The organism is Rhodococcus sp. 14-1411-2a (assembly GCF_002259485.1).
GTDB lineage: Bacteria > Actinomycetota > Actinomycetes > Mycobacteriales > Mycobacteriaceae > Rhodococcoides.
This window is the reverse complement of sequence record NZ_NPGA01000018.1, coordinates 56211-113418: the sequence shown is the minus strand read 5'-3', so window position 1 is coordinate 113418 and position 57208 is coordinate 56211. Positions and strand designations below refer to the sequence as shown.

Here is a 57208-nt window from a genome sequence, read left to right as displayed (position 1 = left end):
GGGGCAGTCCCGTGCGGCGGCGGCTTCGATCCGTCGGCGACCCAGCAGCCCGAAAGAGATTCGTTGATACCCAGTTCACGGACGACCTCGGTGATCGTACGGCCGGAATACCACCATACGGGCGGCCTCGACCTTGTACTCGGTCGTGAACGACCTGCATTTGCGGGACACGATGACATCCTTCCAGCGGAACCATCGGTCCCACTATCTCGGTCTCCACCATCCGCCGTGAACCTCGCACGAAGGCCCTGCATCCGACACACACCCATGGATGTTGGTCAAGCTTCTCGCAATCATTCAATTAGCGTATTGACAACCTACCCCCCCGCTGCAAATATTCGGGAGCCAACATAGGAAAAAATCGGCGCGGAGCCGATACGACGCAATCACAGACCACATCGCACTCGCAATGCAAAATTGATCGTCATTCGACTTGGCAGGAACCGGATAAAACAATGGCAATCTGCACATCACGCCACACACGGCGACACGGCTTCAACGCAACGCACACCTTGAACGATCTGCTTGAGATATTTCAGACCAACCCCAGATCGAACGACGAAACTACTGAATATCGCTAAGGATGCTGGCAATCGATATCGGGGGTACGAAGGTCCGGTTCGGATCCAACCCTCACGAACCCAGCGGTTGGCTGCAAACTCCCGAGTCGACGAACGACCTCCTAGAAATATGCGCAGAGATTATCGGCTCATCGAATCAAATTGTGTGCATTGCTTGCCCAGGCGTCATCGATGGTGAAGGATATGTTGAGGTCTCTTTTTTAAAATCCATCAACTCAATAAATCTCACGACCGCTATCGAGAAATACACAAAGTCGTCGGTGTTCGTGCTAAATGACGTTCAGGCGCAAGCGCTCGGTGTCGACGGTGACGGAACACTCGCATACTACGGTTTCGGCACTCGCGCCGGCGGTGCATTCGTCGATCGAAACCATCCCCGGAGGGAACGACGCAAGAACGAAGGGGAGTTCGGACACACTGCCTGCGGGATCACCGGTACCGAAATATGCGAGTGTGGCGCGTCCGATTGCCTTGACCTATTCACAGCAGGATTCCGGCTTGAGCAGCGTTATGGGGAATGGTGGAATTCCACGGAAAGGACCCTACAGGTCTCTAAGTTCGTCAGCACGCCAATTGCATCCTCTGTACGATCCGTGATGGTGACGCTGGCACCAGACCATCTGGCGATCGGGGGTCACCTTGCAGGCCATGCGGCTATACGCAACGAAATTAACATTGCACTCTCCAAAACTATCTGGAGACCACCCCAGCTAGATTTCTACTCGAATACCTGGCACCTCATGTACGAGGGTTGCCGTCGATTCATTGGCACAAAGACGAACATGGAGACCGCATGACGATCCGAACTGTCCCGACACTGTGCTGGTCAGTAGCAGCAAATCCGAGCGCACTTGGCGTTAAGATGCACGACGCCGGCTACCAGAGCCTAGGACTTGACTACAAGTACGTCGCACTAGGCAGCACCGACATTGAGCCGGTGCTCGCCGCGGTCCGAGCTCTTGGGATTCGAGGGCTTGGAGTATCTATGCCACATAAGCAGAATGTGATTGCCAATTTGGACTGGGCTTCAGCCGACGTGCACACGATTGGCGCTTGCAATACCGTCGTCAACGATGCCGGAAGGCTCTCCGGACACAACACTGACTGGCAAGGAGCATGGCGCGCAGTCGTTGAGTCGGGAATAGGGAATGTAGAATCAGCAGTTGTAATCGGTGCCGGGGGCGTCGCGAGAGCCATTGCCTATGCATTAGCAATAAACGGCGCGAGAGTCACCATCGCTGCACGACGACTGGAACAAGCGGAAGCCTTGGTTAAAGATCTCTCATTATCCAAGGCCGTGGAGCTTGACCTACTCACGCAGAATCCAGCGGACTTTACACTCGTGGTGAACGCGACACCCGACCCAGGTGTTGTCAAGCAGGATCTACTTCAGCAGGCGAGAGGAGTGCTCGACGTAATATTCCAAACCCGAGAAACATCGCTCACACAGGCGGCGCGTGACAGAGGACTGGCCGTGGTGCCCGGCTGGCGAATGCTACTTCATCAAGGCGCTGCACAATTCGAGTTGTATACCGGTGTAGCTGCACCAATAGAGGCCATGTCTCAAGTGCTGGAAGCTGCTCTACCCGAGAGCTAGGGACTCCAAAGTGAAGCATCTCAGTTTGATCGCCGACGACATCGGCGCGAGCGACGGTATCGATGAAAGCGTCGTGCACCTCGCCAGCCTTGGCATTGTAGATGCCGCCGCCGCGTTTACCACGTACGGATCAATCACCGGTTTCGCGCTATCCTTGCCGAAGAAAACGCGCCTGGGTTTACATCTCAACGTATCCTCGGGCGAACCATTGACAGCCGCAAGTCGAATACCAACACTCGTTGACAAGGATGGCCGCTTCCACGCACCAATGCATTACCCCGGCACGACGCCACAGCAAAAAGTAAAAAGATACACCAGCAGTCTTCGGCAATCCGCACACGCCGACGAGATCGAACTGGAATTTCGCGCGCAATTTCTACAATTTGTTCATTACGTCGGCCATGACCCTGAGTTTATTTGCGTACACCACGACTTAGACACGGTCGAGAAGATAGACCATTCTGCAACCTCAGCAACTGGACTGCCCGGCCGTCAGAGAAGACTGCGCACTGGGACCCTGGCACGGTACGAATATGCACTTCATCCCACTTCAGCTTCCCTGAAAGAAATAGAGGGGTATTTTCAGGAGCAATTTCTTCTAGCGCGTTCTACAGTTGGGCTCACTGAGGTCATCACTCACCCAGCAGCGAATACAGCCGGACTCGAGAGCTTCAGCTTGTACGGTGTGCAGCGGACACTTGAGTTTGAGGCACTGCTCAATCTCGACCGGAACACAAAAATAGCGAGTACAAATGCCGTTTGACGTCACGTTTAGCGGGGAGGAAAGTGCTCGATTTACTCGCTTGGGGTTAATATGCCTCAACGACAATGAGCAAGTGACGGTACGCGTGTCTGGCCGAGAACCCCTAACATCACGGCCAGTCAGAATCACCGGTCAAGTTGTTGGAGGCACGCTAGACGGATACCTCCGCTACCTCGTAATACGCGAGGAAAATAGCAACGTTGAGTATTGGATCGCCGGAAGTAATGCAACGCGTAGTGTTGCAGTACTTGACATAACTTTTGCTCTCGAAAACTCCACTCGGGAGCTACTCCTGAATCGTGTTCACCGCAATGAATATGTGCCCGGCCTGATGAATACCGCGGATCACAGTTCCGAGTGGGAGGTATTTGAAAAGTGTATGGCATCGCGTACAGACACAGACCTAGGACACCTTCTTGACCTACTCGAGAATCCCGCGAGCCACACTCTGCACCGAGAGGTTGCGCTAGGAATCCGCGCGTTCGCGCGTGTCGCGCAGAGTAAGAGGTCGCTACAACGACAGACCGAGCGACGTCTACTCCAGGCCCTCGGACTGGATCGCTACGACGATGACACCCGCATTGCGATCGTTGAGAACTTGGGTTACGTCGGCTCTTCATCGTCGCTCTGTCTCTTGGGCAACTTGGTGGAGAAGCAAGATGAGGTTGATCACGTTCGATGGGCCGCCGCGACCGCTCTCGGCCGCCTTAACCTTTCAGGCAGTGTCCCGTTTTTGATAAGTGGAATAGCCTCCACACACGCATGGACCAGGGCAGCAGCACTACTAGGCCTTTCGCGCCGAATTGATGAACGCGACCGGCCCGAGGTAGAGCCCATGTTGGCAGGCCTATTGACGGCCGACGATCAAACTGTGAGGCGATATGCTTGTCTGGCAATCAGTCGATTTTCATCCGTTCAGGATGACACCAGCTCCCTGCTTCTCGACATCATCGAATCCTTAGAAACCACGGTGGCTCTTAAGGGCTATGCAGCTCTTGCCATGTCTTCGGTCATTTCCTCATGCAGCGAGAGACGACGGCAGCGTTGTGAAACGGTTTTGTCGGGGCTCGTACTTTCGATTCGTGCAGAACTAAGTGAACCAGAGACGGTCTGGGGCCTTGAGTTTCTGGCCGAACTTTCCACGCTGGTCGAGCTGCATGAGGTCGCAGAAGAATTATATTCGGAACTCACCGAGCTCTTTGACGATTGGAGAGGAGGTTACTACGACGCACTGTCGTTGTACGAACGCGGAGAATCCGAAGTGCAAATCGGAGGAGACGAGTTGCCCTATTACCGCTCCGCATTGGAGACCCTCCGCGCAATAGAGACGAATGATTCACAAGCGAAGCAAGCGGTGCTATTCAGAATAGATATCGTGGAGGCTAGACTTGGCCTTCAAGAGGCGATCCGTGACTGGCAAAACACGTTTGACCCTGGCCAACTTCTGCTCCTCGAACGCCACGTGCGGGGTTTAGCAGCGGTCTTCGCTCGATACAGCTCCACCCCATCACCGCACCAAGGCGTAAAGCGCCTCTCAGAACGCGAGCGCGACTACCTAGTCGGCACTAAACGACTGGTAGAAGTTCTTGCAGGAACGATTGCGCTGGAGGCGACATGGCGGAGGGGCACTGCGAACGAGACAGAAATCCGGGCGCTCTTAAGAAATTTGACTGATGTACTGCGAGTTGTCGCTGAGCAATTCCGAGGGCAGCTAGCGCGAGGCCCTTTGGCCCTTGCGAGTGACGCCTATCGCGAGGCCGAGGAGACTCTCGGGTTGCTTGAGAATGCCACTCTGGCTTGGACGGACCGCGAACGAGGGCTAGCACCGCTAACGAGTGAACTTCGCCGCCTCTTCGGTACGTCGACATGGCCCATGCCCGCGAGGGCTTGTCCTATCAGTGGGCTAGGACGCGGCGACCTCACGGTGCTGGCCGAGGACATACCCGGAGCCGGGACGGTTCAGAACCCGTACATGTTTCCATCCGACGCGCCGGCAGTAGTCAACCTAATTGCTGACATTCATGAAATGGCACCGGGTGGTGCGACACGAGCACGGCTCGAATGTGAAGTAGCCGGGTCACGGCAGGCTCAGACAATCCACGCGGTGGAGGGTCCAGTTCGATGCGACTTCGTACTGCCACGGTTGACGCCGCTATCCAGTGCCGTGTGTAAGTTCGAGTTGATCTTCGAGGCGCGTGACTGTACGCAAGTATCGGCTCGCGAAGAGGTTTATGTACGGCGACAAAATGACTCAAGCTAGAGGCGAGCGCGGCGATTGGCTGCGCCTGGTAACACTCAATCTCTGGAACCTCAACCCACCGTTAAAGCAGCGTATGGCGGCACTTGACGCTCAAGCGCGATCGCTAAATGCTGACATATATTGCTTTCAAGAGGTATCTCCTGTCCAGCCCGCACGCCTGCAACTCACGATGGTGGAAGCGTTACGGGGGTTTAACATTAGCTATGCGCAGACCGGCGAATGGAAGGGACGGCCCGAGGGATTGGCGACCCTTTCCCGACGCGCAGCGTCGGACTCCATTTACGAACGCCTGCCCGGCGCTTCATCTGATATGGATCGCGGGTTGCTCGTTACGCGCTACGGACGCTTGTTCGTCATCAATACGCACTGGGCTTATCGTATCGACGATGAAGAGCTACGCCAAATGCAGGCCCGACATGCAGGTGCAATAATCAAGGAGCTTACAGGTAATAAGCAAAATCAGGTAGTTTTCTGCGGCGACCTGAATACAACCGCCGACAGTCGAACCGTGCAACTATTTCTTAAACAAACTGGACTTTTACATGTTCTCGATCCGTCGCCAGATACATTTTCATCAAAAAATATTTTTGCGGATCCCGCATTGACTGTAGACCGTGCTATTGACCACATTTTCGTAAGTCCAAATATCGAATTCCGCAGTCCGGAAGTTCTTTCGTCAGTAGACGGAATCCACGCGTCCGACCATTTTGCCGTCTCAGTGGATATTAGGCCGAGAAAGTGACTTGATGATCAATTTGAGTTCAGATATCGTGGCTGGTATTTCTCAGTCAATTGCGACTGTATTGGCGGTCCTAATCGGATTTGGGCTATCACTATGGACGGAGAGGGCTAATCGCAAGATTGCCCAGCGAGAGGCTGAGAGAGATAGGAAATTAACGACACTCGTTGATGCCATGGAGTCCGCATATCGCGTACGGTCCGCGGCAGTGGCAATCATCTCAGCGCTCAACCAACTAGAGAGTTACTCAAAATCGACGGCTTCGCAACGGGCCAGACGGGACGCCGAGTTGCCGGTTTGTCGAGGTTTGATCGAGCGGCTGCAGAGCACCCATCAGCCCGATTCTCAGCGGCTCGCGAGACTTGAACTTACTTTCGCGGTCTACAATTTTGAAACCGATGCGACAGCCGCTGTTCAGTCAGCACGAATTCAAGCAGCGTTACTTGTCAACCACCAGACGCTCCAAACCGTCGATAGTTCTATAAACGATTTGGCCATTTACAACCAAGTCCGAGACGAGCTAGACCGTCAGCTTGGTCGTTTACAGACGATTGGCAGGGAGCTGGCATCAGATGAATAAAGAGCGCCACAACCAAGCGCGTGAAACGTTCTCGCTCCGCGCAGGAGGCTATAACTTAGAGAGTACCTGGGTGACTAGCGTTGACCTTATCAGTCCGCTGTTTACGGGTCTTGATTCTGGGCTCGACGTTCTCGACGTGTGTTCTGGCACAGGAACGGTCGCGCAGGTAGGAACCGACCTGGGACATTCACTTACTGCAATTGACCTAAGCCCCGAAATGGTATCGCTTAATCACATCCAAAAAAGGTTGGTCGCAAGTGGCTCTGCATTGCCATTTGTCGATTGCGCATTCGACCACATAACATGCAGGCAGGGATTGCACTATCTGGACTTGATAAATGCCATGGCGGAGTTCTTCCGTGTTTGCCGTACATCCGTTGGCATTGGATCCATTGTGATGAACAAAGAGAATGATCGAAAATTTTGGCAGGAATATTTTAAACTGGCGTCACCTGGACGCCTTCATGTTTTTGCTCCGGGCGAGATCGCCCTCATTGCACGTTCGGCAGGCTTCGAGAGCGTCTCTGTGACATACTGCACATCAACAGCGGACATACTCGGACCAGTCCAGCATCTCAACCGGCGGGAGAAGAAAGAAATAGAGCTAATGTTCTCGTCAAGAGAAATACGTAGAAACTACAATGTTCGATTAAAAAACGACATTCTTTTTTATGATTTAATTTGGGAATTTACTCGACTCACGAAACGAGTTGATTGATTCGATGTCCATTGTTATCGATTTCACACCGACGGCCCTGACGCCCCTTCCTGAACCCGGCGGCATATATCAGGTAGCCAGCGAACACGTCAAGTTTAGGTTGAGTACGTCGCTCGAAGTCCAACTTGAGTTAGTGCCTGATGTGAGTCGTCCGAACCTCTACTCATGGGAATTGGCCGATTGGATTGCAACGTCAGGATCCCTGAGTAGAACATCGATAGTTGATTTAGGGTGCGGATCCGGTGCGATTGGAGTTACTGCGGCCTTGGCCGGCGCGCATCACGTCACGTGTGTCGATAACTTCGACGTGGCGATTGATGTAACGCGTCGAAACTGCCAAGCCAACGGGGCTGCATCCGTGAAGGTCATTCGATCTGATTGGCTTAGCTCCGTTGACTCTAATTCAAATTCGAGGTTAGTTGTTGTAAGTTCCCCACCGCATACTCCGATAAATACAGCAATGTTGGAAGGACTACCCGTTCAGACGCCGAGCTTCTTAGGTGCATCTTTTGGGGGTCGTGACGGCCTGGACGCTATCCGACTTATTCTTGATCAGTTAAGAGGATGGGACAACTGGGAGCTGATACTGTCGGTGGCCGGATATCAGTATGTTCCCATCTTGAAACTAGCAGGCGCTTTGGGTTTGGAAACTGAAGTTCTGCGCAGGCGGCCTACCAGACTAAGTGCGCTTGGATTATATTTGCGCACCTATATCGAGTCAGTGTCAGGATACAAATTCGAATCTCAAAATGGCACTTCTGTCGGCTATTGCTGCTTGGTCAGAATTGTTAAACGCGTCGATTAATGAACGACACCAATAGTCCGGTACTTATTGGCCTGTTCCACTATTATGTTGGCAATTTCGGATCCTGCGCGAATGTTATCAGTCTGGTGCGGACTCTTTGGGCGGATAGACCCTTGGTATTGTAAAATGAACGCAGCGGCGGTGAGGTGGTCTTCAGTCGATATGGCGAACTCACCGGTGAGGCCTTCCAATCGAATCTCAGCCGATTTCCTGAAGGCGACGACCGGAATGCCCATCATCTCCGCTTCCTCAGACACCCCCGCAGAATCGGTGATTACAACCGCCGCTTTGACTAGTTCACGTAGAAACGCCGAAGGTGACATTGGATCAACGACCCTGACGCCAAGCCGCTCTAGCTTCGCCCTAAATTCTCGGACATCAACATCGAGGCTAGGGTGCCAGACAAATATCGCTCTTGTCGCATCAATGCCGGGCTGCTGAAGGACGCGCAGTAGGGTCTCGAGCCTGCCCCGCCTTCGTTCTCGTCGATGAATTGTCATAAGCAGTGATTCTGGAGGTTTCGACAAGCATTCATTGTGGGCATTTACTATAATGTGGTCACGCAGTGGGTGCCGTGAAATCGTGATTGATGTTCTGGGGACTCCTTCTTCCAAAAGATTGTTCATTGCCGTTTCTGTAAACGCGATATGAAATTCTGAGATCGGAGAGATCATTCTCCGGATGGTCTCTTCTGGAAATGGGTCGTCACGTCTTTTTGAACGTACGCCTGCTTCAACGTGCACCAGTGGCGTGTCGGTAAGTTCCGCGACAAGCGCCCCAGCAAGAGCTGAGGCGGTGTCTCCTTGAATTACTATGCAATCGAATCGAGTTGTTCGTCCTACAATTGTACCGAGTTCTGCAATTATTGTCGAAACGACATCGGTCAGCGATCGACCACGATCAAGAGGGGCGATCTGATAGTCTGCGTCAATCCCCAAATCCTGAGCCGCGGAGCGCATCAATTCGTCATGCTGCCCTGTGAAGACGACTGATGTTTCAACATCGACACGAAGTCGCATCGCTCGGATAGTGCTGCTCATCTTTATTAGTTCTGGCCGCGTGCCCAACACCACGCAGACCCTCAGAGCATCCTGTTGAATTGCCTGCTCGTTGGTCATGTAGTCCATCAAATCCTTTCCTGCTCGGCGTTCCACTACGGTGTGGTACGAAGAGTACTTCATCCGAGCAGACTGCACTCATGTAACTCACGTGACGCTCGGTGGCCAATCCTTGAAGTCACGCCCCCTGTTTTCAGAATAGTAATAGCAAAGGTGTCGTTCGGGCAGAGGTCACGAGAGTCGCGAAGTACGCTGCGCATGAAATACGCCGGCAGATTATTCGTATCGCTGAGATCAACGATTCTAGACACGATTGTTCGAGCGGGCGCGCTGGCATCGTCGGGCCAATCGGCCGGCAAGTTTGGTCAAAACTATAGTGCCGATTCGATTCAGTCGGCCTCAAGGTCTGATTGGAGTCCGTGAAGCCATTTCTCCTGACGGCGTTGACGATCGGGATCGTGGCCTTTTTAGTTTGGTTGGCGTTAGACAGGCTGGAGTTCGATAGGTACGGACAGATGTGGTGGCAAGTCCCCAATACTCGGACCACCTCGTTCTAGAGTCACTTTCTGATTGATGTCAGTCGATCTGGCAGCCCACGGTGTGGTTCGGGTCGGTGCATCGGGCAGCATACTCGACAGGCGTCAGGTAGCCCAGGGACGTGTGCCGGTTGTTGTGGTCATCCAAGGACTTCCCCCGGTTCAGTTGACATCTGATCTGTGAGGATCGCTCCTCACGGTGGAAGGATGTTCACCATGCCGAAAGCAATCCCCGAGGAGTTTCGCCGCGACGTCATCGCCACCCACGTAAAGGCCAGGCCCTGCTAAGTCAGATCGCGAAGGACTTCGGAATTTCCGAAGGCTGCCTGCACCGCTGGTTCAAATCGTCGACCGTGACGACGGCATCGAACGCGGCACCGCCAAGAAGGCGGGCCTCGACAAGTCCGCCGAGCTGCGAGAAGCCCGCACACGAATCAAGCGCCTTGAGCAAGAAGCAGAGGTCATGCGCCGGGCAGTCGCCTATCTTTCCCGGGACGTCAATCCAAAATTACCTACCCGCTGGTCCTCGACCTTGTCCTTAACGGCCCAAGTCCGGTCAAGGGGCTGCCGCGCCGCACGTCGCGTTCTACAGTTATTCCGTAATTACGGAATAACAGATTAGGAGAGCCCGATGCGACGCTCGACCTGGATCTCGACAGCTTGTGTAGCTGCGCTGTTGGTGGGCGGATGCGCCACCGACTCCGACACCACTGCAACGACCACCACTACCCCGATGCCGGAGAACTGCGCTACTGCCACTTCCACCGACCTCGTTACCGAGGACGGATGGATCGGGCTGATCGATCAAGCACCCGACACCGTCAGCCTCGCCATCGACGACGGTCGCGGCCGAACCGTCGAACATCGGGCCGACCAACAGCAGGTACTCGCATCCGCGATCAAGGTCGTTCATCTCGCCGCCTACGCGCAGGCAGTCGCGAACGGAACCATCGACCCCAATGAAAAAGTAACTCTGTCGGATTGGGAGCGCTGGTACGTACCCGGTACAGACGCCAATGCACATCCGAAGGCCCTGACCCGATTGGGAATTGCGAACGCCGGCACCAACGCAACCGACCCCAACGCCACGGTTCGCATCGACGACATGGTCTCGGCCATGATCCAGGAGAGCGACAACTCGGTGCCCGACTACCTCCGATACCGACTCGGCGATCAAGCACTCGTCAACGCCGCAGCAGCGGGAGGATGGGAGAACTTCGAGGCGCCGAGCATGGTGGCCGACATGCTCTCGATCTTCGATCCCGAACTCGCCGATGCAGATACCTGGGAGACCGCGCAGAAGTGGGCGTTCGACCCGCAGTTCCGGGCCCAGGTCGAGGCGTCCGTACAAGTGCCGACCTACGAGGACCAGGTCGCCCGGGTCGAGAGCAGTTTCAGCCGCGGTTCTGCCGAAGAACTGAACGGAATGTATCGCGCCTTCACAGACGGAACCTACGGCGCAGCATCCGACACCATTCTGCGCCAACTGGAATGGCAACCTGCCGGTGACAGCGTCCGCGGTATCGGCTTTAAAGGTGGCAGCCTCCCCGGTGTGCTCACCCAGGGATTCGAGCTGCGCCGTAACGATGGAACAGTCGCCACGGCAGTGTGGCTGATCGATGGCCTCCCCGCGGACAGATTCGATCAGGCCATGACCCAGTTCGGCGTACAGCAGCAACTCATCGTCGAGGCGATGCTCTCGCCCGAGGTTCTCGACCGGATAGCCTGCGTGGTGTGAGCGCAGAGTTCGAATCGAGACTGGCAGAGCTGGAAGCCCGCGTCACCGAGCTGGAACGACGCGACGCTCCCGAACAGCTCGATGCCAACCCGTCGACGGGCGGCATGATCGCCTACCAAGGCGACGTCCATCTGCACGGCACCGTCCGCTGGGATATCAGCTACTCCCCCGACGCCATCGTGGAGTTACCAGTCCCGACCGCATCGGAAGTGCTTGCAGCTCTTGGACATCCGGTGCGACTGCAGATCGTGCGAACGCTGCTGCGCGGCCCCGCGAACGCGGCGGATCTACTCGCAGCCGTGGGACTCGGCTCGTCCGGCCAGATCTATCACCACCTCAAAACGCTGAGTTCGGCAAACATCGTCGAGCAACACGGCCGCGGAGACTATCGAATCGCCGCCAAACGAGTTGTGCCGCTCCTGGTTTCGATGCTCGCCGCCGCCGATATCGCAGGCGATCTGGGTACCTGACCGCCTACAACACCGCGTGTCAGGGTACGAAGAGCACACCCAAGCCGGGGATGAGGGCGTTCGACGCATCAGGATTCTCTCGGTCATGCGTGACGGTCACGAACACCGGACCTGCACCCGTCTGAGCCGTCACCTCGAGGGGCAGGCGATATGCCTGCGAGCCGCCCTGATTGGCAGGTTGAGTCCGATCGACCTCATCGTTCCAGTGCCGCAAGCCGGCGGAGCCCGCCTCACCGGTGGACAGGTTGCGCCAGTTGACCGTCAGGTGCCGGTAGTTGAACTGGTAGTAGTACGGCCGGATGTCGGCTGCTGAGAAACGCACCTCACCCGGGTTCTCGCCGACCACAGCTCGAATCGGAATGGTCTGGATGAGTCCACCAGGAACGCCTACCGGGCCGAATTCCGGCCCGGTGACGACGGGCACCTGAAGTACCGACTCCTGCGGAGCAGCGGTTGCAGTTCCAGCACCCATGCCGAAGACCAGGGGGACGGTCAGCGCCAGGGCGGCGACACCGCCGCGGATCGATTTCCGCATCGAGTTTCCTTTCGGTTGGACGATCAGGGAACGTAGATCAGGCCTTTGCCCGGGATCAGCGTGTCGGCGTAAGGCTCGCCGTAGTGGTAGTCGCGGTAATGGGTCACGGTGATTTCGACCCAGCCACTTCCGGTGTGCAGAGCTACTTCGCGCGGGTACTGCTCACTGTGTAGCGGCGGTAGGTCGTTGGGCGGGCCCGGGTTGGGGTTGTCCTGCCAATGCCGCAGCCCCGCGCTTCCACGGAAGCCGATGTCCCAGTTTCGCCAGTTCACACCGAGACTTCGGTACGGATACTGGTCGGCGTACGGAGCGATATTCGCCGCGGACAGCAGCAGAACACCCGGCTCGGTACCGACCGTGGCCTTCATCGGAATGGTCTGGAACAACCCTCCGGGCACGGCACCAGGTGCGATCTGGAAACCGGTGACGACCGGAATCTGGAGCAGCGTGGTCTGCGGCGCTGCCACGGCCGTTCCCGCGCCGATGCCCAGAACCAGGGGAATCGTCAGTGCGATCGATACGACCGCTCGCCGCAATGTTTTTCGCATACAGCACGCCTTTCGCTCAAGTCGCACAACGAGATACCTGACCGTTCGTGACATCGAACCAAGAACCCCAGGTTGAACCTGAAACATCAAGTGGTTCTTGCGTCTTTACTCGACCCACCCTCGCAGCCACGGCGACAAAAGGACCGCTCGGATACCGATTCGTGACTGGGTCGTGACACGAAAGACGTTAACAGACCACTTGGCCCGTTCGATTCAATGATTAAAGGTGATGCACTCCGCAGCCACCGGTGAGGACCATCGAATGAGGCAAGTCCGCACAATCGTGGCCACAAGCGCACTGATCGCCGCTACCGCTCTCGCAGCCACGGCCTGCGGCTCCGGCGAACCGGAGAGCAACCCAAACACCCCGGCCACCAGCGCAGCGGCTGCTCCGTCGGCAAACGGATACTCCGACTCCGACGGTGGTAGCGGCTCAGGCGGAATCGGACAGGCTCCCGACGTAGTCACCCCAGCACAAGCAATACCCACCGCCGCGGACACACCAGCCGTACCGCCCGCCCCGAACCGCGACGATGTCAACGTCGATGCACGCGACTTCGAGCAAGCCGGAGGACAGTACTTCTTCCAGTCCCCCAGCGGGAACGTGTTCTGCGGATTCAACTCCTCCAATGCGCCCGGGACGATCGTGGGCTGCCAGGTCCGCTACTCGGTGCCGGGCAACACCGGCCGCGAGTGCCTCAACACCGAGAACAACACCTACGGGGTGAAGATCAACGAAGACGGCACCGTCGAACAGATCTGCACCAATCAGGGCATCTTCGTCGGCGGACCTGAACGCCCTCGAGTCTTGGAATACGGCCAGGTCATCGGAGTGACGGGCACTTTCTGTCGCTCCACCGAGGCCGGCATCACCTGCTACGACGGCGACCGTGGCTTCATGATCTCGCGCGACGTCAACATCGCATTCTGATGAAGGAGTTCACGATGATTCGCAGACTCGCGCTCGCCGCAGTACTTGCGACGGCTGTACTGACGGCATGCGGAAATCAGGATGCCCCGGCCGCCGCTCCCGCTCCCCCGACCAGCGTTGCCGCACAGATACCCGCGCCTCCGCAGGTGACCATTGCCGCGCCGACCGACTCCACCGATGGCAACGCGGAAGGTGTGACACAAGCACCACAGGCGACGGAATCGAACCCGACCGCTGCCGATCCCGCGAACAACACCGCACCCATCACCCCCGTCGACCCTGCCAGGTACAGCGCGTACGGCAATCAGGTGGGCTGGAAGTCGCCGTCGGGCAACATCTATTGCAAGATCGGCGACAGTGAATTCTCGTCCGGTTGCCAAGCAGCGGATGCTCCGATCCCTGATGGCGCGAACTGCGTCACCCCGTCGTTCACCATCGACCAACTCGGCAAGGGCTTCTACATGACTCCGGGGAAGGTGACGCCGACGTGCTTCAACCAAGGCGAATTCGGGGTCGAGAACGCACAACCGTTGGAATACAACACATCCATCACGTTCAACGGGTTCACGTGTTTCTCTCGCGTCGAAGCGATGATCTGCGACGCGGGCGGCGGACACGGATTCGTGTTGTCGATGCAGCAGGCGACGTCCAACTGATCACGCTCAGCGAGCCCTGTCCAGACCGGCCTCGATGACGAGGGGTCGGCCCGCCTCGTCATGTCCCAGTGGTCGATCTACCCGACCGCGGTGCCCTCGAGTTCGACCAGCAAACTGGGAATCGCGAGCCGGGTGACCCCGAGCAGGGTGCTGGTCGGCTTGACACCCGCTGCGCCCAGCCGCGCCGCCAAGTCTCCGTAGTGCGGCAGCAACGCGTCGACATCGGTGGCGTAGACGTTGAGCCGGACGAGGTTTGCCAAAGTCATATTCGCTTCGGCGAGAACGGCTTCCATGTTGTCCAGACACAGGGATAACTGCGCGCCCATGTCATCGGGGTGCTGAGGTGAGCCGTCATCACCCGTCGCTGTCTGGCCGGAGAGATAGAGCGTCCGAGCCTGCCCCGAGACGACCTCCCCCTGATTGAATCCCATGTCCACCGACCATCGCACCGGGTTGACTGCCGTTCGTTCCATCGACGCGCGCTCCATTCGATCGTTCGGGTGTGTGCACCGTCGAGCCTTGCACGGAATCCGGACATCTTCGGCGGTATGGGTCAAACGGTCTCGGGTACCAACAGCTTTCAGGGGACATCCCGCTGATCAGCGAGCCTCGTCGAGTCGAGCCTCCATGACGAAGTCGTCGAGATCGGCCCGGCGCGTCATCTCCCAGTAGTCGACGATGCGCCATGGCAAAGTCGAAACCACGCGTCCGGCGTCGTTGCGGTACCAGTTGTCCATGCCTCCGTGCGACCAGATCATCTTCGCGTGCGCCTCATCGTGTTTGCGGACGTACTCCGCTTCCACGTCGGCCTTGCACTCGATGGCCCCGATTCGTTTGTCCACCATGTCGATCAGCACATCGACGATGTAGCGCACCTGGCATTCGGCGATGGTGATGTAGCTGCCCCCGTGGCCCAATACTGTTCCGGGACCGCAGGTGATGAAGAAGTTCGGGAAGTCCGGAACAGTGATGCCGAGGTACGCGTGCGCATCCTCGGGGCCCCAGATATCGCGAATGGACTCCCCCGATCGTCCGCGCACGTCGATCGGCGTCAGCAGCTTGTGCGTCTCGAAGCCCGTCGCGAGGATCACCACATCAACCTCGGTCTCCGAACCATCCTGCGCAACAACCGAGTTAGCGGTGATGCACGAGACTGCGTCGGCGATGAGGGTGACGTTGTCGCGCTTGAGCGCGGCGTACCAGCCGTTGTCGAGCAGCATCCGCTTGCCGAAGGGCGGGTAATCGGGCAGCGACTTCTCGATCAGGTCGGGTCGGCCCTCGAGCTCGGCTTCGATGTAGCGAGTGAATACCCGTCGATGGGCGTCGTTCATCGGGTTGATCGAGCGCTGCGGATGCTCCCAGTCGGGATCGACCTGCAGCGAGCTGTGCACCCGATCGTTGAAGTTCCAGGCCAGCCTGGTCCGGTACCAGAGCCGGTACAGCGGAACGACATCCATCAGGTAGTTGGCATCGTCGCCCATCTCGGTGAAGTACACATCGCTCGACGACACCCACTGCGGCGATCGCTGAAAGACCGTCGCATGCCCCACCGTCGACGCGATGGCCGGCAGCACCTGCATGGCACTGGCCCCGGTTCCGACGATGGCGACGCGCTTGCCGGTCAGATCCAAATCGGCCGGCCAGTTCGCGGTATGGAAGATCGGCCCCTCGAACGCGTCGAGCCCGGGAATCTTCGGCACCTTCGGCCGATTGAGCTGACCGGTCGCGGTGATCACCACGTCGGCGGCCAACGCCTCGCCGTCTACCGTCGTGACGGTCCAGCCCTGCCTCTGCGCGTCGTACTCGGCGGTCGCCACCTCTGTGTCGAAGCGAATACGTTGCCGCAGATCGTGTTCGGAGGCGACGTCGCTGAGGTACTGCCACACCTCGTCGCGCTTGCCGAAATGCGTGCTCCAGGCCCGCGGCGCGAAAGAGTACGAGTACAGGTGACTGGGGGTGTCGACGCCGGCACCGGGGTAGGTGTTCTCGAACCAGCCGCCGCCCACGTCGGAGTTCTTCTCGAGCACAACGTGACTGATACCCGCCTCGCGCAGCTTGATGGCGGCGAGCATTCCGGAGACGCCGGCACCGATCACGATGACCGAGAGATCGTTCGGAGCGGCCACCGGAGTGTCCGCGATGGTGAAGCCCATGTCCTCGGCGACCATGACGCCGAACTCGGGAGGAACCTGCTCACCGACGGCCACGCTGATCATCTCGACGAGGTGCTCCGAGTCCGGGGAGGGCACCGCCATGGGCGCGCCGTCGTGGAACGCACAGATCGCGTCGAGAGCCGCGTCGCGGATGCGGGCGGCAACCGCGTCGTCGAATCCGCCCGTGTCGTTGTTGTCCATGCCCCGGCTCCGGGTGGGGCGATACGGATCGGCGAGCCAGGTGGGATCTCCGGTCAGCTGATAGAGCACCGCGACCAGCGTGGGCAGGTTGGCTGCGGTGAGAGCGCGCGAGAGCCGATCTCGATCGATCCGACCCACGGTTTCCGCTGCCGTTGCTGCGTCTGTGGACACCGGTACCTCCTGTTGCGCGCTGCTCCATCCGACTCCGACAGCTCAACTAACCACGGTTAGGTAATTTTGCGCAAGGGATTCGCGATCTTGGAATTGACAGCTTTTTGACCCTTGACAATGTGGCCCACGCCACACGATGCTTCAGGGCACTACCTAACAGCGGACAGGCGAAGGGAAACACCCATGGAACTCACCGAGGCGATGCGCACCACCGGCACCTGCAGGCGGTACCTCAGCGATCCCGTTCCCGACGAGGTTTTCAAGGCCGCGTTCGACGTCGCCCGCTTCGGCCCGCAGGGCGGCAACCGTCAGCCCGTGCGATGGATAGTCGTACGCGACGCCGCCCGCAAGCAGGCCCTCGCCGATCTCTACCTCCCGATGTGGGACGCCTACTTCGCCGGCATCACCGGCGGAACCGTCGCCGTCGGCGCATTGCCCAAGACCGTGCAGGACGCCGACTACTTTGCCCGCCACCTCGCCGAGGTACCCGCCATCGTGGTGGTCTGCGCCGCGCTGGACGGACTGCACCCCACCGATCACGAACTCGGCCGGCTCTCCGTCGTCGGCGGCGCATCCATCTACCCGACGGTCCAGAACCTGTGCCTGAGCCTGCGCGATCAGGGCGTCGCAACCGCGGTGACGACGTTGCTGTGCCATGAGGAACCGGCCATTCGCGAACTGCTCGGCATCCCGGACGACTACATCACCGCCGCACACATCGCCGTCGGCTATCCGGAGAAGTCGTTCCCGCGCAAGCTCACTCGTGATCCGGTGGAGCAGATCGTTGCGGCAGAGACGTTCTCGCAGCCGATGTTCGACTCCGCTGCACTCTCCCCTGCCCTTTAACAGTTTTTACCTCGAGGAGTCCTCCGTGCCCGGTACTGCCATCCACCACCGCTCCCCCATCGGCCGCGCCACCATCGGCGATCAACTTCGTCGCCATGCGCGGGCGCAGCCGAACAAGGTCGCGTTCATCAGCTACGCGGCGGACGGCACCCGCGAGGTCACCACGTACGGCGAACTGGATTCTCGCGCAAACCAGTTTGCCAACCTGCTGGTCGATCTCGGCGTGACGTCGGGTGACCGCGTCGCATCGATGGCTCGCAACAGCGTCGACGTGGTGGTGGCGTACTACGGCACACTCAAAGCCGGTGCGGCCTTCACCGGCATCAACGTGATGTATCGCGCGGCCGAGGTGAAGCACCAACTCGAACACGCGGAACCGACTGTGGTGGTAGCCGATCCGGCCTACGCCGAGATCATCTCCTCGGTGAAGCCGGAGGCCACCACCCTGGTGACGTTCGGTACCGAATACGCCGCGCTGACGGCGAACACCCCGTCCACCGAGCCGGATGTCGAGATGGACGAGAACGACGTCGCCATGGTCATCTACACTTCCGGAACCGAAGCGGCTCCCAAGGGCGTGATGATCCCGCACCGCAACTTCCTCATCTCCACTGCACCCGCGTGGAGTTGGGGCCTGCGCACCGGACCGGAGGACACCTGGCTGTTCGTCATGCCCTTCCACACCATCGCCGGACTCGGCTCCATGACGACCCTCACGCTGATGGGTGCCACCCTCGTGCTGCCCGCGACGGTCGACCCAGCACAATCGCTGCGCATCATCGCCGCTGAGAAGATCTCCGTCATCGCACAGACCCCGACGTTCTACCTGGCCCTGGCCCGTGACGAGCAGTTCGGCCCCGAGGCTGTCAGCCAGGTCAGGCGCTGCCTCACCTACGGTGGCCAGGTGTCACCGCACACGATCAGCGCCTGGGCAGCCGCGGCACCCGAGGCCATCTGGGGTACCTACTGGGGACAGTCTGAACTCTCGCAGCTCGGCTCGGTCGGCTGGTTCTCGACACTCGACGACATTCCCGACGGCGACGCGTCGTGGATCGGCAAGCCCGTCACCCACCTCGAGATCAAGGTCGTCGACCCTGCGGGCAACGAGAGCGAGATCGGTGAATTGCTCTGTCGCACCCCATCGGTGATGCTCGGCTACTTCAAGGACGACGAGCGCACCGCCGAGGTATTCAGGGACGGCTGGGTACATACCGGCGACATGGTGCGCATCGACACCGACGGCAACTTGTTCTTCTACGATCGGATGAAGGACATGATCAAGTCGGGAGGGATGAACGTGTCGTCGCAGGAAGTAGAACGCACCATCCACACTCACCCGGACGTGCTGCGTGCAGCCGTCGTCGGAGTTCCCGACCCGTACTGGTCCGAGGCCGTAACTGCTTTCGTCATCGCCCGCGACGGGGTGACCGCCGACCCGGCCGCCATCATCGAGTACTGCCGCACCGAGTTGGCGTCGTACAAGGCACCCAAGTCGGTACACATCGTGGCCGAACTGCCCGTCGATCCGCAGGGCAAGATCCTCAAGCGTGAACTGCGAATGTTGGCGGCGGTCGAGGAGACCGTATGACGCAGCCGGCTGATGTGAGTCCCTTGCCCCGACAGCTTCGGACGCGCCAACGGCGAGACGACATCGTCGCCAACGCCGCGAATATCTTTGCGCGTGAGGGCTACTCGAACGTGGGTATGCGCGATATCGCCGACGCCGTCGGCATCAAGGGTGCCAGCCTCTACCACCACTTCCCGTCCAAGGAAGACATCCTCTTCGCGATCTGCCTGACGGTCACGCAAGAACCGGCCGAGGAGAACCTGCCACTGCTCGACGCGGCCGGAACCCCTACCGAGCGCCTGTCGTCTCTGGTGCGTGCGCACCTGGTGCATCTGAACCGGCGACGGGTGGAGTACATCGTCGGTCTGCACGAGCTCGCCTCGCTGACCCCCGAGCACCGCGCTGTCATCGAGGATTACCGCCGTCAGTACCAACGACGCGTCCGCGATGTGATCACCGCTGGAGTGCGCAGTGGTGAATTCACCGTCCCGGATGCGCGGCTGGCGTCGTTCGCTCTGACCGACATGCTCAACGGTATCAGCAACTGGTTCCACGACGGCGGCGAGCTGAGCATCGAGGATGTCGCCGACGGTTACGTGGAACTGGCCGTTCACCGCGTTCTCGGTGCATCACATGGCAATTGACGGTCACTGCGACCCCCGCTTCGTGGGGGTGCGCGACGCATTGGCCGCCAACCTCGACAGCGGGGCAGAACTCGGCGCGTCCATCGTGGTCGACATCGACGGCCATACCGCCGTCGACCTCTGGGGCGGCTATCGCGACACCGAGCGCCGCCTGCCGTGGGAGTCGGACACGATCACCAACGTGTGGTCGACGACGAAGATGGTCACGTGCCTGGCCGCGCTGATGCTCATCGACCGCGGAGTGCTCGATCCCGATGCACCGGTCGCGACCTACTGGCCCGAGTTCGCGGCCGCAGGCAAGCAGGACATCGCAGTTCGGCATGTGTTGTCACACACCTCCGGCGTATCGGGCTGGGACCGCCCGTTCAGCGAACAGGACCTCTACGACTGGGAACTCTCGACCTCGCGCCTGGCCGCGCAGGCTCCGTGGTGGGATTCGCGCACCACGTCGGGGTATCACGCAGCAAGTCAGGGGCACCTGATCGGAGAAGTCGTCCGCCGCGTCACCGGAAAATCGTTGCGGCAGTTCGTTGCCGAGGAGATCGCCGGTCCGCTCGGGGCCGATTTCCAGATCGGTGCCGACCAGGGCGACCGGTCCCGGATCGCCGATGTAGTTCCGCCACCCGCGCCGACAGATGATGCCGTGCCCGATCCGACGATGGTGCGTCGCAAGACCTTTCTCGGGCCGTTGGTGCAGGCCTCGTCGGCGAATACGCCGGCATGGCGTGCCGCGGACATGGGCGCGTTGAACGGGCACGGCAATGCACGATCGGTCGCGGAAATCCTGTCGGTCATTTCCCGCGGCGGGACAGTGGACGGCATACGACTGCTGGGGCCGGAGACAATCGACTCGATCGTCGAGGAGCAATCGAACGGAGTCGATCTGGCCCTGGGCATTCCGTTGCGCTTCGGCCTGGGTTTTGCCCTCCCACAGCACGAATCGATTCCCTACATCCCCGACGGCAAGATCTGCTTCTGGGGAGGCTGGGGCGGATCACTGACCGTTCTGCACCCGGAGTCGAAGCTGACCATCTCCTACGTCATGAACCGAATGGGGCCGGGAATCATCGGCTCCGACCGAGCAGAGCAGTACGTGCGGGCGGTATACGACGCCCTCGCATGACGGCGGTCTGGTTGATCGTGGACGACTATCATCCATTTTTTACACGATCTACTGGACAGATTTCCCATCTCCGGCACACCCGGCGGGTTGGATCCCGCCTGCCCTAGCGTGCGGGAACCGTGATTCCTCTCGCGTCGAGGATGGGTCGAACACCTTCAGCGAAGTGATACGCCTCCTCGAGGTGCGGGTAGCCCGAGAGGATGAACTCGTCGAACCCGGCGTCGTGGTATTCCCCGATGAGGTTCGCGACCTCCTCGTGCGAACCGACCAACGCGGTCCCGGCACCGCCGCGAACCAGACCGACACCGGCCCACAGATTCGGGTAGATCTCGAGCGAGTCCTTGCTGCCGCCGTGCAGTGCGGCCATTCGGCGCTGTCCCTCGGACTGCGACGAAGAGTGCAGCGCGTGCGCCGCAGACACCTGTTCCTCGGGAAGCTCGTCGAGGAGCTTCTGCGCGACGGCCCAGGCCTCCTCGGAGGTGTCGCGACTGATGGTGTGCAGGCGGATGCCATAGGTGAGCTTGCGGCCCTCGGCATCTGCCAACGCCTGCACTTTCTCGATTTTGGCGCGAGCATCGGCTGGAGGCTCGCCCCACGTCAGGTACGTCTGCACCCGCTTGGCTGCGACAGCCAGAGCAGGCTCGGAGGAGCCACCGAACCAGAACTCCGGCACCGGGTCCGGAGCCTCGGACACCCGCGCGTCGGCAACCTTGAAGAACTCACCCTCGTGGTCTACCGAGGTCTCGGTCCAAATGCGTTGTACGAGTTCGAGAAACTCGTCGGTGCGAGCGTATCGCCGGTCGTGGTCGATCCAGTCCCCGAAACGACGCTGCTCGACGTCGTCGCCGCCTGTGACGATGTTGAACAACACTCGCCCTTCCGAGAACCGCTGCAACGTCGCGGCCTGCTGCGCCGCCAACGTGGGCGGCGTGAGACCGGGGCGGAAGGCGACGAGGAACTTCAGCCGTCGGGTGCTCTGTAGCAACGCGGCGGTGGTCAACCAGGCGTCCTCGCACCACGTTCCCGTCGGAGTCAGCACGCCCTCGTAGTCGAGGCGGTCCGCGGCCTGGGCCACCTCGGTGAGGTACCGCAACGACGGGCGACGAAACCCGGTGGGTTCGCGGAGATTGCCGGATGCGTGGGACGCGCCGACGATGGAGCGGTCGTCGCCTGCAGTGGGAAGAAACCAGAAGATGCGTGCGGTCACGAGTGGAACTCCTAGAACGTGGTGGGTGATCAGTTGGTGGCGGCGGATGCGTCTGCGATGGCGTCGTTGTAGCGCGTGTCGACGAAGTCCACGAACGTGTTGCCGCCGGGGATGCTCCCGCTCTCGACGAATGCATCGAAGAGCGCCTGCTCGGACTCGATCACAGTGTCGTCCAGAGCAATTGCGGGTCGTTGGCTTCGTCCCTGCGCCAATTCACCTGCAGCCGGGTCGATCCCGACGGCCGTGGAGTACGCCGACGCCCACTCGGCCGGATTTTCCTCAGCCCAGGCCGAGGCTTTGGCCAGACGAACCACGAAGTCCTGCAACGCCGTGTTCTTCGCCGGATCGTCCAGAGCCTGCTGTGAGGCGATGCCGAATCCGTAACCGTTGGCAACGCCCTCGGCGGTGGTCAGTGTCTTCGAGCCGTTCTGGACCTGCGCAATCGCGGTGAAGGGATCCCAGATCGCCCAGGCGTCGACCTCACCCGAGGTGAATGCCGTCAGCGCGTCCGCCGGCTGGAGGAAGATGATCTGGACGTCGTCCTCGGTCAACCCGGCCTTCTGCAACTGCAGCAGCACGTGGCCGTGCGCGGAACTTCCCTTGCCCACCGCGATCTTCTTGCCGCGCAGATCGGAGAACTACGTGAGCGTCGAATCGGACGGCACGAGGATCTGATCGCCGCTGGCGTCGTTGCTGTAGGCGGAGACGACCTTGATGCGCGCGTTGGCTGCGACCCCGAACACCGGAGGTGTATTGCCCGTGACCGCGAAGTCGATCTGGCCGGCTGTTGCGGCCTCCACCTGAGGCGGGCCGGAAGTGAAGGTGGAGAACGCAACATCGTATGGGGCCGAGTCGAGCTCACCCGACGCACGAAGCAGCGCCTCGGTGCCGCCCTTCTGGTCGCCGACGTCGAGCGTGACCGTGGTGAGCTGGTCGTCGGAGACGAGTTCGGGCGCTTCGGTGGTAGTGGTGTCGCTGCCGCGGGAGACGCAGCCGGTGAGTCCGACGACCGTCAGAGACAGCGCAGCGAGCACACCGATGGCGCGCAGGGATCTGGAACGAGCGTGTGACGACATGAGTGAAAGATCCTTCGTATGAGAGGAATTGATCGGTCAGTGAACGCCGAGGGCCCCGAGCAAATGGGTACGAATGCGGGAGAATCCGGCTGTTCCCCGATCGCGGGGACGGGGCAGATCGACAGTGACCGTCTCGGCGACGGCACCCCCGTCGAGCACCACCACCCTGTCTCCCAATGCGATTGCCTCGTCGACGTCGTGGGTGACCAGCAAGATGCCGAAGCCGTGCCGTGCCCATAGATCGAGCAGAAGCGACTGCATGGTCAGCCGCGTGAGTGCGTCGAGCGCGCCGAACGGTTCGTCGAGAAGCAGCAGTTCGGGCTCCCCCACCAAGGCCCGTGCCAGCGCAGCACGCTGAGCTTGACCGCCGGACAACGTGAGCGGCCATGCATCTCGTTTCTCGGCGAGCCCGACCTCGTCGAGGGTCGCGTCCGCTGCGGTCAACGCGTCGCTGCCCGTGACGCCTGCGGTGTTCAGGCCGTAGGACACGTTCTGGCGGACCGATCGCCACGGAAACAGCCGTGGTTCCTGGAACGCCACCGCGGGATTCCCGGCGACGTGCCGCTCACCCGTGTGGTCGGTCGACAGCCCGGCCAGAACGCGCAGGATCGTCGACTTGCCGGACCCGGATCGTCCGGCGAGAGAGACGATCTCGCCGCGTTCGATGGACAGATCGACGCCCTTCAGCACGTGACTGGATCCGTAGAACTTGTCGATCCCGTGCAGGGTGGCAACGGACGTTGTCGTCGCAGTCATGAGTCAGACATCCAATCGGTAACGAAGAGCGCGTTTTTCGAGGATGCGCACGATGCCGTCGGTGGCGATTCCCATCAGCGCGTAGACGACGAGCCCGAAGATGATGGTGTCCACACGCAGGAAATCTCGCGCATTGTTGATGATGTAGCCGAGCCCGGATTCGGCATTGATCTGCTCGGCCACGATCAGCGACAACCACGCAATGGCCAGCGATTGCCTCAATCCCACCAATAGTTGTGGGGCGATGCTGGGCAGGATGATGGTGGTGAGCCGCTGACGCCACGAGAAGCCGAGTACGACGGCCGTGTCGAGGAAGTCGCGATCGATCTGGCGGATCGCCGAGAACGTGTTGAGGTACAGCGGAAATGCGACTCCGAGAGCCACGAGCAGAATCTTGGGAGTCTCGCCGATCCCGAACCACAGGATGAAGAGCGGGATCAGCCCGAGGTGCGGAAGTGCCCGCAGCATCTGCAGCGGCGGATCGACGGTTGCCTCGGCGAGCTTGGACAGTCCGACGAGCGCACCGAGCGCCACCCCGATCACACCTCCGAGCACGAGTCCCTGCACCACACGGGTTCCGGAGACGGTGAGGGCATCGGCCAACTCTCCGTTGCGTAGCAACTCTAGGCCCGCGTCGAAGATCAGCGATGGTGCCGGCAGTACTCGTTCGGAGAGAACTCCGGCAGCACTGGCAATCTGCCACAGGACTAGGAGTGCGACGGGTGAGAGAACGCGAACGACGGTCCATCGGTACCGCTGCCACACCGACTGTTTCGGCGAAACATGCGCGGGGCCGCCGTTGGGAACGTCGCTGACACGCGTGTCCACGGGTGCCGCGGGAACGGCGTACGACGTCACGACCATGGGTACAGGCCTTCCGGTTGAGTGCGAGCAGGTTCGACTACTCACCTTCGGTCAGACCGGGGCCTACGACCAGGGTTCGAATCAGCGTGAATTTAGGTCGGGCAGAATTGCCCTCATGAACGTCGAGCCCATCCATACCGAGCGCCTGACGCTGCGCCTGTACGAGCCCACCGACGTGGACGGGATTCTCGCGTACTACAGCGATCCCGAAGTCTGCCGCTACCTACTGCACGAAGCGTGGTCGCACGCCGATGCCGTTGCTGCGGTGGGCAAGCGGATGAAGCGAACCGGATTGAACACGCAGGCACTCGCGATGGTCGTCGAACACGAGAGGAAGGTGGTGGGCAACGTCGAGGCATGGTTGATCGACGGGTCACCGGCTCTCGTCGAACTCGGGTGGACGTTCTCCCCCACCGTGGGCGGCCGCGGCTACGCCACTGAGGCGGTGAATGCGCTGATCGAGCACGTGTTCTCGCTTCCCCAGATTCACCGTGTCAGCGCGCAGCTGGACGGACGCAACGACGCCTCTGCCCGCCTGGCCGCGAGGGTCGGGATGCGTCAGGAAGCGCACTTCCGCCAGAACTGGTGGTGCAAGGGTGAATGGACCGACACCCTCGTCTACGCGATGTTGCGCGAGGATCGCTGACGTCCATCATGCGACGTTCACCTCTGCGTTGGTTCTGCGACATCGAACGGTGACCGGAGTGGGGCAGTCTCCGGGGAACTTCACTCGAACTCATGGGAGTCTCACCGATGGCCTCGCTTCGTAGAGCTGCACTGTTGGGCACGCTCGCTTTGATTTCTGTCGCATCCACGTCGCTGGCCAGTGTTGCCACTGCTGCGCCGGCACGGACGGCATCGCCGCTGTGCCAGGTCGCAGACCTCATCCCCACCGGATCGTCTTCGGGCCTCGGTTACCAATGTGCCGAAGCGGGTGAGCTTCTCGATCTCCCGATCGGTGAGGTGCGCGCGACACAACCGTCACTCGGGTACGACGAGGTGTACTACAAGCTCGGTCGGTACACGCTCGGCAAGGACGAGATCAACAAGAAGTTCGACGACTGGTGCGAGGCCAACGGCCAGGAAGAGGCAGCGTCGGCGTTGCCCGATGCGCGACTGGACAATCCGTCGTCGTTCACCTGCACTGTGCCCGTCGGCCAGGAAACGCCCGACACCATCGCGCCGATGAAGACGGTCGTCATCGGGCCGGGCGGTATGCCGTACCTGACCGACGGACATCACACGCTCACCTCGTTCTACGAAACGGCCGACGGTGGACCGAATCTGCATCTTCGTCTGCGGGTGGTCGCGAACCTCAGCGATCTGAGCCCCGCTGATTTCTGGGCACGGATGAAAGCCGAGAAGTGGGTGTGGAACTACGACGTCGACGGCAACGAGGTTCCGGTGGAGCAGCTGCCGACGGGAGTGGGACTCGCCAAGTTCCAGAACGACAAGTACCGCAGCCTGAACTACTTCGCCCGCGACATCGGCTTCACCCCCGGAACCATCCCGTTCCAGGAATTCTATTGGGGTGCATGGGTTCGCGACTCCGGCACAGTCGACGTCAGCGGCTGGGACAGCAACAACCTCACGAGCTACCTGAGCACCGTCGACTCGGTCTCGCGCGCCCAGGTCGCGGCTCCGAAAGACGCGGTGATCGACAGTGGCCGCACCGCAGCGGAACTCGGTGCACTGGACGCCTGGAACGACGGCAAGGCGGTCACGAAGGGCGAATTCGGAAAGCTGTCGGCACCGTACTCGAACGACAAGCCGGGCAAACTGGCCTACGCCCTGCAGTACAAAATGGGGCTGCCCAGGTAGTTCCAATCAGGCGTTGTCACAGCCTGGTCTGGAGACGGGACCGCAGCCGCATCGCCACGAACACAACGAAAGCAATTGTGACCGAGACGATGACGATCTTCTGCAGGATCTCGGCGTAGGCGTCGACCAGGTGCCAGTTCTCGCCGAGTTGATAGCCCGCGGTGACGAAGACGGTGTTCCAGATCAGGCTGCCGAGTGTGGTGAGTAGCAGAAATTTCGGCATTCCCATTCGCTCGATGCCGGCCGGCAAGGAGATGAAACTCCGAAACAGCGGGACCATCCGGCCGAGGAACACCGCCTTCGAGCCGTGCTTGGCGAACCAGGCCTCCGAGCGGTCGAAGTCGCTGGCCTTGATCAGCGGGATCCGCGCCACCAGTGCGCGCGTGCGCTCGCGCCCGATGAGTGCGCCTACCGAGTAGACGATGATCGCGCCCAGGACCGAGCCGAGCGTCGTCCAGAAGAGCGCCGCACGGAAAGAGAAGACGCCCTGACTGGCCGAGAAACCGGCAAGGGGCAGAACGAGTTCGCTCGGGATCGGCGGGAACAGATTGTCGGCCCCGACGACTACGGCCGCACCGGGGCCACCGAGTGCGTCCATGACGCCGACCCCCCATCCGGCCAGCCCATCGAGTTGGTCGGTTTCAGCAGATGCAGCAATCAGCAAGTCGAACATATTCATTCCCCTGTTCGTCGGTGCCGTCTCCGGTCGGGACGGCCACTGAGAACGCTAGAAATTCTCCGAATGGGGGGCATCGAGGAAAACCGTCGAACATTCACGGGGACTCCCCCGTCGAAACCTTGCGGTTTACCGCAATATCAGCGGCCGCCTACCCCGCTACGCTGCTTGCGTGCTCGGAAACGACGTCGTACATCCACCCGAACTGGCGGATCGGATTGCCGCCGGCTCGCTTGTTCAGCGTTGGCTGATGGCACTTTCCGGAGTTCTGCTCGGTAGCGTCACGGCGGTCTCGGCCCTCCTGTTCACCGTGGTGGCTCTCCTCGTACTGACTCCGGCGCGCCTCCTCGGCCGGTGGGGCGAGCCAGTGAGAGCTGCAGTCGATGAAGGGGCACTGGGCCTGAGCGAGTGGGAGATCCGGCGAATCGCCCGCTTCCACGGCAGGCTCCACACGGACGTGCTGACCCCTCGCCGCTGTCGCTGGTATCTCGGCGGACGCTGGACGATCGGTCTACTCGGAACCGGCGTGGTCCTGTTCCTGGCTCTGTGTCTCATCGTGGCCGGCTCGATGGTCTCGGCGTGGATCATGAACGGCAACTGGGGCCTGATCGAGAACTCCGACCGGGTCGACGGTGGACTCGTAGCGCTGGTGTCGCTGCCGGGAACCCTCTTGATCTTCGTCGCAATCGCCGGGGTGGTGGGGGTGGGCTCGCTGGACCGTTGGTTTGTCATCCAGGTACTCGGCCGTCAGTCGGATCGACTGCTGCACCAGCGGGTGGTCGAGCTGACGAGCAGCCGCGATCACGTCGTCGATGCCATCGACGACGAACGCCGCCGCATCGAGCGCGACCTGCACGACGGAGTCCAGCAGCAGTTGGTTGCGGTGGGGATGCTGATCGGCCGGGCTCGCCGCGCCCAGGAACCCGAGAAGGTGCACGAACTCCTCACCCAAGCCCATGTCGCATCCCAGGAGGCGATCAGCGAGCTGCGCGAGGTCGCCAACCGGGTGTACCCGATCGCGCTCGATCAGGCCGGTCTGCACACAGCGGTCGAGACGATGGCCGAACGGGCAAGTGTCCCCGTCCGATTCACATACGAGCTGACGGAAAAGCTACGTCCCGCGGTTGAGACCGTTCTCTATTTCGTCATCTCGGAGGCGGTGACCAACGCAGCCAAGCATGCCTCCCCTCGACTGGTGGAGGTTTCCGTGACCCATCAGAGGTTCGACCGCGTTCTCGCAACCATCGTCGACGACGGACCCGGCGGGGCCGATCCGTCGGGAACAGGCTTGTCCGGGCTGTCCCGTCGTGTAGCGGCGATGGACGGCACCCTGACCGTGCACAGTCCGGTGGGCGGCCCGACCGTCGTGACGGCGAGCGTCCCGTGCGAGTGATCGTCGCGGAGGACTCGACGCTGCTGCGTGAGGGCTTGGTTCGTCTGCTCGTCGACGAGGGCCACGACGTGATCGCGTCCGTGGGCGATGCCGCCATGCTCCTGAGTGCCGTGGAACAGGACCGTCCCGACATCGTCGTCACCGACGTCCGCATGCCTCCGGGTCACAGCGACGAGGGACTGCGAGCGGCTCTGATCATTCGCGATCGATGGCCGGACGTAGCGGTGCTCGTACTCTCCCAGTACGTCGAGAACCGTTACGCGGCAGAGCTGATCAGCAGATCCGGAGGCAAGGTCGGATATCTGCTCAAGGACCGCGTCGCGCAGGTCGACGAATTTTTGGACGCTCTGAACAGAGTTGCCGACGGCGGGACCGCCTTCGACCCGGAAGTGGTGCGCCAGCTGCTGTCACGCACCACCCGATCAAATCCACTCGACAGACTCACGCCACGCGAACGTGATGTGCTCGAGCTGATGGCGCAGGGTCTCACCAACGCGCGAATCGCCGCCGATCTGTACATCTCGGTGAGCTCGGTCGAGAAGCACATCAACGCCGTGTTCGACAAACTCGGATTGGCGAACTCCAGCGGTATGAGCCGCCGCGTGATGGCGGTGGTGGCGTACCTGCGCACTTGATCGACCGGATTGTTGTCGCTTTTCGGTGATCGCACTACCCCCGTCGGGCCCACTTCAATGCCCTCAACGCGCGAAGTGTGTTCCACCGGCCTGGCCGACCAATGCCCTCTTCCATCGTGAAGTGGACCGCGCCGGGGTGACTCTTGTCGAGCAGCCATGTGCCGTCGCCGCATTGCCTCGACCGGACATGGTCGACAGCCGCTGCCAACCGAGGATCGACATCTGATCCGGCAGCTCGGAAGTACTCCACACCGCGCAACACGTCGTAGTGCCACCAGGTGGGGAAAGCAAACTGCAACCAGTTCCGCTCGATGATTTCGCCCGTGCTCAGTCGCCTGCAGAGCTGGCGTTCCAGCAGGTATTTCTCGCCGCGGTCCCGTGCGGCAATCGATTCCGGGGTGCCACCTGTCGCGCGTTCGTGCTCGAGTAGACCCTCGAGCACACAGATGGTCGAGTGGAACGACCCGCGCGTCGACCCGTATTCCGCCTCGCAATTCCAGCCGCCGTCCGGCAACTGCTCAATCACCAACCTGGCGACGATCCCATCGACGTCGACGCCGAAGTAGGCACCCACGGCAACGGTCCTGCCGTTGATGCATGGTTCCACTTCCCCGTCGAAGAACCATTGGCCCGCATGCTCCCATCGGCCGGTCTCGCGCACCGCCTCGATCGCGACCCGAACAGCGTCCGCGGCCGGGTCGACGCCCAACTCACGCAGCAGTGTCAACGTGGGGAGCGTGGGAGTCCACGGCTGCCCAGTCGACATGTCGCCGTCGAAACCCGATGGGAAGCACGCACCTCCGGCCCACACACCACCTGGATCGCGGGCGGCAAGCAGCCGGGCACCCCAGCCCTCCGTGGCTACCTTGCTCCGCTCAGCTTCCACGTCTGCAGCTGATGAATCGTGCAGATCACGCAATACCTGCCATCGAATCGCCGGATCGGACTCGAGCAGCCACTCGTCGACGGTCATGGGGCCGAGGTCAGCGGTTGGAATCGCAACGTCGCATCACCAGCGATCGACGTGCAGCACCGTCTCGATCGGATCCCGCGGAGCGACCTTGAAGGTCTCCCCTGTGTAGTACGCCGTTGGAATCAGCGCACCCTGATGGAAGTCGTCGGGAATGCCGAGCAGTTCGGAGATTTCGGCTTCCTTCGCGAGATGAATTGTGGTCCAAGCTGTTCCGAGACCACGCGCCCGTGCGGCCAGGGCGTAGTTCCACACCGCGGGTAGCAGCGAGCCCCACAGACCGGCCTGGTTACCGGCCGGGAGCGTCTTGCCGGCCTGGATGCATGGAATCAGCAACACCGGAACCTCACCCATGTGCTCGCCGAGCCAGCTCGCACTGTCTCCGACGCGTTTCTGGACCGAGGCACGTTCCGGGTCGTCGGTGAACAGGGCAGCTGCAGAATGCTTGGACGCCTGATACGCGGTGAACAGTTCGCCGTAGATCGCACCGATGCGAGCGCGAAGATCAGGATCGGTGACGACGATCCACTGCCACCCCTGCTTGTTCGAGCCGGACGGTGCCTGCAACGCGATCTCGAGACATTCCTTGATCAGCTCCATCGGAACCGGTCGCGTCAGATCGAGCCGCTTGCGGACCGTGCGCGTGGTGGTCAGCAGCTCGTCGGGAGTGAGGTCGATGATCGGGAAAGAAGTCACTCCTCGATCATGCACCATTCGGTCGCCTCTGGGCCCGCTCGACCAGTTCCTCGTTCGCTGCGTCCCAACGCGCGGCCATGGACCTGCCACCGTGCCCGTCACCCTCGTCGACGAGAAGTGTCGATCCGGGCCACTCCCGGTGCAGACGCCACGCGGTGACGGCGGGTCCGGACACGTCGCGTCTGCCATGGATCAGGACGCCCGGGATATCGCGCAGACCTGCGGCGCGATCGAGCAGAGGCGGATCGCAGAACCCGTCGTGCGACCAGTAATGCGTGGCCAGCCGTACGAAGGCCAGTCGGAACCGGTCATCCTCCCACCTGGGATCGCGTCTGAGACCGCCGGTGCCGATCGAGATGTGGACGTCCTCCCACAATGCCCATTCTCGGGATGCACTGTCACGCAACGCGAGATCAGGCGAATCCAACAGACGGTCGTACGCGTCGACCAGTCGGCCGTGCCCGCGCCGATAGCCAACGCCGGCCTGCTCGGCGAAGGTAGCGAAACGATCCCACGCTTCGGGAAGACCGCGCCGACGCCCTCGGTGATCCAATCGACTTCCTCACGACAGGTCGTGGTGACGGCGAACAATACGACGCCGAGGACACGGGTGGGGTGTGCGAGGGCATAGGCCACGGCGAGGGTGGATCCCCAAGACACGCCGTTGACGATCCACGCCTCCACGCCGAGGTGCTCGCGCAACGCTTCGATGTCGGCAATCAGATGGGCAGTGGTGTTGGTGGACAACGACGTCGAGGGATCGGACGCGTGCGGGGTGGACCGTCCGCACCCGCGCTGCTCGAATCCGATTGCGCGAACTCGCGATAGGTCGAAGTGACGACGAAACTGGCTCGCGTTCAGAGTCCCACCCGGACCGCCGTGCAGACAGACCGCCGGAACGCCGTCGGACGGACCCCATTGCTCCCAGTAGATGTTTTGGCCGTCGCCCACATCCAACATCCCGTGCTGCGTCGGGGCATCGTTCGATGTCATACCGACCATCACATCATCATGACGCTGGCAGCATCGGACGAATCGTCGCCCACGCGGACACGTCGACCCACGACGGATTCGATTGCTGCGGTGAGCGAAACACCTCGACGGTCGCCAGTTCCGCGATGCACTGAATGTCCGACGCAAGAATCGGCTCGTCGAACAGCGTGATGTCCGTCGAGACCTTCCACTGCGGACCGGGGACCGCGGTGCCGGTCAAGGTTCCTGCACCCCAGATTCCGCGTCGGGGATGGCTGCTGACCCAGAACAGTACGGGCTGCCCGGGAGCCATCAGTCGCGTTCGATAGTTGTCGGCGACGCACCACTGCTCGTGCGCACGTCCGGTTTCGACCATCGGCGCGAGATCGGTCTTGTGCGGGTTGCACTTGATCACCCACGCACCGAATGTCTCGTCGGTAATTGCCCGTGCCGTCACCGCATCCAGCGTACCGAGCGTCAGGCCACCGCGTCGTTGCCCTGAGCTGCCGAGACCACCAGATTGTTTGCGGTCAGATCGTTTCCGTTCTTGACGGCGTCGATCCACTGATCTGTCGACGCGACCGCCGCGAAGTTCGACTGCAGCAGCACCATCAGCGCCTTGTGCAGTTGCTCCGCCGAGACGGTGCCTGCCTCGTTCGAGAGATTGATCGCGCCGGTGGCGTCGGACAGAATTTCGACGGTCAGATCCAGCACCTCGGCGTCGGCGCTGGATGCGAGGTCGCAGTTGTTGGTCATGTATCCGACGATCGTGACGGTATCGATATTGTTGCCCTGCAACCACTTCGCGACACCGGTACCGGCGAACACGCTGCTGTACTTCTTCTCGACTCGCTCGAACGAGGGTTGTACGAGCGCCTGAATGTCGGGGTGCAGCTCGTACGTCGGGGTGCCCTTCACGAACGCCGGAGCGCCGTCGGGCATCTCGTGCTGCACGATCGCCACGGGAAGATCCTGCGCCACTGCGGCTTCGATCGCCCGGACGATGTTGGCCAACGACTGGTCACGAGGCGGGTACTGAATCTGCAGCACACCTTCGAAGTACTCCTGCTGGACGTCGACGACGATCAATGCTCTGCGTGGTGCGGTCATGGTGTTCTCCTTCGACTGGCGATCTCGGTCGCTTCTCATCCTGCGGTGGCGGCCTTGCTTCCACGAGTGGCACGGATGCATACTTTCGATTGATTCGGGCCAACGGTGGAGATCGGAGACAGCCATGCGAATCGCGCTCTATGCGTTCGACGGCATCACGATGTTTCACCTCGCCGCGCCGTTGATGGTGTTCGGCGAGGTGACTCGACTCGGACTCGCACCGGACTGGGAGACGCGGGTGTGGTCCGACGAAGCCGGGTCGATCCGCACCGAGGAGGGCTTCCCGGTCGGCGAGATTGCCGGCCCCGATACCGTCGACTGGGCCGACATCGTCATCGTCACGTCGTGGCCGGAGTCGTTGCCGCACATCGGGAAAGACCTGTCGGCGGCGCTTCGTGACGCCCATTCGCGTGGAGCGGAAATCGCGGGACTGTGCCTCGGTTCGTTCGCCGTCGCAGACACAGGGCTGCTCGCTGGCCGCCCGGCCGTCACACATTGGACCAAGATGACCGAACTGCGGGAGCGGAATTCACACGCCGGCGTCGACGAGTCGGTGCTCTACATCGATCACGGCGACGTGATGACGTCTGCGGGCACCGCGTCGTCGATCGATTCCTGCCTGCACATCGTGCGCAAACATCTCGGTTCGGCGGCGGCGACCCGGGTGGCGCGCAGTCTGGTGGTCGCACCCCATCGCGACGGCGGCCAGGCCCAGTACATCGAGCGTCCGGTCACGGAGGCATCCGGAGGTACCGCGATTGCCGACGTGCTGAGCTGGGCCTTCGAAAGACTGGACGAGCCCTTGCCGATCGAGCGACTGGCCGAACATGCACGCATGAGCCGACGCAGCTTCATCCGCCAGTTCCACCTCGAGACGGGGTCCACCCCCGCCCGCTGGGTACTGGACAAGCGACTGAACGAGGCCAAGAGCCTGCTCGAAACGACCGATCGCAGCGTCGAGAACATCGCAGCGCTGTGCGGATTCGGCAGCGCCGTCACTTTGCGTCAGAACTTCCGCTCGGCCTTCGCGGTGACGCCGACGGCCTACCGACGGCAGTTTGCGGTCGGTTGTGCAACCACGAGCATCGTCGACAGGCAAAGATGAGCGACGTGATCCTGTGGATAGTTGCCGGAGTAGAGCTCGCTGCCATCATCGCGCTCGGTGTGGTCTTGATCGTCTCAAGTCGAAAGCTGAAGCACACACGTCGTGCACTGGACCGCGCTCTCGAATCGCAGCAACGCCGTAAGCGACGCGGCATCGTGCCCTTCGCGATCAGAACCGCCTTCCACACCACGGACTTACTCATCAACAAGGGCTTCGGCGCAACGGTCCGCAACTCCGTCGAGGACCTCGCCGGCTGGGCGAAGGTCGAACGCCCCGACCTCGCGCGCATGACCGCCGACGGCGACATCGTCGTGATGTTCTCCGACATCGAGGGCTCCACCGCCCGCAACGAAGAACTCGGCGACCGCGGCTGGGTGAAGCTGCTCGAGAAGCACAACAAGCTGATACGCAAACACGTCGACGATCACGACGGTCACGTAGTGAAAAGCCAGGGCGACGGCTACATGATCGCCTTCTCCGACCCGGCCCAGGCCGTGCGCTGCGGGGTGAAAGTCCAGGAAGCACTGCTGAAGAACCCCGATCGCTGGGACCGCATTCGCGTCCGCATGGGCGTGCACGTCGGCAGCTCGGTGCGTCGAGGTGACGACCTGTTCGGACTCAACGTAGCCATGGCGGCACGAGTGGCGAACCAAGCCGACGGCGGCGAAATCCTGGTCAGCGAACCGGTGCGCAACGCCATCGACAGGGCGCATGACCTGAGCCTCGGGACACCGCGTGACGTCGAACTCAAGGGAATGAGCGGAACTTTTCAGTTGTACCCGGTGACATTGCCGGTGCTGCCGGATGCTGAAGTCAAGCAACTCGACTAGATCTGCTCGGGCACAGTCATACTCAGCAGGTGGTAGCTCAGGCATTTGCCGTGACCGTCGAGCACCGGGCTACCCGTCACTCCCCCACCGAGTACGCCGGGTAGCTCGAACACCAGCCCGGAGACCAGGGGCATGTCGGTTCGGCGTACCTCTCCCGTGACCAGCGGCGCAAAATGCGCAGCGACGGCCGCGACAGTCATTGCGCGAGTCAGCACTTCGTAGCTTTCGTCGGTCCGCGGGAAGACAGCGAGAATGAGGGTGTCGCCCTTGTCCCCGGTTCGCACGTCGGCGAAATCGTCGACAGTCCTCATACCGTCACCTCCGTGATGTGCACGGCGGTCGTCACCTGTGCACGTGGAATCAGACAGGATCTGATAGCCAAGACCTCCGTGTTGCTGCTGCGCGCACCGCCACCGCCGGCGGGCCCGTTGGTGTAGAGACTCTCGACTTCCCAGCCGACGAGAGCCGCAGTTTCGGCGTCGGGCACCTTCGCCGTCACGCGCAGTCTCACTTCAGGGACATCGGTGGGGGCGACGAGTCCACGGAATGCAGCGCCCGCACCGATGTACTCGATACCCACGTTCTCGGCGGATATACGGTGCACCTCCCACAGTCGTTGCTGCACAATCTCTCCGGCGAGCTCGGCGCGTTGCAGCGAGCGCGGACCCGCGTAGCTGATCTGCCCCTCACCGAGCCAACCGCCCCGGAACCCGAGGGTCACTTTCAGCTCCTCTGGCCGCGTGCTGCCCGTTGCCCCGGACACCGCCACCCGATCGGGTCCGACGGTCTCGAACGAGACTCCGGTGAAATCGGCGGTCACGTCCGGCGTCAGATATCTGGCGGGATCGCCGACCTCGTACAGCAATTGCTCGGCGCACGTTCGACGCGTCAGCTCCCCGCCGGTACCGTCGACCTTGCCGAATTCTGCTGTGCCGTCTGCGCGTACGTCGCCGAACGGAAAGCCCAGATTCGCCAGACCCTGAACCGGCTTGGTGACCGGATCGGCGAAGTAACCACCGGTCAGTTGGCCCGCACATTCGAGAAGATGTCCGACGGCAGTTCCTGCACCAAGTGTCTCCCAATCCTGCCCGGCCCAACCGAACTCGTGCATCAGAGGTGCGAGATACAGCGCCGGATCGGCGAGACGGCCGGTGACGACCACGTCGGCACCGACGTCGAGGGCAGGCAGTACCGCGTCGGCACCGATGTAGGCGTTGGCCGATACGAGTTCCTCGGAATGCTCCGACAGCGGTCGACCGGTCTCCCACACCACCGGGTCGATCCGGCGCACCGCGTCGAGCACGTCGTCGCCGGTGACGGCAGCAATGCGCACCGAACGCGAGCACACCTGCTCGGCCACGCGCGCAACGACGGCCGCTGCCGCAACAGGATTCGCGGCTCCGGAGTTCGTGACGACGGTGATGCCCTGCTCCGTCGTCGCCCCGAGAACTGCACGCATCCGCGCTGCCAACAGCGGGTCGTAGCCCGCCGTGGGATCGAGCAATTTTCGGGCCTGCCCTGTCGCCACCGTCCGCTCTCCGAGGCACTCGAAGATCAGATAGTCGAGCTCGCCCCGCTCGGCCAAGATCTGCGCCGGGTCGATGCGATCGCCCGCAAAACCTGCGCCGGCACCCAACCGGACGGTTCCGCGGGCGCTCATGACGACCACAGCGGGATCGCGCCGGTGGCCATGGCAACGCCGAGCATGCCGAGGCTGATCAGCCACGCCCACCCCAACGTGTGCCGAATGTGCTTACCGATGTCGACTTTCGCGAGACCCACCAGAAGGTAGAACGCGCCGGTCATCGGGCTGATCGGGAATCCGACCGTTTCCTCACCGATGATCGAGGCCTGCGCCAGATCGATTGCGCTGACTCCGAATTGGTCACCTACCTCGATGAGGACCGGCAGCACACCGAAGTAGTAGGCGTCCGGCCCGAAGATCAGGCTCATCGGGACGGCGAACACGCCGACGATGAGCGGCAAGGCGGGGGCCATCGCGTCCGGAATGGCATTCGCTGCGCTGACCGCCATGGACTCGATCATGCCGCTGCCGTCGAGCACACCGAGAAGTACCCCTGCAGCCAACAACGTGCCGACCATCAGCATCGCGCCGACAGCGTGGGCCTCGATGCGGGCGGACTGGGCCTTCATTCCGCGGTAGTTGACGAGTAGCGCCACGATAGTGGCGATGATGAAGCACGTTTCCGGAGGGGCGATGGCGGCGATCAACGCAGCCAACGTCGCGATTACCAGGAAGGCGTTGACCCAGAACAACTTCGGCCGCAGCAGTGCTCGGTCACTCGACGCGGTTGCCGGACCGTCCGCATCGTCGCCACCGGTCGACGGGCTGCCGGGCTCCTCGTTCGCGTCACCGACTGCGGATCCGGTATCCCCGGATCCCACGGACATTCGTTCGGCGATTCGCGCCGTCGACTCCTCCACGACGGCCGACGCATCGCCCGCGGCGACCTTGGCCAGACGGGTCCGCTCACGCCGACCCAGGTAGTAGGCGACGCCCAGTGCGAACACGACTCCGGCGATCTGAGCAGGAATCAACGGAACCCACAGTTCGTTGGCGTCGACGCCCAGAGTTGCTGCAGCGCGAGCCGTCGGACCACCCCAGGGGACCATGTTCATCACTCCGGCACCGAGTCCGACGCAGGTGGCCAGGACGAGCCGGCTCATACCGAGGCGTTCGTAGATCGGGAGCATGGCGGGGACGGCAATCAGGAACGTGGTTGCGCCGGCGCCGTCGAGGTGAGCCACCACGGCAAGGGCAGTGGTCGCGACTGCCACGGTCGGCGGGGCACTACCTGCCCAGCGCACGATGCGGGCGATGATGGGATCGAACAGTCCCGCGTCGCGCATGATCCCGAAGAACACGATCGCGAAGAGGAACATCGCCGCGACGCCCACCACGCCGCCGAGTCCGTCCTTGACGAACCCGGCCACCTCGGATGGCGAGTTGCCGGCCAGGAACGCCGCAGCCAGCGGGACACCTGCAAGCGCGACGATCGCCGCAACGCGTTGGGTGAACAACAGCAGCAGGATGATGGCAATCGTCCCGAAGCCGAGCAGTGAGAGCATGTGATCTCCTTCATCGAATACGAAGAGTGTTGTGCAGATCACTTACTCCGTCCAACATCAGTTGGGTATAGATTCATGCACCGTGGGCATAAACCTGGGCATCGCCCATCTACGCGCCGTCGTCGCACTCGCCGATCATGCGAGCTTCACTGCAGCGGCGAACTGGCTTCAGGTCTCCCAACCCAACCTGAGCCGTACCGTCGCCGAGGCCGAGCGACGCCTGGGCGTCCGACTGTTCGTGCGCACCACCCGCAGCGTCGACCTCACCGGAGACGGACACGAAGTCACGGCCTATGCCCGTCGGGTATTGCTCGAGTTCGACGACGGCCTGGAGCAGATCGGGCGCTTCGTATCCGGCGACCGCGGAACCGTCACCATCGCGTGCCTGCCCTCGATCGCGGCGACGTTTCTCCCGCCGTACATCGTGGACTTCCGCAGCAGTCACCCCGACGTCTCGGTACACATCAGAGACGGGCTGCGCGACGATGTTGTGGCCTCGGTTCGCGACGGTTCCGTGGACTTCGCAGTCGTCGCCGCGTCGGGACGAGCGAACGACTTGGTGCGATTGACGGTCAGCACCGACGCCTTCGTTTGCGCGTTGCCTCCGAATCATGCTCTTGCACAACGGACAAGCCTACTGTGGACCGACCTCGCCGACCAGCCGTTCGTTGCGTTCGGTCCCGAATCGAGCATCGCCTCACACGTGCAACTGGGGCTCGAAAGCGCGGGAGTCGACGTCGGGCCATCGGTTCAGGCGCACAACGTGGCCGCCGTGGCGGGCATGACCGCTGCCGGACTCGGCATCACCGTCATCCCGGAGTTGGTGGTGCCGATGATGTCGTTCGCGAATCTGATCTATCTGCCTATCGAGCCGACAATCCACCGGACCATCTCTGTCGTCCAACTGCCGGGGCGTCGCCAAAGTGCGAGCTGTACGGCGTTTCTGGATATTTTGGTGCCCGCCTTGAACGAATGAATGGTCCATTCACGACGTCTGAGCGCGTGAAAGTCACATTGATCCGAACGGGGTGGGCGGTAAACCCCAATGCTGTTGCACCCCAATACGAATGAATGGTCCATTCAACACGTCTGAGCGCGTGAATGGACCATTCATTCCATGGGGTGGAGCAGATAAAACTACTTCTTCGCCGACTCCAGAGCCTCGTTGAAGGTCTTGGACGGACGCATCACTGCCGCGGTGGCTTCGGGGTCCGGGTAGTAGTAGCCGCCGATGTCGACTGCGGTGCCCTGAACCTCGTTGAGCTCGGAGACGATTTTCTCCTCGTTCTCCGCAAGGGTCTTCGCCAGTGCGGCGAAGTGCTTCGCCAGTTCGGCGTCCTCGGTCTGCTCGGCGAGTTCCTGTGCCCAGTACAGAGCGAGGTAGAACTGGCTGCCACGGTTGTCGAGTTCACCGGTCGAGCGCGACGGGCCCTTGCTGTTCTCGAGCAGCCTGCCGGTGGCGGAGTCGAGTGCCTTGGCGAGGATGGTCGCCTTGACGTCGCCGGTTTTGGTGCCCAGATCTTCGAGGCTCACGGCCAGAGCCAGGAACTCGCCGAGCGAATCCCAGCGCAGGTGGTTCTCCTCGATGAGCTGCTTGACGTGCTTGGGAGCCGAGCCACCTGCACCCGTCTCGTACAGTCCGCCGCCTGCCATCAGGGGAACGATGGAGAGCATCTTGGCGCTGGTGCCGAGTTCGAGGATCGGGAACAGGTCGGTGAGGTAGTCACGCAGGATGTTGCCCGTCGCGGAGATGGTGTCGAGTCCGCGGACCAGACGCTCCATCGTGTACCGAATGGCACGCACCTGGGACATGATCTGGATGTCGAGGCCCTCGGTGTCGTGATCCTTCAGGTACTTGCGCACCTTGCCGATGAGCTCGTTCTCGTGCGGGCGGTACGGGTCGAGCCAGAAGACGACCGGCATTCCGGATTCACGCGCACGCGTGACGGCGAGCTTGACCCAGTCCTGGATCGGGGCATCCTTGACGATGCACAGACGCCAGATGTCGCCCTCTTCGACGGTCTGCGTCAGCAGCACCTCGCCGGTGGCCTTGTCGGTGATGTTCGCGACGCCTGCCTTCGGTACCTCGAAGGTCTTGTCGTGCGAGCCGTACTCCTCGGCCTTCTGCGCCATCAGGCCGACGTTGGGAACGGTGCCCATCGTCGTCGGGTCGAACTGGCCGTTGGTCTTGCAGAAGTTCACCATCTCCTGGTAAATCCGGGAGAACGTCGACTCGGGGTTGACGGCCTTGGTGTCCTTTGGACGACCGTCCGCTCCCCACATCTTGCCGCCGGCGCGAATCATCGCGGGCATGGAGGCGTCGACGATGACGTCGCTGGGTGAATGGAAGTTCGAGATGCCGCGGGCGGAGTCGACCATCGCGAGCTCCGGACGGGTCTCGTGGCACTTGTGGAGGTCTTCGATGATCTCGTCGCGCTTGGACGCCGGGAGGGTCTCGATCTTGGTGTACAGGTCCGAGAGGCCGTTGTTGACGTTGACGCCCAGCTCCTCGAAGAGCTCGTTGTGCTTGGCGAACGCGTCCTTGTAGAACACGCGCACAGCGTGGCCGAACACGATGGGGTGCGAGACCCGCATCATGGTCGCCTTGACGTGCAGGGAGAACATGACGCCGGTGTCGTAGGCGTCCTGCATCTCGTGCTCGTAGAAATCGAGGAGCGCCTTCTTGCTCATGAACATCGAGTCGATGACGTCACCGTCGGTGAGCGAGACCGTCTCCTTGAGCACGATCGGCTCGCCGTCGGCGGGCAGCAGCTCCATCTTGATCTCACGGTCACCGTCGACGACCGTCGACTTCTCGCCGTGGTAGAAATCGCCCTCGCGCATGTGCGCGACATGGGTGCGCGACGCCATCGACCACTCGGTCATGCTGTGCGGGTGCTTCCGGGCGAATTCCTTGACGGCCTTCGGGGCACGACGGTCCGAGTTGCCTTCACGCAGAACGGGATTGACCGCGCTGCCGAGGCACTTGGTGTAACGCTCGCGGATCTCGCGCTCTTCGTCGGTCTTGGGATTGCCGGGGAAGTCGGGGATCGCGTAGCCCTTGTCCTGCAGTTCCTTGATGGCAGCGAGCAGCTGCGGAACCGAGGCGCTGATGTTGGGCAGCTTGATGATGTTGGTCTCGGGCAGCTGCGTCAGCTTGCCGAGCTCGGCGAGGTTGTCGGTCACTCGCTGGTCTTCGTTGAGGTAGTCGGGGAACTCGGCGAGGATGCGGTTGGCAACGGAGATGTCACTCGACTCGACGTTGATCTCGGCCGCGCTGGCGAAAGAACGTATGACCGGCAGAAACGCGTGAGTCGCCAGCATGGGCGCCTCGTCGGTCAGGGTGTAGATGATGGTCGGCTTCTTCGCAGTCATGTTTCGCCTTTGCCTCAGTTTCAACGTCGTCTTTTGGATGCGTCCACCGTCGACTTTAATCTTTGAACCCGCCGCTGTGCGTGCCAGTGGGGTATCACTCCATCGGCGGTTCCAAGTTACCGACCGGTAGGGCGCTCAAAGGTTTTCGCCGCCCACCCCTGCCCCGCCTCTGACCACCGTCGGAGCATCCGATTTGCCCGGATCGGAACAACGGACCCCTCCCCGACCGTTGAACCGAATATGACGACCTACAAAACTGTCAATCCTGCCGACGGCACAACTGTCAAGGAATTCGAAACTCTCGATGCGGCCGGCGTCGAGCGCGCACTGGCCGACGCACACGCCGGTTTCCAGACGTGGCGCAAGACCTCACCGAAGCACCGCGCCGAAATTCTGCACAAGGTCGCCGATCTCTACACAGAACGTTCGGACGAACTGGCGCGGGCCATCTCGCTCGAAATGGGCAAGCCGCTCACCGAATCCCAGGGTGAGGTGGAGCTGTCGTCGAACATCTACCGCTACTACGCCGACAACGGTCCCGCGCTGCTCGAGGACGAGAAGCTCGACGTCCCCGGCGCGGAAGACACTGTGCTGCAGCGCAAGCCGGTGGGCGCGCTCGTCGGCGTCATGCCATGGAACTTCCCGTACTACCAGGTGGCCCGGTTCGCAGGCCCGAACCTGATGGTGGGCAACACGATTCTGCTCAAGCACGCACCGAACTGCCCGCAGTCGGCTCTGCTGATGGAGGAGATCTTCCAACAGGCCGGACTCCCCCAGGACGCGTACATCAACATCTTCGCGACCAACGAGCAGATCGCCGAGATGATCGCCGACCCACGCGTGCAGGGTGTCTCGCTCACCGGTAGCGAGCGGGCCGGAACCTCGGTCGCCGAAACCGCCGGACGCAACCTCAAGAAGGTCGTGCTCGAACTCGGCGGCTCGGACGTGTTCATCATGCTCGACTCCGACGACATGGACGCCACCGTCGAATCCGCAACCCGGGCGCGTCTGTCCAACGCAGGCCAGGCGTGCAACGCCGCCAAGCGCATCCTCGTCGCCGAGGAGTTCTACGACGACTTCGTCACCAAGCTGACCGCATCGTTCGAGGCAGTGCAGACGGGCGATCCGTTGGACGCGAACACCACTCTCGGCCCGCTGTCGTCGCAGACCGCCGCCGACACGTTGATCGAGCAGATCGACGACGCCGTCGCCAAGGGCGCAACTCTGCTGACCGGCGGCAAGAAGATCGACGGACCGGGTGCATTCGTGCAGCCGACGCTGCTCACCGACGTCACCCCGGACATGCGTGCGTACAGCGAAGAGCTGTTCGGACCGGCAGCGGTGATCTACAAGGTCGAAAGCCCGCAGCAGGCAATCGAATTGGCGAACTCCTCGGCCTACGGCCTGAGCGGCTCGGTGTGGAGCGCCGACCTGGACAAGGCCCGTGACGTGGCCGAGCAGCTCGAAGTGGGCATGGCTTTCGTCAACGAGCACGGCACTACGCTCCCCGGCCTGCCGTTCGGCGGCGTCAAGCGCTCCGGCGTCGGCCGCGAGCTGGGACCGTGGGGCATGGACGAGTTCGTGAACAAGAAGCTCGTGCGCGTCTCCGCGAAGTAGTTCCTGTCGGCATGGCTCCCCGGGCAGTTGCCCGGGGAGCTTTGTCGTGCTGCGGCCATACTGTCTCGATGATCGTCGAACATGCCTTGTTGCACATCGTCCCCGATCGAACCGACGAATTCGAGGCCGCGTTCGCCGACGCGAAGTCGATCATCTCCGCGATGCCGGGGTTCGTGAATCTGACGCTGTCGCGGGGCATCGAGCAGCCGCATGTCTATCTGCTGCTGGTGGAATGGGAACGCCTCGAAGACCACACCGAGGGCTTCAGGCAGTCCGACGAGTACCAGGAGTGGAAGACGCTGCTGCATCATTTCTACGACCCCTTCCCCGTCGTCGAGCATTTCGCTCCGAGGCTCAGGGCGTAGGAGATAAGTTCGATTCTCGTCCCCATCGTCGTTTCGAGGAGTCACCCGTGGCCAATGCTTCGTCGTTCGTATCCAAGCAGGACGACACCGAGATCAGTACCTACATCTGGGCGACGTCCGCCGACCCGGCTCGCGGCGTCGTACAGATCGCGCACGGACTCGCCGAGCACGGCAGCCGCTACGCCCGCTTCGCCGCAGCGCTGAACGACGCCGGATTCCACGTCGTCGCGTCCGATCATCGCGGCCACGGAGAGTCGATCGTCGACACCCCCGGCGATTTCGGTGCCGCCGCGTTCGCAGGTTTGTGGGCCGACATCGAGCAGTTGGGCGAGTCGTTGCTGAACGAATATCCCGACCTGCCACTGTTCCTGTTCGCGCATTCCATGGGATCGTTTGCCGCGCAGCATGTTCTGATCGAACGATCCGATCTGTACGAGGGTGTGGTGCTGTCGGGCTCGACCACGCTGAACATCCTCGCCGCCGGAATGGCCGACGCGCCAGCCGGTGACCTGAGCGTGTTCAACGCCGCCTTCGAGCACCGCACCGGATACGAGTGGCTCTCCCGCGACGAGGCCGAAGTGGACGCCTACGTCGCCGACCCGCTGTGCGGCTTCGACCTCCCGGAGTCGACGGTCCCCGCGTTGTTCGGTGAGGCCGACAAGCTCGCCGACCCGCACAACCTCGAGCAGATCCGTTCCGATCTCCCGCTGCTAATCACCTCGGGAACCGACGACCCGCTCGCCGGGGGCGGACAGTTGATCGAAACCCTCGCTGCCCGGTACCGCGAGGCCGGGATGAGCGACGTCACCGTCACCCTCTACCCCGGTGCCCGCCACGAGATCCTCAACGAGACCAACCGGGACGAGGTCACCGCGAACATCATCGGCTGGCTCACCGACCGCGCCGGATAGACCTACCGCTTTCGCAGCTGCACGGGCTGCCCGTCCTCCGGGAAGGGCAGCGACGTGAAGTTCAGCGGCGCAACGTAATCCGGGTCGACCGACCAGTCGAACCGCAGCAGCAGATGATGCATGATCGTCTTGATCTCCGCGCCGGCGAAGAACATCCCGATGCACTTGTGCACGCCTCCGCCGAACGGCTCCCACGCGTAGCGGTGCACCTTGTCCTCCCGGCGGTCGTCGGCGAACCGGCCGGGATCGAATTTCTCCGGGTTCGGCCAGTACTCGGCCATGTGATGCGTGAAGTGCGGGGCGACCGACGCATACGTCCCCGCGGGGACGAACTTGCCCTGCACCTCGGTGTCCTTGACCGCGCGGCGCGCCACCACCGGCGTGGGCGAGACCAAACGCAAGCATTCCTTCATCACCAGATCGACGCTGTGCAGTTCGTCGAGTTGCGCGAGCGTCGGCGCATCGGTACCGAGCGCCTCGGACTCGGCACGGCACTTGTCCTGCCACTGCGGATGCTGACCGAGGTACTGCATCATCGTCGACAGCGTGATCGTCGACGTGTCGTGCGCGGCCATCAGCAGGAAGATCATGTGGTCGATCACTTCGTCGTCGGAGAAGCGTTCGCCGTCGTTCCCCTCGATGTGACACAGAACCGAGAACAGGTCGTCGGTCTCGGTGGCACGCCGGGACGGAAGGTACCGCCGGAAGAACTCCTCGAGCATGGCGCGGCCGTCGAGACCGCGCTTCCACCGAGTTCCGGGAACACGAAAGCGCACAATGGATGTCGCCGCCTGAACGCACGCCACGAAACTGCAGTTCAGCTCGGCGATCTCGGCATCGGTGCTGCCCTCTGCGCCGCCCATGAAGATGCTCGTTGCCACCTCCAGGGTCAACGCCTTGAGCGCCGGGTAGACCTGAACGTCGCGCCCGCCTTGCCACGCGTCCAAACCTGTTGCTGTGACAGGATTCAACGCCTCGACGGATTTGGTGAGCCGGTCCCTGGTGAAGGCCTGCTGCATGATCCGTCGGTGCTTCAGATGCTCCTCGGAGTCGAGCAACATCAATCCGCCGTGAAAGAACGGGCCGATCAGCAGGGACCAGCCGTCACCGTTCGCAAACGCCTTGTCGGCGTTCTGCAACACCTCTTGGCATGCGTCCGGCCCCAGAACGGTGATCCACTTCTGACCGGCCATCGTCAGCCACGACACCTCGCCGTACTTCTCCCACCGACTCCCGAGCAGCTTCAGGGGGTCTCGGATGTACTCGAGCGTGTGCCCGACGACGGGCATACCGCCGTCGCCGTATACCGGTTGGAGCGTTGAATCAGCAGGTGGAGCAGCCAGAGCACGTGCCATTGTCGACCTCCGTCAATCTGACAGAGCGTCCTGTCAGATTGATGTAGTCTGCGTCACACCTGCTCCCTCTGTCAAGATCTACGCATGGCTTCCACGCGCCGCTACAACGGCATGAGCGCAGACGATCGCACCGCCGACCGCCGCGCACGGTTGCTCGAAGCCGGACTCGAAGTGTTCTCGACGGCCGGTGCCCAGAACACGACCATGACCGCGATCTGCGCGGAGGCGAAGCTGACCGAGCGGTACTTCTACCAGAACTTCTCCAGCAAAGAGGATGTGCTCGAGAAAGTGGTGGAGTCGGTATCCGACGAGATCCGGGCCGCTGCCCTGGACGCGCTGCACTCCCCCGCCCCCACCGTCGAGGACCAGGTACACAACGCCATCGCCGCGTTCGTCGGCGTTCTCACCGACGACCGACGCAAGGGCCGCGTCGCGATGATCGAGTCGCTGGCCGTCGACTCACTGCGGGACTATAGACGACAGTCCATGCGCGCCTTCGCCCATCTGGTCGCCGAGCAGTCACGCGAGCTGTTCGGCGAACAGGCCTGGCCGCAGCCACAATCGGAAATCAACGGCCTGCTGTTCATCGGCGGACTCGCCGAATTGGTCATCGCGTGGTTGAACGACGAGATAGCCGTCACGCCAGCGGATATCGTCGACGCCGCCACCCGCCACTTCGTCGCGACGGCACACCGCTGAGGTGCCTTCGGCAGTGGCGCGGTTATGTGCCCCCTGAGGCACTTACCCGCACCACTGCGCCGGAGGCGCACCCCTATCGGTCGAAGTGCGCCTTCGCGATCTGACCGTGGACGCCGACCGTCTTGTCGACCACCTGCGAGACGGTGAAGTTCGCGGCCGCGGAGAGGTACGCGTAGGCCGTCGCCCGGTCCATGCCGAGGTCGGTCTCGAGGAAGTCGAGCGCGTTGACCACGGCCCGACGCATGGCAGCGTTCAGGTCCGAACTCTGGCCGCCGACGGCACCGTCCGGGTCGGACAGGCCGATCGGAATCCACGAGTCCTCGTTCTCGGCAAAGGGATACGAGTACGCGACGGACGGGGCATCACCGCTGCCCGCCTTGCAGACGGTGAGGCGGAAGGTGCCGCGCAGTGAACCTTCCATCGCGGTCAGTGCCACCTCCCCGTCGCCCATCGCCATGTGCGGATCGCCGACGTAGAACAACGCACCCTCCGCGAACACCGGGAGATAGAACGTCGATCCGACACCGAGCAAACCGACATCGATGTTGCCGCCGCCGAGCGTCGGCGGAATCGAGTTCGCGTTGGGTGACGTCAGACCCGGGTCGCTGGCGAACGCGACGCCCATCATGCCCATGAACGGACGCAGCGGAAACCGCACCGCCGCATCGCCATAGCGCATCACACCCTGCCCGTCCTCGACGGCGGTGAAGGTCGAGACGTTGCCGTACTGCGTCGGATCACCCGACGGCCTGCCATCGCTGCCGATCGGCGGCATCACCTCGTCCAGGCTGATACCTGCGGGTGCCTCACCGGACGCGGTCACCGCCAGAGAACCCTTGCCGTGCCGACTCGACACCACGCCGTACGGCACGCGGGGAATCGCCTCGAGCGTCTCGATCTTGAGCACATCACCACGCTGCGCACCTTCGACGAACACCGGGCCCGTCACCACGTGCGGACCGTCGACGTCGAAGTTGCGGACCGTCCGGTCGTACCCGCCGGCGATGTCGATGGCGTCCTGCAGCACATCGGATTCGGATACACCTTTGCCGCCGAAGAACTCGACGGGATCGCGGCCCTGGTCCTCGAGAATGCCCTCGTGACTGAGCGCATCGATGGTCACCGTCTCACCGGACTTCATCTGCAGCACCGATTCGGACTCGACCGTCGGGACGTACCCCCACAGAACCTTGTCGACTTCGGAACTCAGGTAGTGATCGCCGGAGATGTCGCCCGCGCCGGGCTGAAGAATCCCGACCGGTGCCGGCGCCGACGAACTCGCGGCGGCGGTGCTCGTCGACGAAGACGTCGAACAGGCTGCCGTTCCGGCGATTCCGACGCCCGCGCCCAGCGCGGCCACCGCCTGAATGAATCCGCGACGTCCGATCCCCTTGGTGATCGTCTCCGCTGCCTGCTCCGCCATCGACCGCGCCATGATGCCTCCTGAATTGTCCGAAACCCGAACGTAGACCGGAGGTGTTTCTCGGCAGTTACGATCACGCGTCGCCCCAATTGCTCAGCTGGGGTCGCTGCCGCCGATTGCTGACCACCAGATGGCGGTGATAGCAGCCAACAGACTCACTGCCACGAACTCGGCGAATCCGCCTCCGTCGACGACGAGCCACAGCAATCCGATGATCGGACCTGCCACCGCGGCGGGGGCGTCGAGCATGATCCGACGCCGCAGCGACCCGAAGCGATCACTGCGGGTGAGCAGGTCGAAATCGTTGAGACGAGGGGCATCGAGGGGTGTGCCGGGAGGCAACGAACTACAACGCCGCCCCGACGGCAGCGCCACAATTCCGGGTTCGATGACGAAGGCGCGCCGCCCGAGAATCGACCTACTCGCGCGCGCGTCGGCGTCCGGGACGATCGTCAGAAGCCCGGTGTGGAAGTAGACGGGGTACCAGGCCCGCCCACCGTTCTCGTGTACTTCCAGGTATCCGCGAGAACGCATACGGTGTTGAAATCGCACTCGCCGCACGGTGGTCGAGGTGATCATCGACCTCCCGGCCAGCACTGCGCACGCTGTCGACCAGCCCGTCCAGACGAGGACGATCAGGGCCACGAACACGCTCAGTGGCGCAATGACGACAGCGGTCGATGCCGCGACAACCAGAGTGATCGCCGCGGCACCGACCGGATATCCGAGACCGTGAACTATTTCAGGAACCCGACCTTCGAGTAGTCGAGATCGCCGAATCCCGGAGCTCCGAAGTTCGCGAGATTGGACTTCGTGGCATAGGTCGATGGCCGCTGGAACATGGTCAGGCTGTGGCCCTCGGCCCAGATTGCTTCGTCTGCCTTGTTGTAGTCGGCGATTCGTGCGTCGTCGTCCAGTTCTGCGGCGGCGTCGTCGAGCAGTCCGTTGATTTCCTCGGAACCGACCTGGCCGTAGTTCTGCAACGTGCTGCCGGGCGTGAGCCGGAAGATGCCGTCACTGCTCGAGGAGTACGGCGTTCCCTCCCAAGTGAAGTGGGTGACATCGAATGCGCCGACCAGAATGTACTTCTCGAAGAAGTCATCCGACGGCACCGATTGGATGATGAGATTGGCGCCGACGGCCTTGAGGTTCTGCTGGATGATCTGCGCTTCCTGCGTCGCATTGGGGGTATCGGCCGGAATGATGTCCTGCAGATCGAGCTGCTTGCCGTCCTTGGATCGGAACTCCCCGTTCATCGTCCAACCGGCCGCGTCGAGTTCGGCCTTCGCCTTTTCGGGGTCGAAGGTGATATCGCCGTTGTTGGCCTGGTAGCCCTTCTGCCCGTCCACGTAGATGTGGTTGTTCAGGACAGTCGGGCTCGAGGTGATCTGACCGAGCTGTGACGTCGCCAGGTAGTCACGATCGATCGCCTTCATCAACGCCACGCGCACTGCCTTGTCCGAGGTGATGCGCCCCGGGGCTCCGTTGAAGTCGAAGTGCCGGTACTGCGGGCCCAGGCTCTGACGCAGGTCGACATTCGGGATACCGCGGGCAACCTTGAAAGCATCCGCACTGCTGCCCAATTCGAAGTAGTCGATCTCGCCACTCTGCAACGCACCGATAGATGCCGTCGTATCCAGCGGCAGGTACGTGATGGTGTCCAGCACCGCTGGGTTCTCACCCCACCAGTCCGGGTTGCGCTCGGCAACGATGCGTTTGCCGCCGGGCTCGATCGTGCGGATGCGGAACGGGCCGGCGGTGGCAGGCATGGTCTCGACCGAACCGGTGTTGAACGCCTCGACACTGTTCACGGACTCCGCGGGCATCAGCGGCGAAAACAGGGAGCGCCAGTCTGCGAACTTCTCGGCAAACGTCAGGGTCACCTGCTGGTCGTTCTCACCGCGCACAACGGATTCCACCTTGTCCCAGCCCGCGGTGCTGGACGCCTCGTAAGCCGGGTCCTTGCCGCTGTTCGCAGTCCATGTGGCCACGAGGTCGGTGTAGTCCAGCGGCCTCCCGCTGCTCCACTTGGCCTTGGGATTGATGTTGTAGGTGATCACCTGCTTACCGTCGACCTCGGACTCGGTGATGTCGGTGAAAAAATCCGTCGCCGTCGCGAGGCTTGCGTCCGCAGCAGCCTTGAACGCCGTAGGCATCAACGCGGCGTAGTACCGCGCAGCGTCGACTGTGGTGCCGTCGATTTGGTAGTAGTTGTAGTTGGTCGGCACCTGCGAGAGCGGGAAGTTCATGTTTCCGCCCTGCTGCAAGTCACTGATCGGATGCGGATTGATCTGCGCTCCACTCTCGAAGGACGCAGGCGCGTCGGCGTTGGGCCCGGTATCCCCCGAGCTGCACCCCGCCACCAGTCCCACAGTGGTCACGGCCACCGCGATCGGGACCAGTGCCCGAAATAGCTTGGCTCTCATCAATTCACCTTTCTCAGTGTGCACGTAAACTGCAGGGTCAGATGGCGTCGGCCAGTGCTGCGGCCTCGGCGATTCGGGCTCGTTGGAGCACGGGATCGGGGATGGGGATGGCTTTCAGGAGAGCCCGTGTGTACGGGTCCTCGGGTGCGTCGAAGATCTGCGCCGTCGGGCCCTTCTCCACGAACACCCCGTTGCGCATCACAGCCACTTCGTCGGCGAGATGACGCACCACCGACAGGTCGTGCGAGACGAACAGATACGCCAGACCCAGCTCCTCCTGCAGATCCTGGAGCAGGTTCAGCACGCCCGCCTGGATCGACACGTCGAGCGCGGACACCGGCTCGTCGAGCACCAGGATCGACGGTTTGAGCGCCAAAGCCCGTGCAATGCCGACACGTTGACGCTGCCCGCCGGAGAACTGGGTGGGATACCGATCGGCGAGCTCGGGACGCATTCCGACGGTGGCCATCAGTTCCCGAACCCGGCGGGTGCGCTCGTCGACCGGCACGCCGTTGATCTTCAACGGCTCGGCGATGATCTCCCCCACCGGCATTCGCGGATCGAGCGATCCCATCGGGTCCTGGAACACGATCTGGATGTGCGCGCGCAGCTTTCGTTGCTCGGCTCGGCTCAGGCCGTAAGGCTCGACTCCGTTGATTCTGATCGAGCCCTGCTGCGGCTTCACGAACTCCATGATCTCGAGCAGGGTCGTCGACTTGCCGCAGCCCGATTCGCCGACGATCGCCAAGGTGGACCCTGCGTGGACATCGAAGCTGATGCCCTGCACCGCAGGCACTTCCCCGGCCCGACGCCGCAGTACCGAGCCCTTGAACACCGGGTAGCTCTTGTGCAGATCGGTCACCGACAGCACCGGAGCGTCCTTCGAAACCGTCACCACCAACTCCGCTGGGGCCTCCGACCGTGGGGCACCCTCGAACTCCGTCTCCACAGATTCTGCCGTGGCGGCATCGATCCGAATGCACGCAGCATCATGGCTCGGTGAGACCTCGATCAACTGGGGTTCGCCTGCGTCGCACGCGTCGGTGTGCAACGGGCACCGCGGACCGAAGGGGCATCCCGTCGGCAGGTTGACCAGAGCCGGCGGGGTGCCCTCGATCGGCACGAGCCGCTCCTGGGCCGGCCGGTCGGGGCGAGGAACCGATCCGAGCAGCCCGACGGTGTACGGCATCGACGGATGCGCATAGAGCTCGTCCACGGGCGCGGTCTCGACTGCGCGACCGGCGTACATCACCATGGCCCGATCGGCCACGCCGGCAACGACTCCCAGGTCATGGGTGATGAACACGACCCCGGCCCCGGTTACGTCCCGCGCGGTACGGAGCAGATCCAGAATCTGGGCCTGGATTGTGACGTCGAGGGCCGTGGTGGGCTCGTCGGCGATGATGAGGTCGGGGTCGTTGGCGATGGCCATCGCGATGACGACGCGTTGGCGCATGCCACCGGAGAACTCGTGCGGGTACGACCTGGCCCGTGTCTTCGGATCGACGATACCGACCAGATCCAACAACTCGAGCGCACGCTCGTGCACCTTCGCTTTGCTCAGCGATGGATTGTGTACCGAGATCGCTTCGGAGATCTGGTCACCGATGCGGTAGATGGGCGTCAGTGCAGTCAGCGGGTCCTGCGAGATCATGGCCACCGAACGTCCGCGCTCGCGGGACATCTCGCGGTCGGACAGGCCAAGCAGCTGACGGCCGTTCAGTTCTATGGATCCGGTGACCCGGGCGGTCTGCGGGAGAAGTCCCATGACGGCGAGGGACGACACCGACTTTCCTGAGCCGGACTCGCCGACGATGGCCAACACCTCACCCTTGTCGACCTGGTAGTCCAAGCCCCGGACTGCGGTGACGCGCCCCTCCTCACTGGGGAAACTGACCTCGAGCCCGCTGACCTTCAACACCGGCACAATCTCAGCCACGTGCCTGTCCCCTCGTCGAGTTCGGATCGAATGCATCGCGCAGGCCGTCGCCGACGAAGTTGGTGGCCAGCACGATCAACACCAGTGCGCCACAGCAGAACGCGAACAACCACGGATACGTCAACGCGGACGACGTGCCGTCGGCGATCAGCGTGCCGAGCGAGACGTCGGGTCGCTGGACACCGAAGCCGAAGTAGCTCAGGGACGCCTCACCGATGATGGCGATACCCACGTTGAGCGTGACGTCGACGATGAGTATCGAGGCCATCGACGGCAGCACGTGCTTGCCGATGACACTCGCCGGCGTTGCGCCCATGTACTTTGCGGCGCGGATGAATTCGCGCTCACGCAATGACCTCGTCATCGCTCGGATGATGCGCGAGGTGATCATCCACGCGAAGGCCGCAAGTAGCAGCACCAGAATGAAGAAGCTCTTGTCGCGGAACAGCGGTGAGCAGATGGCGATGACCAGGAAGCTCGGGACGACGAGCAGGACATCGGCAACCCACATCAGGGCGCGGTCCGTCCAGCCGCCGAAGTATCCCGCCACCGCGCCGACGACGCCGGCGAGCACGGTGGAGATCAACGCGACGAGCATGCCGATGATCAGCGACTTCTGCAATCCTCGCAGCGTCTGAGCGAGGACGTCCTGCCCGATCTGGTTGGTGCCGAACCAATGCCGCGTGGTCGGCGGAGAGTTCAACGCGTACGCGTCGAGTTCCTCGTAGGTGAAGGGGATGAAGTGTGGAAGCACGAACGCGCCGACGAACATCACCACCAACACCAGAATGCCTACCAGGGCCGGCCTGTTGCGCAGGAACCGACGCAGCACCAGTCGACGGCGGGTGATCGGGGCCGTCGTCCCGCCCTGGCCGTCCACCGCAGCGATCTCGGGAACCACAGGTGTTGCCATCGCCGATCCTTTCCTCGATCGAAGTGGTGGGTCAGTCCGCGTAGCGAACGCGCGGATCCAGTGCGGCAGTGAAGATATCGGTCAGCATTCCGGAGACGAGGACGGAGAGCGCGGTGAAGAGCGAGACCGCGAGCGTGATGTTGATGTCCTGGCTGGTGATGCCGTAGATCAGCCAGTCCCCCATGCCGTACCAACCGAACACGCGCTCGGTGAAGGTGGCTCCGGTGATCACCGCGCCCATACCGAACGCGAACAACGTGGCCATCGGAATGAGCGCAGTACGGAAGCCGTGCTTGAAGATCGCGCGGCCGCGGGTGAGCCCCTTGCCGCGGGCGGTGCGAATGTAGTCCATGTTCAGCTCGTCGAGCATGGAACTGCGCATGTAGCGGCTGTAGCCACCGATGGTGAACAGCATCAGCACGACGGTGGGTAGCAGCAGATGCTGTGCACGGTCGACGATTTCGTTCATCAGGCCTGGCGCGAGCGTTGTCGACGTCTCGCCGGTGTACTGGAAGAACTGACTCCCCGTGCTCTGATTGACCTGAACTGCAAGGTATTTGAGCACCGGAGCAAGCACCAGAATCGGCGTACTGATCAAAACGAACGTCACGACAGTCGCGACGTGATCGAAGATTTTGTACTGCCGGACGGCACCGTACGCACCGATCAAGGTGCCGAGCACCGCACCGAGGACAGTGCCGAGCACTACCAGCCGCAGCGAGACGAGGATGCGACGCCACAACTCGTCGTTGACCGAACCGGCAGCGATCGTCTGCCCGAAATCACCGTGCAGCACCGCCCACAGCCACTTCAGGTAACGCAGCACCGGATTGTCGTCGAGGTGCAGAGCCGCGCGCTTGGCGGCCAGCACCGCCTCGGAGGGCGGCGGGTTACGGCTGAGCAGATTGGACAGCGGATCGAACGTGAGCGACGCCAGAAGGTAGGTCAGAAACGTCGCGATGAGCAGCAGTACGACGTAGTTCAGCAACCTCCGCGCAAGATAACCGCCCACGCGCAACCACCTTCCATCGAGCACCACGGCGGTGCCCACTGGCACTGCTCTCGGCATTGTTCACACCGCGTGTTTCCTGCTTGTTTCGTTAGCGGTAGAAACAGACATTCCACAACATAGCACCAGAAATTTGCCGTTCGTTCATGGAAGAGAAAATACTTCTACGGAACGGACAAACCGGAAATTGCGGTGTCGGAACATATTTGGAGACAGCCACCGGTACAGGCGCACCAATTCCGACAATATGGACAAGGCGCGGAATAGGTGCTCTCCACTCGCATCGGTAGATTCACGTTCATGACCGCAGCTGCCACCCCCGACGGATTCGCCTTCGAACGATTCGACGTCACCGACGCCGGATCCATCGCCACGGTCTTCGCGGCCAAGGAACACCGAGCCGGGCTCTACGTTCTGCACTTCACCGACGGCTCGGCCTACTCGGGCTACGCAGATTCGGTCGCCGCGCGGTTCGCCGCGGACCTCGACGTGTGGACCGACATCGAGGCACTCGATTTCGCGGCCGGAACTGCAGATCAGCTGGAGCACCTGCAGGAGCTCGTGTCGCGCCTGACCCGCCTCCGCGAACGCCCTTCCGATCCTGGCGCGATCGGCGAAGCACCGAGCGCGAAATCCGCACTGCCGAAAGAAAGAGCCAAGCGGGCGACGTTGCTCGACACGGCAGTCGGCAAGGCACGCAAGCAGTTCTGGGAACTGTCCGACCACATCGCGTACCCCGCCATCCGCAGCATCGTGGCCGACTACATCAATTCCTCGATCCCCGACCCGGCGAACACCGAGAAGTATCTGTGGCAGATCGCTGCCCTGTCCGACGATATCGCCGAGACCGGTCCGCGACGCTTGGTGACGCTGACGTGCGGCGGCTTCGAGACGCTCCGCGTCGACGAGATCGTGCACGACGACGACACCATAGAACTCGACCTGCGCATCAACACCAACGTTCCGCGCGACCGCACCGACGAGCAGCTCGAGGTCTCCAACGAGACGGTCAGCGCAGGACGCGGTCCGCACCGGGACGAACGCGTGTGGTCGTGGTCGATCGACCTCGGCGCACTGCTGGAAGAAGACGTGGACGTCGACCTCGGCATCGACGACGACACGTTCGACGACCTCGCTTACGGTCTCAACGCCCGTTTGATGCGATCCGGAAACTCAACGGGCGCAGCATCACACAACCACGACCTCGCGTCCGACCTGCTCGCCGAGGCATACCGGCAGCTGTTCGAGACCGAGTGACCGATCGGCTGTGGTACGTCTCGTACGGGTCCAACCTGCTGCGCGAGAGGTTCCATACCTACCTGACCGGGTCCGACGAGCGCTCCGAATTCGGTGCGCACCCACCGGCACCCACTGCGTCACCACCCGCCGAAGAACGATGGCTGTGGATCGATCATGCGCTGTATTTCGCGGGAGTCTCCCGGCGCTGGACCGGAGCATCCGCATTCGTCTCTACGACGGTCGATCCGGCGAATCGCTCTGTAGGGCGCGGATATCTGATCGAGCGAGCCCAGTTCGCTCATCTGGCCGCGGTCGAGAACGTCGTCGCAGCCGTCGATATCGGGGCGACGGAGACGCTCGCCATCGGACAGTGGTCGCAGCTGACAGTGGACCGCGAGGGCGAGAGCTTCCGCGGGAAATACGATGCACTGCTACGGCTTCCGGACATCGACAGAAGGTCCGCCTTCACGCTGACCAGTTCGACCGTGCGCGAGCCCGGCGAACCGTCGAGCAGGTATCTCTCGACCATTCGCCGCGGACTGCTCGGCGCAGAACTCGATCTGGACGTCGACGCCTACCTGGAGGCAGCCATTCGACGATCCGCGGAGATCACTTCAGCGTGTCGAGGTTCGTCTTCAACAGCAGCACGTTGTAGTCCGACCACCGAGAAGCGGTGAAATACAGGTCTTTACCGCTCGACATCGGGTGAATGAACGGTGCGTAGATTCCGCCGGCCGTCTGATTGGCGTCGAGGATGGTCCTCGGCGCACTCCACGGACCCTCGGGATTGTCCGCAGTGCGAGCGACCAAGGTACGAGAATTCTCGTCCCCGTACATCATCACGTAGCGGCCGAGGTAGTCGTTCCACGCAACCGACATCTCACTGACCGGGCCCTTGACGATGGCGACCGTATCGCCGATGTTCTTCGACCACTGCTTCGTCGGGTCCGGATCCTGCGTCGAGTACTCGTACGCGTCGAGATTCTCGATGTCCGAAGGCGCGACCCGCGAGACGAAGGCGTCGCCGAATCGTCCGTTCGGAGTACCGAACTGGTACAGGTACTCGCCGTCGCGGCCCAGGACGTACGCACTCTGCTGGAACTTGCCCTGGCTTTCGTGGACGTTGGTGAAGCCGGGGATGGTGACACCCTTGTTGACGCGGATGGTCCTGGGATCCGTCGACCAATTCTGGCCGTTGTCAGTGGATTTCGCAGTCGCGGAGTAATTCGTGACCCAGCGCCCGGGTGTGCCCCAGCTCTGCACCGACATGTAGTTGATGTACTGGGTGTTGCCGATCGCGATGGCCGCCGTGGGGATGGTCGTGTCCTCGACGCTGGGTAGCTTTGCGCTCGAGATGATCTCGGCCGCATAGCGTGGGTTGTCGGCACGCACGACTGCACCGGAGGTGTTGTCCGCAGGATCGGCCGGACCGATCTCGATGCCCTGCGCCAAGTTCGTCGACGCCTTGTCCGAGCGGAAGAGCGCGTTGCTGCGCCACTGGGCATTGCCGGAGGAG

The 57208-nt window shown here is 62.1% G+C and carries 55 protein-coding genes and 3 pseudogenes (1 of these 58 running past the window's edge); 30 read left to right on the top strand and 28 right to left on the bottom strand.

The annotated features are described in order from the left end of the window. The first annotated feature begins 583 nt into the window (after positions 1-583). The 8 genes from CH291_RS27430 (at position 584) to CH291_RS27425 (ending at position 8043) form a co-directional block, all read left to right on the top strand. Complete coding sequence (locus tag CH291_RS27430; RefSeq protein WP_094688218.1) at positions 584-1378, top strand: ROK family protein; 795 nt, start codon at positions 584-586, stop codon at positions 1376-1378. Next, complete coding sequence (locus CH291_RS17945; protein ID WP_094688217.1) at positions 1375-2178, top strand: shikimate dehydrogenase family protein; 804 nt, start codon at positions 1375-1377, stop codon at positions 2176-2178. The genes CH291_RS27430 and CH291_RS17945 overlap by 4 nt, the downstream gene beginning before the upstream one ends. A gap of 10 nt (positions 2179-2188) precedes the next feature. Next, positions 2189-2941 carry a ChbG/HpnK family deacetylase gene (locus CH291_RS17940; RefSeq protein ID WP_179276593.1) on the top strand — a complete coding sequence of 251 codons (753 nt, stop codon included), beginning with the start codon at positions 2189-2191 and terminating at the stop codon, positions 2939-2941. 73 nt (positions 2942-3014) lie between these two features. After that, positions 3015-5201, top strand: coding sequence for a HEAT repeat domain-containing protein (locus tag CH291_RS17935; RefSeq protein ID WP_179276592.1), 2187 nt, complete (start codon positions 3015-3017; stop codon positions 5199-5201). Then, complete coding sequence (locus CH291_RS17930) at positions 5173-5943, top strand: endonuclease/exonuclease/phosphatase family protein (protein ID WP_094688214.1); 771 nt, start codon at positions 5173-5175, stop codon at positions 5941-5943. The genes CH291_RS17935 and CH291_RS17930 overlap by 29 nt, the downstream gene beginning before the upstream one ends. A gap of 205 nt (positions 5944-6148) precedes the next feature. Beyond that, complete coding sequence (locus CH291_RS26570; RefSeq protein WP_143545940.1) at positions 6149-6520, top strand: hypothetical protein; 372 nt, start codon at positions 6149-6151, stop codon at positions 6518-6520. Continuing rightward, complete coding sequence (locus tag CH291_RS17925) at positions 6513-7238, top strand: class I SAM-dependent methyltransferase (RefSeq protein ID WP_094688213.1); 726 nt, start codon at positions 6513-6515, stop codon at positions 7236-7238. Before CH291_RS26570 ends, CH291_RS17925 begins: the two co-directional genes overlap by 8 nt. Before the next feature lie 4 nt (positions 7239-7242). Next, on the top strand, positions 7243-8043 hold the full coding sequence (locus CH291_RS27425; protein WP_094688212.1) for a methyltransferase: 801 nt from the start codon (positions 7243-7245) through the stop codon (positions 8041-8043). Here the strand turns inward: CH291_RS27425 and CH291_RS17915 are convergent. After that, a complete protein-coding gene (locus CH291_RS17915) occupies positions 8040-9224 on the bottom strand; it encodes a UDP-N-acetylglucosamine 2-epimerase (protein ID WP_094688211.1) in 1185 nt (394 codons plus the stop codon). The genes CH291_RS27425 and CH291_RS17915 overlap by 4 nt on opposite strands. Positions 9225-9853: 629 nt before the next feature. On the opposite strand from CH291_RS17915, the pseudogene CH291_RS27255 reads away from it, so the two are divergent. From CH291_RS27255 to CH291_RS17905, 3 genes and pseudogenes are all read left to right on the top strand, one after another. Continuing rightward, a pseudogene (locus tag CH291_RS27255) lies at positions 9854-10183 on the top strand (transposase); the annotation flags it as partial. 85 nt (positions 10184-10268) lie between these two features. Continuing rightward, complete coding sequence (locus CH291_RS17910) at positions 10269-11375, top strand: serine hydrolase (RefSeq protein ID WP_094688210.1); 1107 nt, start codon at positions 10269-10271, stop codon at positions 11373-11375. Beyond that, positions 11372-11845, top strand: a complete 474-nt coding sequence (locus CH291_RS17905; protein ID WP_094688209.1) for an ArsR/SmtB family transcription factor — start codon at positions 11372-11374, stop codon at positions 11843-11845. Before CH291_RS17910 ends, CH291_RS17905 begins: the two co-directional genes overlap by 4 nt. A 19-nt stretch (positions 11846-11864) precedes the next feature. Here the strand turns inward: CH291_RS17905 and CH291_RS17900 are convergent, their stop codons facing one another. Next, entirely contained in the window at positions 11865-12380 is a 516-nt protein-coding gene (locus tag CH291_RS17900) for a hypothetical protein (RefSeq protein ID WP_256980891.1), read from the bottom strand. A gap of 23 nt (positions 12381-12403) precedes the next feature. Beyond that, the gene (locus CH291_RS17895; protein ID WP_094688208.1) at positions 12404-12928 is read right to left on the bottom strand and encodes a hypothetical protein; all 525 of its coding nucleotides are present in this window, start codon (positions 12926-12928) and stop codon (positions 12404-12406) included. 262 nt (positions 12929-13190) lie between these two features. Between CH291_RS17895 and CH291_RS17890 the strand changes: the two genes are divergently transcribed. Together CH291_RS17890 and CH291_RS17885 are read left to right on the top strand one after the other, a co-directional pair. Continuing rightward, positions 13191-13859, top strand: a complete 669-nt coding sequence (locus tag CH291_RS17890) for a hypothetical protein (protein ID WP_094688332.1) — start codon at positions 13191-13193, stop codon at positions 13857-13859. A 14-nt stretch (positions 13860-13873) separates the two neighbouring features. Beyond that, positions 13874-14515 (top strand): hypothetical protein, encoded by a 642-nt coding sequence (locus tag CH291_RS17885; RefSeq protein WP_143545939.1) that lies wholly within the window; start codon positions 13874-13876, stop codon positions 14513-14515. A 77-nt stretch (positions 14516-14592) separates the two neighbouring features. Here the strand turns inward: CH291_RS17885 and CH291_RS17880 are convergent, their stop codons facing one another. Together CH291_RS17880 and CH291_RS17875 are read right to left on the bottom strand one after the other, a co-directional pair. Next, a complete protein-coding gene (locus tag CH291_RS17880) occupies positions 14593-14988 on the bottom strand; it encodes a RidA family protein (RefSeq protein ID WP_094688331.1) in 396 nt (131 codons plus the stop codon). A 126-nt stretch (positions 14989-15114) separates the two neighbouring features. Continuing rightward, complete coding sequence (locus CH291_RS17875) at positions 15115-17040, bottom strand: flavin-containing monooxygenase (RefSeq protein ID WP_256980890.1); 1926 nt, start codon at positions 17038-17040, stop codon at positions 15115-15117. A 183-nt stretch (positions 17041-17223) separates the two neighbouring features. Here CH291_RS17875 and CH291_RS17870 point away from each other — a divergent pair, with 183 nt between their 5' ends. The 4 genes from CH291_RS17870 to CH291_RS17855 are packed head-to-tail and all read left to right on the top strand — an operon-like array spanning position 17224 to position 21220. After that, entirely contained in the window at positions 17224-17886 is a 663-nt protein-coding gene (locus CH291_RS17870; RefSeq protein ID WP_032383742.1) for a nitroreductase family protein, read from the top strand. 25 nt (positions 17887-17911) lie between these two features. Then, positions 17912-19474, top strand: coding sequence for a class I adenylate-forming enzyme family protein (locus CH291_RS17865; RefSeq protein ID WP_094688206.1), 1563 nt, complete (start codon positions 17912-17914; stop codon positions 19472-19474). Then, positions 19471-20097 carry a TetR/AcrR family transcriptional regulator gene (locus CH291_RS17860; RefSeq protein ID WP_094688205.1) on the top strand — a complete coding sequence of 209 codons (627 nt, stop codon included), beginning with the start codon at positions 19471-19473 and terminating at the stop codon, positions 20095-20097. Before CH291_RS17865 ends, CH291_RS17860 begins: the two co-directional genes overlap by 4 nt. Next, positions 20087-21220 (top strand): serine hydrolase domain-containing protein, encoded by a 1134-nt coding sequence (locus CH291_RS17855; protein ID WP_094688204.1) that lies wholly within the window; start codon positions 20087-20089, stop codon positions 21218-21220. Before CH291_RS17860 ends, CH291_RS17855 begins: the two co-directional genes overlap by 11 nt. Before the next feature lie 103 nt (positions 21221-21323). On the opposite strand, the gene CH291_RS17850 is transcribed toward CH291_RS17855, so the two are convergent. The 4 genes and pseudogenes from CH291_RS17850 to CH291_RS17835 form a co-directional block, all read right to left on the bottom strand. After that, positions 21324-22427, bottom strand: a complete 1104-nt coding sequence (locus tag CH291_RS17850; protein ID WP_094688203.1) for an LLM class flavin-dependent oxidoreductase — start codon at positions 22425-22427, stop codon at positions 21324-21326. Between the two features lie 29 nt (positions 22428-22456). Beyond that, a pseudogene (locus CH291_RS17845) lies at positions 22457-23503 on the bottom strand (ABC transporter substrate-binding protein). 36 nt (positions 23504-23539) lie between these two features. Then, complete coding sequence (locus tag CH291_RS17840; protein ID WP_094688202.1) at positions 23540-24259, bottom strand: ABC transporter ATP-binding protein; 720 nt, start codon at positions 24257-24259, stop codon at positions 23540-23542. A gap of 3 nt (positions 24260-24262) precedes the next feature. Beyond that, the gene (locus tag CH291_RS17835) at positions 24263-25123 is read right to left on the bottom strand and encodes an ABC transporter permease (protein ID WP_082898554.1); all 861 of its coding nucleotides are present in this window, start codon (positions 25121-25123) and stop codon (positions 24263-24265) included. 115 nt (positions 25124-25238) lie between these two features. On the opposite strand from CH291_RS17835, the gene CH291_RS17830 reads away from it, so the two are divergent. Continuing rightward, complete coding sequence (locus CH291_RS17830; protein WP_094688201.1) at positions 25239-25769, top strand: GNAT family N-acetyltransferase; 531 nt, start codon at positions 25239-25241, stop codon at positions 25767-25769. Positions 25770-25861: 92 nt separating this feature from the next. Further along, the gene (locus CH291_RS17825; RefSeq protein ID WP_256980889.1) at positions 25862-26944 is read left to right on the top strand and encodes a ParB/Srx family N-terminal domain-containing protein; all 1083 of its coding nucleotides are present in this window, start codon (positions 25862-25864) and stop codon (positions 26942-26944) included. Positions 26945-26960: 16 nt separating this feature from the next. Here the strand turns inward: CH291_RS17825 and CH291_RS17820 are convergent, their stop codons facing one another. Then, the gene (locus CH291_RS17820) at positions 26961-27617 is read right to left on the bottom strand and encodes a DedA family protein (protein WP_094688199.1); all 657 of its coding nucleotides are present in this window, start codon (positions 27615-27617) and stop codon (positions 26961-26963) included. 175 nt (positions 27618-27792) lie between these two features. On the opposite strand from CH291_RS17820, the gene CH291_RS17815 reads away from it, so the two are divergent. Both CH291_RS17815 and CH291_RS17810 read left to right on the top strand, forming a co-directional pair. Further along, on the top strand, positions 27793-29013 hold the full coding sequence (locus tag CH291_RS17815) for a sensor histidine kinase (RefSeq protein WP_094688198.1): 1221 nt from the start codon (positions 27793-27795) through the stop codon (positions 29011-29013). Beyond that, a complete protein-coding gene (locus CH291_RS17810; RefSeq protein ID WP_094639894.1) occupies positions 29004-29648 on the top strand; it encodes a response regulator in 645 nt (214 codons plus the stop codon). The genes CH291_RS17815 and CH291_RS17810 overlap by 10 nt, the downstream gene beginning before the upstream one ends. Positions 29649-29682: 34 nt before the next feature. Here the strand turns inward: CH291_RS17810 and CH291_RS17805 are convergent, their stop codons facing one another. The 6 genes and pseudogenes from CH291_RS17805 to CH291_RS17785 form a co-directional block, all read right to left on the bottom strand. Beyond that, positions 29683-30621: a hypothetical protein gene (locus tag CH291_RS17805; protein WP_094639893.1), complete on the bottom strand. Its 939-nt coding sequence runs from the start codon at positions 30619-30621 to the stop codon at positions 29683-29685. Between the two features lie 36 nt (positions 30622-30657). Then, positions 30658-31314, bottom strand: a complete 657-nt coding sequence (locus CH291_RS17800; RefSeq protein WP_094688197.1) for a nitroreductase family protein — start codon at positions 31312-31314, stop codon at positions 30658-30660. Between the two features lie 7 nt (positions 31315-31321). Then, the gene (locus tag CH291_RS27250; RefSeq protein ID WP_256980904.1) at positions 31322-31867 is read right to left on the bottom strand and encodes an alpha/beta fold hydrolase; all 546 of its coding nucleotides are present in this window, start codon (positions 31865-31867) and stop codon (positions 31322-31324) included. Between the two features lie 44 nt (positions 31868-31911). Then, positions 31912-32274: pseudogene (locus CH291_RS27245) on the bottom strand (alpha/beta fold hydrolase); the annotation flags it as partial. Between the two features lie 49 nt (positions 32275-32323). Continuing rightward, complete coding sequence (locus CH291_RS17790) at positions 32324-32743, bottom strand: EVE domain-containing protein (protein ID WP_256980888.1); 420 nt, start codon at positions 32741-32743, stop codon at positions 32324-32326. 20 nt (positions 32744-32763) lie between these two features. After that, a complete protein-coding gene (locus CH291_RS17785) occupies positions 32764-33396 on the bottom strand; it encodes an isochorismatase family protein (protein ID WP_094688328.1) in 633 nt (210 codons plus the stop codon). A 124-nt stretch (positions 33397-33520) separates the two neighbouring features. Between CH291_RS17785 and CH291_RS17780 the strand changes: the two genes are divergently transcribed. Beyond that, positions 33521-34501, top strand: coding sequence for a GlxA family transcriptional regulator (locus CH291_RS17780; RefSeq protein WP_094688196.1), 981 nt, complete (start codon positions 33521-33523; stop codon positions 34499-34501). Then, positions 34498-35331 carry an adenylate/guanylate cyclase domain-containing protein gene (locus CH291_RS17775; RefSeq protein ID WP_179276591.1) on the top strand — a complete coding sequence of 278 codons (834 nt, stop codon included), beginning with the start codon at positions 34498-34500 and terminating at the stop codon, positions 35329-35331. Before CH291_RS17780 ends, CH291_RS17775 begins: the two co-directional genes overlap by 4 nt. On the opposite strand, the gene CH291_RS17770 is transcribed toward CH291_RS17775, so the two are convergent. From CH291_RS17770 to CH291_RS17760, 3 genes are read right to left on the bottom strand one after another with little or no spacing between them, the layout of a single operon-like run. Beyond that, on the bottom strand, positions 35328-35642 hold the full coding sequence (locus CH291_RS17770) for an AtuA-related protein (RefSeq protein ID WP_094688195.1): 315 nt from the start codon (positions 35640-35642) through the stop codon (positions 35328-35330). The two genes, CH291_RS17775 and CH291_RS17770, sit on opposite strands and share 4 nt — an antisense overlap. Further along, on the bottom strand, positions 35639-36991 hold the full coding sequence (locus CH291_RS17765; RefSeq protein WP_094688326.1) for an acyclic terpene utilization AtuA family protein: 1353 nt from the start codon (positions 36989-36991) through the stop codon (positions 35639-35641). Before CH291_RS17765 ends, CH291_RS17770 begins: the two co-directional genes overlap by 4 nt. Next, positions 36988-38421 carry a CitMHS family transporter gene (locus tag CH291_RS17760; RefSeq protein WP_068047205.1) on the bottom strand — a complete coding sequence of 478 codons (1434 nt, stop codon included), beginning with the start codon at positions 38419-38421 and terminating at the stop codon, positions 36988-36990. Before CH291_RS17760 ends, CH291_RS17765 begins: the two co-directional genes overlap by 4 nt. Before the next feature lie 82 nt (positions 38422-38503). Here CH291_RS17760 and CH291_RS17755 point away from each other — a divergent pair, with 82 nt between their 5' ends. After that, positions 38504-39397, top strand: a complete 894-nt coding sequence (locus CH291_RS17755) for a LysR family transcriptional regulator (protein WP_094688325.1) — start codon at positions 38504-38506, stop codon at positions 39395-39397. Positions 39398-39558: 161 nt separating this feature from the next. On the opposite strand, the gene CH291_RS17750 is transcribed toward CH291_RS17755, so the two are convergent. Beyond that, a complete protein-coding gene (locus tag CH291_RS17750) occupies positions 39559-41796 on the bottom strand; it encodes an NADP-dependent isocitrate dehydrogenase (protein WP_094688194.1) in 2238 nt (745 codons plus the stop codon). Positions 41797-42036: 240 nt separating this feature from the next. Between CH291_RS17750 and CH291_RS17745 the strand changes: the two genes are divergently transcribed. The 3 genes from CH291_RS17745 (at position 42037) to CH291_RS17735 (ending at position 44689) form a co-directional block, all read left to right on the top strand. Then, positions 42037-43413, top strand: coding sequence for an NAD-dependent succinate-semialdehyde dehydrogenase (locus CH291_RS17745; protein ID WP_094688193.1), 1377 nt, complete (start codon positions 42037-42039; stop codon positions 43411-43413). Positions 43414-43481: 68 nt separating this feature from the next. Further along, positions 43482-43778 (top strand): antibiotic biosynthesis monooxygenase family protein, encoded by a 297-nt coding sequence (locus CH291_RS17740; RefSeq protein ID WP_094688192.1) that lies wholly within the window; start codon positions 43482-43484, stop codon positions 43776-43778. Positions 43779-43825: 47 nt separating this feature from the next. Then, complete coding sequence (locus tag CH291_RS17735; protein WP_094688191.1) at positions 43826-44689, top strand: alpha/beta fold hydrolase; 864 nt, start codon at positions 43826-43828, stop codon at positions 44687-44689. A 2-nt stretch (positions 44690-44691) separates the two neighbouring features. Here the strand turns inward: CH291_RS17735 and CH291_RS17730 are convergent, their stop codons facing one another. Next, complete coding sequence (locus CH291_RS17730; RefSeq protein WP_094688190.1) at positions 44692-46044, bottom strand: cytochrome P450; 1353 nt, start codon at positions 46042-46044, stop codon at positions 44692-44694. A gap of 84 nt (positions 46045-46128) precedes the next feature. Between CH291_RS17730 and CH291_RS17725 the strand changes: the two genes are divergently transcribed. Further along, positions 46129-46743: a TetR/AcrR family transcriptional regulator gene (locus tag CH291_RS17725; protein WP_179272200.1), complete on the top strand. Its 615-nt coding sequence runs from the start codon at positions 46129-46131 to the stop codon at positions 46741-46743. A 73-nt stretch (positions 46744-46816) separates the two neighbouring features. Here the strand turns inward: CH291_RS17725 and CH291_RS17720 are convergent, their stop codons facing one another. The 6 genes from CH291_RS17720 to CH291_RS17695 form a co-directional block, all read right to left on the bottom strand. Beyond that, positions 46817-48178 carry an acetamidase/formamidase family protein gene (locus tag CH291_RS17720; protein WP_094688189.1) on the bottom strand — a complete coding sequence of 454 codons (1362 nt, stop codon included), beginning with the start codon at positions 48176-48178 and terminating at the stop codon, positions 46817-46819. 81 nt (positions 48179-48259) lie between these two features. Beyond that, complete coding sequence (locus CH291_RS17715; protein WP_143545938.1) at positions 48260-48811, bottom strand: hypothetical protein; 552 nt, start codon at positions 48809-48811, stop codon at positions 48260-48262. A gap of 92 nt (positions 48812-48903) precedes the next feature. Next, a complete protein-coding gene (locus CH291_RS17710; RefSeq protein WP_143545937.1) occupies positions 48904-50592 on the bottom strand; it encodes an ABC transporter family substrate-binding protein in 1689 nt (562 codons plus the stop codon). A 37-nt stretch (positions 50593-50629) separates the two neighbouring features. Next, positions 50630-52567 (bottom strand): ABC transporter ATP-binding protein, encoded by a 1938-nt coding sequence (locus tag CH291_RS17705; RefSeq protein ID WP_094688186.1) that lies wholly within the window; start codon positions 52565-52567, stop codon positions 50630-50632. Continuing rightward, complete coding sequence (locus CH291_RS17700) at positions 52524-53444, bottom strand: ABC transporter permease (protein ID WP_094639878.1); 921 nt, start codon at positions 53442-53444, stop codon at positions 52524-52526. Before CH291_RS17700 ends, CH291_RS17705 begins: the two co-directional genes overlap by 44 nt. 31 nt (positions 53445-53475) lie before the next feature. After that, the gene (locus tag CH291_RS17695; RefSeq protein WP_094688324.1) at positions 53476-54456 is read right to left on the bottom strand and encodes an ABC transporter permease; all 981 of its coding nucleotides are present in this window, start codon (positions 54454-54456) and stop codon (positions 53476-53478) included. Between the two features lie 297 nt (positions 54457-54753). Between CH291_RS17695 and CH291_RS27240 the strand changes: the two genes are divergently transcribed. Then, positions 54754-55710 (top strand): hypothetical protein, encoded by a 957-nt coding sequence (locus tag CH291_RS27240; RefSeq protein WP_255183381.1) that lies wholly within the window; start codon positions 54754-54756, stop codon positions 55708-55710. Beyond that, a complete protein-coding gene (locus tag CH291_RS17685) occupies positions 55707-56369 on the top strand; it encodes a hypothetical protein (protein ID WP_094688185.1) in 663 nt (220 codons plus the stop codon). The genes CH291_RS27240 and CH291_RS17685 overlap by 4 nt, the downstream gene beginning before the upstream one ends. Here CH291_RS17685 and CH291_RS17680 read toward each other — a convergent pair. Beyond that, positions 56302-57208 carry the 3' portion of a DUF4185 domain-containing protein gene (locus CH291_RS17680; protein WP_094688184.1) on the bottom strand. The gene runs 362 nt beyond the window's last position, so 907 of the gene's 1269 nt are visible here — the last part of the coding sequence; its start codon lies beyond the right edge, outside the window; its stop codon occupies positions 56302-56304. The two genes, CH291_RS17685 and CH291_RS17680, sit on opposite strands and share 68 nt — an antisense overlap.

What these genes read in the sequence shown, in the direction of transcription:
- CH291_RS27430 (WP_094688218.1), top strand. Translation starts at nt 584, where the DNA reads ATGCTGGCAATCGATATCGGGGGTACGAAGGTCCGGTTCGGATCCAAC.
- CH291_RS17945 (WP_094688217.1), top strand. Translation starts at nt 1,375, where the DNA reads ATGACGATCCGAACTGTCCCGACACTGTGCTGGTCAGTAGCAGCAAAT.
- CH291_RS17930 (WP_094688214.1), top strand. Translation starts at nt 5,173, where the DNA reads ATGTACGGCGACAAAATGACTCAAGCTAGAGGCGAGCGCGGCGATTGG.
- CH291_RS17925 (WP_094688213.1), top strand. Translation starts at nt 6,513, where the DNA reads ATGAATAAAGAGCGCCACAACCAAGCGCGTGAAACGTTCTCGCTCCGC.
- CH291_RS27425 (WP_094688212.1), top strand. Translation starts at nt 7,243, where the DNA reads ATGTCCATTGTTATCGATTTCACACCGACGGCCCTGACGCCCCTTCCT.
- CH291_RS17915 (WP_094688211.1), bottom strand. Translation starts at nt 9,224, where the DNA reads ATGAAGTACTCTTCGTACCACACCGTAGTGGAACGCCGAGCAGGAAAG.
- CH291_RS17910 (WP_094688210.1), top strand. Translation starts at nt 10,269, where the DNA reads ATGCGACGCTCGACCTGGATCTCGACAGCTTGTGTAGCTGCGCTGTTG.
- CH291_RS17900 (WP_256980891.1), bottom strand. Translation starts at nt 12,380, where the DNA reads ATGCGGAAATCGATCCGCGGCGGTGTCGCCGCCCTGGCGCTGACCGTC.
- CH291_RS17895 (WP_094688208.1), bottom strand. Translation starts at nt 12,928, where the DNA reads ATGCGAAAAACATTGCGGCGAGCGGTCGTATCGATCGCACTGACGATT.
- CH291_RS17890 (WP_094688332.1), top strand. Translation starts at nt 13,191, where the DNA reads ATGAGGCAAGTCCGCACAATCGTGGCCACAAGCGCACTGATCGCCGCT.
- CH291_RS17885 (WP_143545939.1), top strand. Translation starts at nt 13,874, where the DNA reads ATGATTCGCAGACTCGCGCTCGCCGCAGTACTTGCGACGGCTGTACTG.
- CH291_RS17880 (WP_094688331.1), bottom strand. Translation starts at nt 14,988, where the DNA reads ATGGAACGAACGGCAGTCAACCCGGTGCGATGGTCGGTGGACATGGGA.
- CH291_RS17870 (WP_032383742.1), top strand. Translation starts at nt 17,224, where the DNA reads ATGGAACTCACCGAGGCGATGCGCACCACCGGCACCTGCAGGCGGTAC.
- CH291_RS17860 (WP_094688205.1), top strand. Translation starts at nt 19,471, where the DNA reads ATGACGCAGCCGGCTGATGTGAGTCCCTTGCCCCGACAGCTTCGGACG.
- CH291_RS17855 (WP_094688204.1), top strand. Translation starts at nt 20,087, where the DNA reads ATGGCAATTGACGGTCACTGCGACCCCCGCTTCGTGGGGGTGCGCGAC.
- CH291_RS17840 (WP_094688202.1), bottom strand. Translation starts at nt 24,259, where the DNA reads ATGACTGCGACGACAACGTCCGTTGCCACCCTGCACGGGATCGACAAG.
- CH291_RS17835 (WP_082898554.1), bottom strand. Translation starts at nt 25,123, where the DNA reads ATGGTCGTGACGTCGTACGCCGTTCCCGCGGCACCCGTGGACACGCGT.
- CH291_RS17830 (WP_094688201.1), top strand. Translation starts at nt 25,239, where the DNA reads ATGAACGTCGAGCCCATCCATACCGAGCGCCTGACGCTGCGCCTGTAC.
- CH291_RS17825 (WP_256980889.1), top strand. Translation starts at nt 25,862, where the DNA reads ATGGGAGTCTCACCGATGGCCTCGCTTCGTAGAGCTGCACTGTTGGGC.
- CH291_RS17820 (WP_094688199.1), bottom strand. Translation starts at nt 27,617, where the DNA reads ATGTTCGACTTGCTGATTGCTGCATCTGCTGAAACCGACCAACTCGAT.
- CH291_RS17805 (WP_094639893.1), bottom strand. Translation starts at nt 30,621, where the DNA reads ATGACCGTCGACGAGTGGCTGCTCGAGTCCGATCCGGCGATTCGATGG.
- CH291_RS17785 (WP_094688328.1), bottom strand. Translation starts at nt 33,396, where the DNA reads ATGACCGCACCACGCAGAGCATTGATCGTCGTCGACGTCCAGCAGGAG.
- CH291_RS17780 (WP_094688196.1), top strand. Translation starts at nt 33,521, where the DNA reads ATGCGAATCGCGCTCTATGCGTTCGACGGCATCACGATGTTTCACCTC.
- CH291_RS17775 (WP_179276591.1), top strand. Translation starts at nt 34,498, where the DNA reads ATGAGCGACGTGATCCTGTGGATAGTTGCCGGAGTAGAGCTCGCTGCC.
- CH291_RS17770 (WP_094688195.1), bottom strand. Translation starts at nt 35,642, where the DNA reads ATGAGGACTGTCGACGATTTCGCCGACGTGCGAACCGGGGACAAGGGC.
- CH291_RS17765 (WP_094688326.1), bottom strand. Translation starts at nt 36,991, where the DNA reads ATGAGCGCCCGCGGAACCGTCCGGTTGGGTGCCGGCGCAGGTTTTGCG.
- CH291_RS17760 (WP_068047205.1), bottom strand. Translation starts at nt 38,421, where the DNA reads ATGCTCTCACTGCTCGGCTTCGGGACGATTGCCATCATCCTGCTGCTG.
- CH291_RS17750 (WP_094688194.1), bottom strand. Translation starts at nt 41,796, where the DNA reads ATGACTGCGAAGAAGCCGACCATCATCTACACCCTGACCGACGAGGCG.
- CH291_RS17745 (WP_094688193.1), top strand. Translation starts at nt 42,037, where the DNA reads ATGACGACCTACAAAACTGTCAATCCTGCCGACGGCACAACTGTCAAG.
- CH291_RS17740 (WP_094688192.1), top strand. Translation starts at nt 43,482, where the DNA reads ATGATCGTCGAACATGCCTTGTTGCACATCGTCCCCGATCGAACCGAC.
- CH291_RS17730 (WP_094688190.1), bottom strand. Translation starts at nt 46,044, where the DNA reads ATGGCACGTGCTCTGGCTGCTCCACCTGCTGATTCAACGCTCCAACCG.
- CH291_RS17725 (WP_179272200.1), top strand. Translation starts at nt 46,129, where the DNA reads ATGGCTTCCACGCGCCGCTACAACGGCATGAGCGCAGACGATCGCACC.
- CH291_RS17720 (WP_094688189.1), bottom strand. Translation starts at nt 48,178, where the DNA reads ATGGCGCGGTCGATGGCGGAGCAGGCAGCGGAGACGATCACCAAGGGG.
- CH291_RS17710 (WP_143545937.1), bottom strand. Translation starts at nt 50,592, where the DNA reads ATGAGAGCCAAGCTATTTCGGGCACTGGTCCCGATCGCGGTGGCCGTG.
- CH291_RS17705 (WP_094688186.1), bottom strand. Translation starts at nt 52,567, where the DNA reads ATGCATTCGATCCGAACTCGACGAGGGGACAGGCACGTGGCTGAGATT.
- CH291_RS17700 (WP_094639878.1), bottom strand. Translation starts at nt 53,444, where the DNA reads ATGGCAACACCTGTGGTTCCCGAGATCGCTGCGGTGGACGGCCAGGGC.
- CH291_RS27240 (WP_255183381.1), top strand. Translation starts at nt 54,754, where the DNA reads ATGACCGCAGCTGCCACCCCCGACGGATTCGCCTTCGAACGATTCGAC.